A 56,144-nucleotide genomic window follows, 5' to 3' on the forward strand; every position below is an offset into this window, starting at 1 on the left:
TTCCCGGGCATCGTCCAGCAGGCGCTGACGCAAGCGGCTGACCAGCAAATCGATGGAGCGGTCAAACAGGTCGGCGTCGCGACCTTGAGTCAGGTTCAGCAACTGGTCGCGATTGAGCACCCGCTGAGGATGATCGAGGAACACCCGCAGCAAACGGTATTCCGCGCCGCTGAGGGCGACCATGGTGCCGTCCTGATCCAGCAGATGCCGGGCCGAGGTGTCCAGGCGCCAGCGACCGAACGCCAGCAGGCGACCGCTTTCGGTGATCACCAGATTCGGCGGCAGCATCCGCGTACGGCGCAGCACGGCGTTGATCCGGGCGAGCAGTTCACGGGCGGCGAACGGTTTGACCAGGTAGTCGTCGGCGCCCATTTCCAGGCCGATGATGCGGTCGGTTTCATCGTTGCGCGCGGTGAGCATCAGCACCGGCGTGGCCTTGTGTTTGCCGGCACGCAGCTCGCGGCAGAGCAGCAGGCCATCGTCGCCCGGCATCATGATGTCGAGCACGATCAGGTCCACCGGCGTGGTCTCCAGAAACGCGCGCATCTGCCGTCCATCCGCCACCACGGTGGTGCGCAGGCCGTTCTTCTTCAGGTAATTGCCTACCAGTTCCCGGATCTCGCGGTCATCGTCCACGATGAGAATGTGATCGACGTGTTCCATGGTCGCCATGCCTCTTGAGTAGGAGTTTTCGCGCAGTCTACCGAGTCAAGGCTCGCTCGCCCGCAGCGGTTTGTATTGCAGTGTATCTGGCCTGTCGGCGGATACACGGGGACGCAAAAACAGCCGATTTCAGGGGTTTTGTATCGCTGTGTATCGCCGGCCGGTGTTGATACATAGCAATTTACTCGCGCCTGTTCCGGACACAGACGGGATACCTCGCGGGCTTCTAATGGCTTCCAATCGAGGCAAACCCAAACCGCCTCGGCCCCATCAACGATTTGGCAACGATTGACCCATTGAAGCCCCGAGGAAACCACCATGAATACCAAAGCCGTCTACGCCGCCTGCCTGTTTGCCGCCCTGAACATCTGCACCTTGTCGGCCCGGGCCGAAGCCAATGTCACCCCGCAAACCTACACCTATGGCACGCACCTGGACATCCAGAAAGTGCTGTCGATGAAAGAGGACGCCACGACTTCCTGCGGGATTGTGAATGCGCGGATGACCTACCTGGATTCTCAAGGCAAAACCCAGGCCCTTGATTACCGCAAATTCGCTGACAACTGCAACGAAGACAACTGAGTCCTTTGCTCACCCGTTATCAATCCCTTTTTTGAAACAGGAAGAACTCCATGAACAACGTCACCCGCTTTTTGACCGCCATCGTCTTTTCCGTAGCCGGCGTCGCCGCCCATGCCAACGCGGCTGTTGAACAGAGCAGCTGTGGCAGCAGCACCTGCTTCCAACTGACGCCGCTGGTGGCTGAGGATGGTTCCAGCCGCACACCGCAGGGGCAATTGGTTGCAGAGAACGGTTACAGCCGGACGCCACAGGGCCAGCAGTTGGAAAACCAGATGGCTTGAAGCCAGGCACTGTTCCGATGAACTCAATATTCCCAGTGTGGGAGCAGGCTAGCCCCCACATGGGACTCGTATTCTCAAGGTGAACCCATGTTTCTCATCGCATTCCTGGGCGGCATTTTGACCGTCCTCAGCCCCTGCATCCTCCCGGTCGTGCCGTTTCTGTTTGCCGGTGTTAAACGCACACGCACCTCGATCCTGCTCACCCTCGGTGGCATGGCCCTGACCTTCGCCCTGATCTCCAGCCTGGCCGTGGTCAGCAGCGATTGGGTGATACAAGCCAACAACACCGGCCGCCATGTGGCGCTGATCGTGATGGTGCTGTTTGCGCTGTCGCTGATCTCCGCCCGCATCGGCGGCTGGCTGGCGCGGCCGTTCGTGTTGCTGGGCAATCGCCTCGACCCCAACACTCGCAAAATGTCCGGCCCGCTGGGCTCGGTGATGATTGGCGTCGCCACCGGCCTGCTCTGGGCACCGTGTGCCGGGCCGATCCTCGGGGTGATCCTCACCGGCGCCATGCTGCAAGGCGCCAACGCTCAGACCAGTCTGCTGCTGGTGGCGTATGGCCTGGGCAGCGCGTTGTCACTGGGCATCTTGATCTTCGCCGGTCGCGGCCTGGTCAATCGCTTGAAACCGTCGATTCCGGTCACCGGTTGGCTGCGTCGCGGCGCCGGTGCCGGGGTGTTGGTCGCGGCGGCGGTCATCGCCACCGGAACCGATAACAGGCTGCTCGCCGGCACTTCGTCCGAAGGCGTCACGACCGTTGAACAGCAGGTGCTGGAAACCGTACCGAAAGTGGTCGATTACCTGGTCAGCAAGGTCAAGGCCGACCCGATGGACGCGGCCAAAGGTGCGATGCCGTCACTCTCCGGCGCGGTCGAATGGCTCAACTCGCCAGCGCTGAGCAACGACTCCCTGCGCGGCAAGGTGGTGCTGGTGGATTTCTGGACCTATGACTGCATCAACTGCCAGCACACCTTGCCCTACGTGAAGGACTGGGCGAAAAAATATGAAAAGGACGGCCTGGTGGTGATCGGCGTGCACACCCCGGAATACGGTTACGAACGCATCCTCGACAACGTTCGCGATCAGGTGAAAAAACTCGGTATCACCTACCCGGTGGCGATCGACAATAACTACGCGATCTGGCGCGCCTTCGACAACCAATACTGGCCGGCTCACTACCTGATCGATGCCAAGGGGCGGGTGCGTTACAGCCACTTTGGCGAGGGTCGCTACGAGACTCAGGAGCAGATGATCCGGCAGCTGTTGGAAGAGGCCAAGGCGCCTGCTGCGTAACCTTTCCAATCAATGGCTCACAGGTTGCGCACCATGAGCCATTGGTCGTTTTCCCAGGCCTGAAAACGCTCCAGCACTGTCCATCCGCGTCTGGCGTAGTAATCGCTTTGGTCCCGGGTGTGCAAATAGATCTTCGCCACGCCACGTTCCCTGGCCTGCGCGCATATCCCTTCAATCAAACGCTCCGCCAATCCTTTTCCCCTTGCTTGGGGTGTGACGAACACACAAGCCAGCCAAGGACCCAGGTCAGGCCGGTGAGCCAGGTCGGCGGCGGCCAGTGCCGCACCACCCAGCAGGCGGTCTTCATCCAGGGCGATCAAACATTGCCATGTGCCGTCGAATTGGCCGTCAGCGAATTCCCGTTGCCACTGAGGCAAGGGCTGGTCGGCGTATTCATAGTGGAATTGTTGGTGAATCCATGAAGCAAAGATGTCGCTGTGGTGCATGTGGTGAGCGAGCCAGTCCAGAGGCATGGGGGAATCCTTTCAAAAGACGGTGGCCCATAAGAGCTGATTCATGGCGCATCGGCAATCCCGTGGGCCGGGTGTTAATCCTGCGTTACAAACGCATGACCATGCATCGGAGACCGGCGCATTTCGTGAGTCTGCCGGACGACCGGGCAGGACGGATACCTGTCCGGGAGCTTTAGTTTGTGGACGGGGTCACTTGCGACCCTGCCATCACCATCATGAAAGGGAGAGGGTTATGCCTAAGTTCATTATTGAACGCGAGCTTCCAGGAGCTGGCGCACTGCCGCCGCAGGAACTCAAAGCGATCTCGCAAAAATCCTGCGATGTGTTGCGTGGATTGGGGCCGCAAGTGCAATGGCAGCAGAGTTACGTCACGGGCGACAAGATTTATTGCGTGTACATCGCGCCGAGCGAGGAGCTCATCAGGGAGCATGCCAAACAAGGTGGTTTTCCGATCAACAGCGTTTCCCGAGTCATGAGCATCATCGACCCCACCACGGCGGAGTAAGCCGAGACCCGTTCCAACCCGCAGCGGAGCAGACTTCATGAGCACACCCATTGATCTCACCGCCCTGAAAAACCGTCAGATGACTGCGTGGGCCAGCGGCGACTACGCCGTGATCGGCACCACCCTACAGATCGTCGGCGAGCTATTGGCCGAAGCCTGTGACTTGCTCTGTGATGAGCGGGTGCTGGACGTCGCTGCGGGCAACGGTAATGCCACGCTTGCCGCTGCGCGCCGGGGCTGTAAGGTCACGTCCACCGACTATGTGGCCAAGCTGCTTGAGCGCGGCGAAGACCGGGCACGGGCGGAACACCTGAACGTGACCTTTCAGGTGGCCGATGCCGAGGCGCTACCTTTCGAGGATGCCAGTTTCGATGCCGTGCTCTCGACCTTTGGGGTGATGTTTACCCCGGATCAGCCAAAGGCTGCCGCGGAATTGGCGCGGGTGTGCCGCCCGGGAGGCCGGATCGGCCTTGCCAACTGGACGCCTGAAGGCTTCGTTGGCCAGATGTTCAAGGTACTGGGGCGCCACATGCCGCCACCCGTGGGCGCTCAACCGCCTTCAAACTGGGGCTCCGAAGCGTGGCTGCACTCGCACTTCGATCAGCGCGACTTCGTGCTTCAGGTGACACGACGCTTATTCAACTTCCGCTATCGTTCGGCCGCCCATTTCATCGACACCTTCCGCACCTGGTATGGCCCGGTTCACAAGGCTTTTGCGACCCTGCCACCCGAAGGGTCCGCCGCCCTGGAAAACGACCTGACGGAACTGCTCAATCGCCTGAACCGAGCGGGGGAGAGGTCGCTGGTGGTGCCAAGCGAATACCTGGAGGTGGTGATCACCCGGCGCTGAGTCGAGAACACAAAATCCCCGTGTGCGCGACCCCTGTGGCGAGGGGGCTTGCCCCCGTTGGGTCGCGAAGCGGCCCCAAAAGCTTTGCGACTGCTTCGCAGCCGAACGGGGGCAAGCCCCCTCGCCACAGGGGTCGCGTCCACAAAGGTATGTGCACAATTTGGTATTCAGCCGTTGCAGTCACTCATCCAGTGACTCGGTGTACACCACCCACACGCTGCATGGCATTTTGTACAGCACATGCTCTACCGTGCTGCCGATCAACCGGCCCATGCCGCGATGGCCGATCCGGCCCATGACGATCACATCCACATCATGGGTCTCGGTGTAGTGGGTCAGTACCTTGGTCGGGTTGCCCATGATCATGTGCCGCTGCTCCGGCGCGATGCCGTTGCGCGCGGCCAGCTCGTTGAACGCATCCTCCTGGAGGTCGAACAGGGTCTTGATCTGGCCTGAAGAGAAAAGCGCCGAACCGTTATAGAAGTTGAACTCATCCGCGCTGATGGCTGAAAGGTCACAGGCGTAGACCACATCGAGCTCGGCATTGCAGGCGCTCGCCAGTTTCGATGCTTCGTGAAGGATTCTGTCGTTGAAGCTTTTGTAGTGATCGTCGCGATGAAGCGGGTCGACCGCGGCGACGATCTTGCGCGGCAACGCGCGAGTGGCATGGCTGACGAAATGCAGCGGCACCGGGCATTCGCGCAGCAAATGCACGTCGAGGGGCGTAAACACCAGTCGCGACAGCCGCGATTGATGCTCCAGCACCTTGATCAGCACGTCCATCGGCTGCTCTTTGAGGTGAATCAGGATTTCCTCCAGCGGATGCTCGACCCAGGCCACCTCGGTGGTGACGTGTACACCGATCTTGCGCAAGGGATGGGCCTGTTCCTCAAGCCACTGGCGGTGACGCTCGACGTAGCCCTGGCGCATCTGTTCCAGGGCTTTTTCGTTGACCAGGCTGGCGGTCGCCAGACCTTCCAGATAGTCGAAGGCCACGATGTGCAGGGCTGCCCCCTCGGCCTTGGCCAGCATCGCGGCCCGGTCGAAGGCGGGGCTGTGTTCCATCAGCGGTGAAGCGACCAGCATGAAGCGTGATTCACCAGACATGACAAACCTCCCGTGGGTAAGCGAGCAGACGGTGGTCGTTCAATACATCTCAATCCTTTCATTATTGACCATGATCAACCCCTCGTCCGGTTCTAATGTGGGAGCGGGTTTGCTCGCGATGCGGTCTCAAGCGTCTTCCAAAGCTCGCGCATCGTCGGGTTCTGATTGGCGATCGAACAATACGAACGAATCTCCAGCCGGGTCTTCCATTCATCGCCGCCGGCCAGCACCAATTGCCCTCGCGCCAGCTCATCGGTCACGGCGCTCAGGGGCAGCCAGGCAACGCCGTAGCCCTCGATCGCCATTCTCATCAGCAACATGGCCATGTCCGCCTCAAAGCAACGATCAAGCACGCAAGCAGTCGGTGCATTCTTGATGACGATATCGGCCACGCGACCCAAAAAAGTGGTCGCGGTATAGGCCAGGTGCGGCACTGGCTTGGCGGCCGTCCCCGGCAGCCGATGCAACGGTTTGCCGTTATTGTCCGGCGCGCACAGTGGAACGAACGAATCATGCCCCAGGGTCAAGCTGCCGAACTTCTCGGGGTCGAGCTGGATCGGGGCGAGGGGATGGTGGTAGACGATCATCAAATCGCAGCTGCCTTCCTCCAGCGCGATCACCGCATCGTGGATGTTCGCAGCCACCACGCGAGCATTGAAGGGCTCATTCTGCTGTTGAAACTGGGTGAGCCATTTAGGCAGGAAGGTCATTGAAAGACTGTGCCCGGCGGTGACCTGAATCGAGCGCCCCGGCATTCGTTCGCCTTCGCGAAGGGCCAGGCGCAATTGCAGCAACGCCGACAGCGCCTCGCGCCCCTCTTCACAGAAGCTGCGGCCCGCTTGAGTCAGCTGGACAGGATAAGTGCCGCGATCCACCAGTTCGGCGCCCACCCATTCTTCAAGTGAACGAATCCGCCGGGACAACGCGGACTGCGTGACGCAACGCACTTCCGCCGCTCGGGAAAAGTTCTTCCATTCGGCAATCGCCAGAAGATCGTCCAACCATTTGGTTTGCATGCTGGCACCTCATTGCGTCTCTGGCGAAGAGTTTACTGCGGTGCGATGGCGCCATTGAGGGAATTTCGCAAACTATTCCAAAAACGCATCAGCCTATGGTGATTACTCATCATCCGGCGTGAATGGCGTCCTTAGAATCGGTGCCACAACCCCGCTGCCGCAGAACATCGGGGCACTTCAATCTTGTCTCCTGCCAAGTAAAAAGACCTACAAAACCACTTGAGGAAATGCACCGTGAAAAGAAACAGACTACCCCGCCAGATTGCGATGGCTATCGCCTTGGGCGTCCTTGCAGGTTGGGCCTGCCATCATTTCGCAGCGGATGAGAAAGCCGCCCGGGAGATCGCCTCCTACTTCTCGATGGTGACGGACATTTTCCTGCGGTTGATCAAGATGATCATCGCGCCTTTGGTGTTCGCCACACTGGTCGGTGGTATTGCCAGCATGGGTAATTCCCGATCCGTAGGGCGGATCGGCGCGAGGGCGATGATCTGGTTCGTGTCGGCCTCAATCATTTCGCTGTTCATTGGCATGTTGCTGGTGAATGTGTTCCAGCCAGGCGCGGGTCTGGATCTGCAGGTGACTCAAGGCGCAGCGGCGCCGGCCGTTGTCAGCACGGGTGACTTCAGCCTCAAGGTATTCATCAGTCACGTGTTCCCTCGAAGCATCGCAGAAGCCATGGCCAACAATGAGATTCTGCAAATTGTAGTGTTCTCTTTGTTTTTCGGCTTTGCGCTGGCAGGCATCAAGCGCGCTGGCTATACGAAGATCACCGACAGCATTGAAGAACTGGGCAAGGTGATGTTCAAGATCACTGACTATGTCATGGCCTTTGCGCCAGTCGGTGTCTTTGCCGCCATCGCTTCGGCCATCACCACCCAAGGTCTCGGCTTGCTGGTCGATTATGGAAAACTGATTGCCGAGTTCTACCTGGGCATTGTGATTCTATGGGGTGTGTTGTTCGCTGCCGGCTACCTGTTTCTGGGGCGTTCAGTCTTTACCCTGGGCAAGTTGATCCGCGAACCCATTTTGCTGGCATTCTCGACAGCCAGTAGTGAGTCCGCCTATCCAAAAACCATGGAAGCCCTGGAGAAGTTCGGCGCACCCAAGCGGGTATCCAGTTTCGTACTGCCACTGGGGTACTCATTCAACCTCGACGGCTCGATGATGTATCAAGCCTTCGCCATTATGTTCATCGCTCAGGCCTACAACATTGATTTGAGCTTTACGCAGCAGCTGCTGATCTTGCTGACGCTGATGATTACCAGCAAGGGCATGGCGGGTGTTGCCCGGGCTTCGGTGGTGGTCGTGGCGGCGACGTTGCCCATGTTCAATCTGCCAGAGGCTGGCATTTTGCTGATCATCGGTATTGATCAGTTCCTCGATATGGCCAGGACGGCCACCAATGTGGTGGGCAACAGCATCGCAACAGCCGTGATCGCTAAATCCGAGCCTCTCGAAGAGCCGGATGACTTGCCGCAAACCGAGGCGTCCCCACTGCCTGTTCGCTCTGTAGCCACCGTCTGAGCGCTATCACCATGAAAACGAAATCGAAGCCATCCCGTGAGTCTTCATTGGTACACAAACTGGGCATCGTCGGCGGGCTTGGCTCACTGGCCGGCGGCGATCTTTTCTATAAGTTGGTGAAGTCCAGGGCGGTGCTGGAGGATCAAGGCCGCTATCACTTCCTGTTCGAGCAGCACCCGTTCAAAGATGTGCTGATGCCGTTGGATCGGGGCGCGAGCATGACCTCCAGAAAGTTCTATGTTTTTCAGGTCTGTCAGACTTTCGAGGCCAGCGGGGTCAGCGCGATCGTACTGCCGTGTTTTGCCAGTCACACTTTCCGCGAAGAGATACAGGAGGAGATAGGCATACCGGTTCTGGACATGATGGCCGCATTGCGCAGGCACATCGATCATGTTGTTGAACCCGGCACGGTATTGGGCATTCTCGCCTCAGACTATGTTCGTCACGCCGGTTTGTTCGAACGCTACTTCGGCTCCGACTTCAAACTCGTTTATCCAGGTGCCGACGAACAATCGGGGTTGATGGAAGCGATGTATGGCGTTAACGGCATCAAGGATGGCTACCTTGACGGTGTACCGCTGGAATGTGTGTATCAGGCCTGCCTGTCACTTCAGGAGCAGGGGGCCACGATGGTCTTGCCGGGCATGACCGAGCTCTCGTTGGTCTGCGGCGACCTGCAGCGTCGGGGCATCACGGTGCTGGATATCAATGAGATTTATGCCGGCTTCGCGACTCAGCAGAAAGGTCAGTCGAATCGCCCACCCTTCAAGCTTGGGATCGTCGGCGGGGTGGGGCCTGCGGCAACGGTCGATTTCATGGGCAAGGTGGTTGCGCATACACCGGCCGGCCGTGACCAGGAGCACATCAAGATGGTGGTCGAACAAAACCCCCAGATTCCTGATCGCACCGCCAATTTGCTGAATGACGAAACCGATCCGACGATGGCGATGTATGCCACCTGCAAGCGGCTTGAAAGCGCAGGAGCCAATGCGATTGCGATCCCGTGCAATACCGCTCACGCGTTTGTCGAGCGTATCCAGGCACACTTGCGTGTGCCCATTGTGAACATGCTGGCCGAGACGGTAGAGGCTATCGTCCAGCAGTACGGCGCCGGGAAAACAGTCGGGCTGCTGGCGACGTCGGGCACGATCAAGAGTCAGGTCTACCATGAGGCCGCCCGGCGGGCCGGGCTGCACATAATCGCCCCCGGTGTGGATTACCAGGCGTTGGTGATGGATGCGATTTATGGGTCGCTCGGGATCAAGGCCGGGTTCACAGAGGGCCTTTGCAGGGACCAACTCCTGATCGCCGCCGAGCACTTGTGTGAACTGGGCGCCGATGTGCTTATCCTGGGATGCACGGAGTTGCCGCTGGTGCTGCAGCATAGCGAGGCCTTCATGATCAAGGGGCATCAAGTGGCATTGATCGACCCGACGACCATTCTGGCTATGAAGTGTATTCAGCTTGCCCGTGAACATTCGGGCGAGCGATCAAATCTGCATCTTGGCTAAACAACCTTTGCGCCCCGTGCCTCCAGCAACTCCCGTAATACGGAGCGATGGCAGTGCGCTTCGTCTTCGCAATAACACCCCACGGCCAGTGAGGTTTGATGGGAGAGGGCGGCCAACAGGTCCAGTAGCTGACTGGGCGCGGGATGGTTCATCTCTGCCTTGAACTTGCGCTTGAAGTTCTCCCAGGCTTTGGCATCTTCTGCCGCTTTGGCTTCGGCCACCAGTTCGGGGCTGGGGGACAGCAGCGGTTGCCACACATCATAGAAATCACGGCTGGCGAATTCGGCCTTCGGTACGCCACGGGGCGGGCGGCGTACCGTGCCCAGGCGCAGGCCTTCATTTGCTGTGCGGGGTGAGCCGAGTCGCACGATATGGATGGGCATGATCGTAGTGTCTATTTGAGCCGCGAGCCGTCGAACCACTCCAGCGCCGTGCGCCAGATGCAGATCCCCAGGAAGTACGCCGACATCAGCAGCCACAGGCCCATCACCAGTGGATTGATGACCGGATGGTTGAGCACCAGCGACAAGCTGCACAGCAACCAGATGGCCGTCACGGCAATGTTGATCGGCATGAAGCGGCGCACGCGGAACGGGTGCAGGAATTTCATTCGAGTCACGGTCAACAGCGCCAGGCCGATCACGGTGAGCAACGTGATCCACGGCGACGGACCGATGATGTACAGGCACAGCGCAACCACGTTCCACGCAGCGGGGAAGCCCTGGAAGTAGTTGTCCTTGCTCTTCATGTTGACGTTGCAGAAGCAGAACAGCGACGACACCAGAATCAGCGACACGGTCAGCAGCAGGGTGTAGTCCGGCAACGGGATGTAACGGTAGATGAACAGCGCCGGGATAAACACATACGTCAGGTAGTCGATCACCAGATCGAGGATCGAGCCGTCGAAACTTGGCAGCACCGATTGCACATTGACCTTGCGTGCCAGCGCGCCGTCCAGCCCGTCGACGATCAGCGCCACGCCCAGCCACAGCAGGCAATGGGTGGGCTGGTTCTCCAGCAGGGCGAGGGTCGCGAGGAAAGCAGTGACCACGCCGGTGGCGGTAAAACCATGGGCGCCCCATGCTTTGAGCCTGGCGATGTGTACGGTGGATATCACGGGGGCGTTCTCCAGAAAATGAAGCAAGCCAGTTATCACCCTGCTATTGAGGGCGTCGGCAAACCGGATCGGGTTGCAGGTATCGACCGGATTTTCGGGGATAAGGTTCACCACCTTTGAATCTTAGACGCCGCGCAAAAAAATACCCCGGAAATATCCGGGGTACGTCATGAGCGTTGTCTGCCTGTGTTGTCAGCTTAATGAGGAAAGAACACACGCAGCCGATGGCTATCCGGGTCAAGGGCGACGAAGGTGCGACCGAAATCGAGTTCGGTCGGTGTTTGCAGCATGGTCAGCCCCAGGGCGCTCCACTTGGCAAACAGTGCATCGACCTGTTCGGCAGACTCCACCGGGAACGCCAGCTCGGTCCCGCCGCCCGTTACAGTCGTTGCAGGTTCGGCGGTATGCCGCGACCAGAGCCCCAGTTTATAGCCGTCGTCCAGGACAAACAGGGCGAAGGTCGGCGATTCTTCCACGGGCTTGCGCTCCAGCAGAAACTCATAAAACCGTGCACTGACGGCGGGGTTGTCCACGAAAAGCAAAATGAAACGGGGAGTGATCATGGGATTGCTCCATTAGAAGGTGGGCGCAGCATAAAAGGAGGCGCTGTCAGTTTCTGTCAGGAGTGTGAAGGGGCACCTTTTGACGTCAGCCAGACGGAGTTGGCGGAATGTCCGGCGAGGACTATCGTTGCCTGACTTGGTTTCTGCCCATCAATGAGGACGTCGTCATGAACACCAGCGATTTGCTTGAGCAATTACTGCGGGCCGGCCAGGGCTCGTTGTCCCAACAAGGTGGTGGTGCGGCGTCGACTCAAGGCGGCTTGGGCGGCTTGGGTGGCTTGCTCGGTGGCCTGTTGGGCGGCAGCGCGGGTGGAGGTGCTGGCGGCGGAGGTCTGGGAGGTTTGCTCGGTGGTCTGTTGGGCGGCGGTTCCCCTTTGGGCGGTTCAAGCCAAACGCGCTCGGGCGGCACCAACTATGCGGCGTTGGCCTCTTTGGGGATGATGGCATTCCAGGCCTATCAGGCATGGCAACGCAGCCAGGCCTCGGCACCCCAACAGGCGCCGCGTACCGTTGATCTGTTGTCCGGTCCGGAAATCGAAGACCACAGCCACGCCATCCTTCGCGCCTTGATCGCCGCCGCCAAGGCCGACGGCCGTATCGACGACGCCGAGAAACAAATGATCAGCACTGAAATCGGCCGCCATACCGACGACCCGCAACTGCAACAATGGCTCGATGACGAAGTCGCCCGGCCGCTGGATGCCGCCGATGTGGCGCAGTCCGCTCAGGACCCGGGCATGGCCGCCGAGATGTACCTGGCCAGCGTGATGCTGGTGGACGATCAGCAGGACGCCGAGCGCAATTATCTGGATGAACTGGCCGCTGCGCTGAAGATCGATCCAGAGCTGCAACTGCACCTGGAGCAACAGGCCAAGGGCGGTGCGGCTTAAAAGGTTGAAAACGTGCCGTGCCGGCAACGACGCGACGAACGACGAGGCGGCCCCTCCTGCATGAAATACGTATTCCTGCAGGAGCTGCCGCAGGGCTGCGATCTTTTCGCGGCCATAACGCCTAATCGGTAACCTTCAAGCCCAATGCTGCAAAACACTCTTCGATCGATCGCCGCTGCGTCTCGGCATACAAGCCCAACTCATCAATCGTCGGCCGTCCCAGCGCCTTTTCGAACGCCTGTTGGTTCGAATGCACGCCATAGTGGGTTTGCGCCGCGTCCCCCAGGTTCGACTGAAAAATCCCCGCCGCACTGACCGGCAGGAAATCTTCGTACACCAGCGGTTCAACCCGTACATACCCGTCGCGGAGCAAATCCTCCAGCGACGCGTCTTTCAGCCCATCCGCCGCCAGGCCTTTTTCGGTCACGAAGTAGCGAAAGTACGCCAGTTCCTGTTGGCGCATTTCTTCAACGGTGTCAGGGAATTCGCCAAAGTGCTGCGTCATTAGCGCGTTGTAGCGTGCGGCATTGGCTTCGTTGGGAAACTCCTTGAGCTCATCCCGGGCAGCGTTGAGCAAACGGTCGTAAAGCGCCCGGCCCTTAGGCGTGAGCGCTGCGCCGCGCTGTTCGATTTCACCGAAGCGGGCGCTGTGGCTGCCACGCATCTCGGCTTGATCGGTAAAAGCAATCGGCTCGTCCAGCGCCTTGAAGCTGGTTTGACGCAGCAGAATCGGGCATTGGCGGCGGGGTGGGCCTTCGATCACCGCTTTGGGGGTAATGCCATGGGCGGGCATTTGTGCCTGGACGATGTCGATGTCCAGGGTGCGCGGCGTCAGGTGGTTAATGTGCGGGCCTTTGAACGCCACCACGTCGGCGATCAGTCGATGCTGGGCGCTGAGTTGCTGGTACTGCTCGGCGGTGACGGTGGCGCTGTGGTGCCAGCGGAAGGTTTCCAGGGCTTGCGCGACGAAGTCCTGCGCCTCGTATTCGGTCAGCCCTCCCTGGATTTCGGCGCGCTCGATGAGCGTCAGCGCGGCCGGGGTGAAGATTGAGCGCTGGTCCAGCACTGATTGGGCAAAGGCCCGCAGTTCGGTGTCTTCGATCAGTTCCAGGCGCAGTAGCGAGGTGAACACCCGGAACGGGCTGACCTGCAACGCCGCCTCATGCACGGCACGAAATGCAGTGGAATGCACCGGCACGCCGGCCGGGGTCAGGTCGTAATAGCCCACCGGTTGCATGCCCATCACCGCGAACAGGCGGGCGAGGGTCGCCAGTTCAGTGGCGGTGCCGACGCGGATTGCACCGTGGCGCTCCAGGTCCAGCCGCTGGATTTCCCCGGTGCTGTGCAGCTGTCGGGCGATTTGCGGGTCGCTGTCCAGCACGTGGCGGTTGGTCTGCTCCACCAGTTCCATCAGCGCGCCGTACAGCGGCACTTCTTCGCGGTACATGTCGGACATCGCTTTGGAGAAGCGTTGGCGGATCAGGTCAGGGCTGACGAAATTCGGGTGGCTCATGAAAAAAATTCCTGGCGAAGTGACGTAACGGATGCCGGAAAAGATCGCAGCCTTCGGCGGCGCCGACAAACGAAGTTTCTGACGAACTTCATTCTGCCAAGGACTGTTCTTGCCACTCAGGCTGCTCGGTCAACGCAGCACTTGGTCCACCAATTCGATCCAGTGCCTGACTGGGGTGCGCCCGGCGCTGTTGAGGTGGCTCTGGCAGCCGATGTTGGCGGTGGCGATGACTTCTGGGTGGCCGCTTTCCAGGGCGTTGAGCTTGTTGTCGCGCAGTTGCCGGGCCAGCTCCGGCTGGGTGATCGAATAAGTGCCGGCTGAGCCGCAGCACAAATGACTGTCGGGCACAGCTGTGAGATTGAAGCCCAACCGCGTCAGCACGGCCTCGACCGCGCCGCCGAGTTTCTGTGCGTGCTGCAAGGTGCAGGGGCAGTGAAAGGCGATCCGCCGGTCGGTGGCGGCGCAAACTCGCTCCAACGGTTCATCGGCCAGCACTTGCACCAGGTCCAGGGCCATTTCGCTGACTCGCCGGGCCTTGGCCGCATAAACCGGGTCGCGCTCCAGCAGATGCCCGTAGTCCTTGATGAATGCGCCGCAGCCGCTGGCGGTTTGCACGATGGCTTCGGCGCCGCTTTCCAGGTACGGCCACCAAGCGTCGATGTTGCGTCGGGCGCGGTCCAGGCCCACAGCTTGGGCGTCGAGGTGATAGTCCAGCGCGCCGCAGCAGCCGGCTTCCGGCACCGCAATCACACTGATTCCCAGCCGATCCAGCACCCGCGCCGTCGCGGCGTTGGTGTTCGGTGACAGACCGGGTTGTACGCAGCCTTCGAGCATCAACACCTGGCGCGCATGCCGAGGGACGGGGCGTTCGCCCGGAGCAGGGAGGTCGTGGGGTAACTTCGCCTCAACCCCCCGTGGCAGCAACGGCCGGAAAGTGGCGCCGATCTGCAGCAGGGTCTTGAACAGGTTCGGGTTCGGCGCCAGTGCCCGCAGGCCCTGACGCAACAGTCGTTGACTGGCCGGGCGTGGCACCGCTTGATCGATCACGGCGCGGCCAATGTCCAGCAGGTTGTGATAATCCACCCCGGACGGGCAGGTGGTTTCGCAGTTGCGGCAGGTCAGGCAGCGATCCAGGTGCAATTGGGCCTGGGCCGTGGCGGGGGCGCCTTCAAGCACTTGCTTGATCAGGTAGATGCGCCCACGCGGCCCGTCCAGTTCGTCGCCGAGCAGTTGATAGGTCGGGCATGTAGCGTTGCAAAACCCGCAGTGCACACAGGTGCGCAGGATCTTGTCCGCTTCTTCGGCGCGGGGCAGTTGGCGGGCCTCTTCGCTGAGATTGGTTTGCATCTTACAGCTCCGCGTACATCCGGCCGGGGTTGAACAACCCTTGCGGGTCCAGTTGCGCCTTGAGTTGCCGGTGATAGCGCAGCAGCGCCGGGGCCAGGGGCTGGAAAGGCATTTCTGTGACGCCATGGCTGAAACAGGTGGCATGGCCGCCGTGCTGCTGAGCCAGTGATTGAATGTTATCGGCTGCTGATTTCAACCAGCGTTGCGCGCCACCCCAGTCGATCAACTGCTCGCCGGGCAAGTCCAGTGGCCCGAGGTTATTGGGCAATGACAAGCGCCACAACGGCAGGCCTTCATTGAAAAAGTCTAGTCGTTGTTCGTTCAGGTCGGACCAATAGGCCGAGTCCAACGGTTCGCCACCGAGCCGTTGATGGGCCGCCGCGACCGAGCCTTCGCCGCCTTCCAGGCGCAGGTACAAACGCTGGCCGTCGTGGCTGGCGGCGCTGATGGGCAGCGGTTGCTGGCCCCATTGCGCCAGATTGGCCAAGGCGCGGGCGCAGTCGATGTCCAGGCTGATGCTCAGGCATTGCCGGGGTTTGGGCAGCACTTTGAGCGAGACTTCGGTCAGCACGCCGAGGCAGCCGTAACTGCCGACCATCAGGCGCGACAGGTCATAACCGGCGACGTTTTTCATCACTTCGCCGCCAAAGCGCAGGTGAGTGCCCAGACCGCTGATCACCCGCGTACCGAGGACAAAATCCCGCACCGAGCCGGCCCATGGGCGCCGTGGCCCGGACAGCCCCGCCGCGATCATCCCGCCGACCGTGGCGCCTTCGCCGAACGACGGCGGCTCGCAGGGCAACATTTGCCCCGCGGCATCCAGCGCGGCAAACAGTTCGCTCAGCGGTGTGCCGGCGCGAACGCTGATCACCAGTTCCGTCGGGTCATAGCTGACGATGCCGCAGTGGGCGCGGGTGTCGAGCACTTCGCCGGCCACTTCACGGCCGAGAAAGGCCTTGGTGTTCCCTCCCTGAATGCGCAGCGGCGTGGCGTTTTCCAGCGCCTGTCTGACCTGTTCGAGCAAGGTAGCACTGGCATCGAAATCTGCCATTAGAAACGCTCCAGATCAGGGAACGGCAATTGCCCGGCGTGGATGTGCATCGCACCGAATTCCGCGCAGCGGTGCAGGGTCGGGATGTTCTTGCCGGGGTTGAGTAAACCCTGGGGGTCGAACGCGGCTTTCACGGCGTGAAACAGGGTCAATTCGTCACTGTTGAACTGCGCACACATCTGATTGATTTTCTCCCGGCCCACGCCGTGCTCGCCGGTGATGCTGCCGCCGACTTTCACACACAGTTCAAGGATCTTGCCGCCGAGGGCTTCGGCCCGTTCCAGTTCGCCGGGCTGGTTGGCGTCGAACAGAATCAGCGGGTGCATGTTGCCGTCACCCGCATGGAACACGTTGGCCACCCGCAAGCCGTATTCCTGCGCCAGGCTGGCGATGCCCTTGAGCACGCCGGGCAGTTCGCGACGGGGGATGGTGCCATCCATGCAGTAGTAATCCGGCGAGAGGCGGCCGATGGCCGGGAAGGCGTTTTTGCGGCCGGCCCAGAACCGCACGCGCTCGGCCTCGTCCCGGGCCTGGCGCACCTCGCTGGCGCCGGCCTGTTGCAACACCTCGCGGACTCGCTCGCAATCGTCATGGACATCGGCTTCGACGCCGTCCAGTTCGCACAGCAGGATCGCCTCGGCCTCCACCGGGTAACCGGCGTGGATGAAATCCTCGGCGGCGCGGATCGCCAGGTTGTCCATCATCTCCAGGCCACCGGGAATGATCCCGGCGGCGATGATCTCGGCCACCGCGCGACCGGCCTTTTCCACGGAATCGAAACTGGCCAGCAGGACTTTGGCGACCTGAGGCTTGGGCAGCAGTTTGACCGTGACTTCGGTGATGATCCCCAGCAAGCCTTCGGAGCCGGTAAACAGCGCCAGCAGGTCAAACCCCGGCGCGTCCAGCGAGTCGGCGCCGAGGGTCAGGTGTTCGCCTTCAAGGGTCAGGATTTCGAGTTTCAGCAGGTTGTGCACGGTCAGGCCGTACTTGAGGCAATGCACGCCACCGGCGTTTTCCGCGACGTTGCCGCCGATGGAACAGGCGATTTGCGAGGACGGGTCCGGTGCGTAATACAACCCGAAGGGCGCCGCTGCCTGGGAAATCGCCAGGTTGCGCACCCCTGGCTGGACCCGTGCGGTGCGGGCGGCGGGGTCGATGTGCAAGATGTTGTTGAATCGCACCATCACCAGCAACACGCCTTTGTCCAGCGGCAGCGCACCGCCGGACAACCCGGTGCCGGCCCCGCGCGCCACCACCGGCACGTTCCGGGCATGGCAGAGCTTGAGCAGTGCCTGCACCTGTTCAAGATGCCGGGGCAGGGCCACCAGCATCGGCGTGGTGCGATAGGCCGAGAGACCGTCGCATTCGTAGGGCTTGAGTTCTTCCTCGCGCCAGAGAATGTCCAGGTCCGGCACCTCCTGTTGCAAGGCCTTGAGCAACACGGCCTTGTCGACATTGGGCAGGGCGCCGTCGATGCGTTCGTCGTAAAGAATGTTCATCAATCGCGCCTCGTATGAATCGCCGAGCATCCTCCCGAATTATCCGCCTACCCATAGCAGCTGCTATGAGGCGGTGGGGGTCATGTGATGCGCCCGCAAAAACTCCCGGTACAAGCGTGCGGTTTTGGTCGGCTGCTCAACCATCGGCATGTGGCCGACACCGTCCCAGATTTCCACCCGCAGATCGGCGATGCCCTTGCTCCAGACGGGCACGCTGCTGACGTCGATCAAGCGGTCCTTGCGCCCCCACAGCAGCAGCGCCGGGCATTTGATATCGGGCAGTTTTGGCTCCATCGGCGGGCTGGCCCGGAAGTCCCTGAAGATTTCTTCCAGCTCGTCGCGCTGCTGTTCATAGCGCTGGGCGACAGCGTCCAGCACGATCCCCGGTACCCATGGCGGCGAAGCCATGGTCATGGCGTAGAAATGCTGAAACTCTTCACGGGAATGAATCAGGAACGGGTTATGGCCGCGAGCCAGGTGGCGATCCATGTCGCTGGGTTCCGGGGCAGTGACGCCAGCCGGATCGAGCAGCGCCAGCGAGACGATGCGCTCGGGGTAATTGACCGCCAGCCACGCCGCGATGTAGCCACCCATGGAGTTGCCGATCACGTGCACCTTCTCGACGCCGCAGACATCGAGCAACTGGATCAATCGTTTGGCCTGGACCGGAATGTCGTAGCCACCACCGGCCTTGAAGCCGGTTTCGCCATGGCCGGCGAGGTCGGGGATGATCACCCGGTAGTCGTTGACGAAATGCCGGGCGAAGCGCAGCCAGATATTCTTGTCGGCGCTGTAGCCGTGCAGCATCAGTATGTTGCTGGAGGCTTCGTAGGGTCCGCCTTGCCAGGTCGAGACGGTCATTTCGGTGATCGGCACGATAAGCTTGTGCAACCGATACAGCCGGGCCTCCAGCGCCATGTTCAAGTCATAGAGCCAGTAACCGATGGCCGGGTAGCTCAACCAGCTCCAGGCCGCGAAAACGGCGATAGCGACAACCAACAAAAGCATCAGGCTATTCCTTTTGCAGTGATCAGGACGGAAGGTGGTTGGCGGAGCCTCTGCAGCGGCCTCCTGTTTATCGTGGTTTATCGATCCCTTACTTCATGTATAGACAAACATTGGGCACTCGCCTCATCGCGATGCCACACTATTGGAGCTACCAGCTGTCAGACCGTCATCCGGTGATGGCTATTTGCCGTTCCCCTGATAGACTTCAAACACTTTCACCCATGTGTTGTCAGGCTCGGTTCAGTAGTACAGAGGCCTCTATGGAAAAAAAGGGAGGAAAGGGACTTTCATTGGCCAGGAGGCTTTATGGGTCGCGCATCCTGGGTCTGGCCCTTGGACTATTGTGTGTCGGTGCAGGGATGTATCCACTCGACCCCGCGCCCTGGGTCTGGGTGGTGATGCTGTTCAACGGCGTCATCTGGCCGCATGTGGCCTATCAATGGGCGCGTCGGGCGAAAATTCCTTATCACGCCGAACACCGCAACATTCTGGTGGACGCGTTTCTCGGCGGTTTCTGGGTGGCCGCCATGCAGTTCAATCCGCTACCCAGCGCGGCTACGCTGTCGATGATGGCGATGCACAACGTGGCCATCGGTGGCTTGCGTTTTCTGTTGGCGGGCGCCGTCGCGCAGATCCTCGGGATCGGCCTCGGGCTGCTGGTGTTCATGCCGGCTTTTGTCCCGCAAACCAGTCCATTTCAGCTATACGCCTGTTTACCTTTACTGTCGATTTATCCGATGTCCCTGGGCTGGGTCTGCTTCCGTCAGGCCCACACTCTGGGCCGACACAAGCGCGAGTTGCTGGCCCTGAGCCGCACCGACAGCCTGACTGGCCTGCTGAATCACGGCGCCTGGAAAGACCAGCTGGAAATCGAGTTTCAGCGTTGCCGGCGCCAGCAGAAGGGTGGGGCGATTGCGTTGATCGACATCGACCATTTCAAGACCATCAACGACACCTACGGCCATGTCGCCGGGGACATCGTCTTGCGTCAGCTGAGCAAAATTCTCAAGCAGAACCTGCGGGCAGCCGATGTCGCCGGCCGCTATGGTGGCGACGAATTCTGCGTGCTGCTGCCGGACCTGCCGCTGGAACGTGCCGCCGTGGCGATGGATGCGCTGCGTGCTCGTTTCGCCACGTTGGGTTACGAGCAGAACCCGGCGCTGAAGGTCAGCTTGAGCATCGGCCTGGCGGCCTTCAACCCGGCCCACGACGAAGCGACCCTGTGGCTCAACGACGCCGACCAGGCGCTCTACGAAGCCAAGAGCACCGGCCGTAACCGCGTCATTTGCCATGGCGACGGCAAGCCGCGTAAAGAGTTGCTTGATTCTGTGTAACCCAATAACCACACAAGCCCGCTCCCACAGGGAATGTGTGGTCATGCAGGTTTGTATGTGTCGCATCCGGTGTAGAGCCTTGCGTCGTAGTCAGGTAGGGTCTAAAGACCCCGACACGAAACAAGGATCGATTCATGACGTTCAAGCTCCCGCGTTCCCTCCTGGCCACCAGCCTTGGCCTGACCCTCGCCCTCGGCGCCTTCACCCCCGCAGCCTTCGCCGAACCCCACAAACAAGTCCTCGCCGATGCAGAACAGTACAAGGCTGAAGCCCTGAAACTGCTGGAACGGCTGGTGAACATCGACTCCGGCTCCGGCTATGAACCGGGCCTGACCCAGGTGAGTGACATCGCCATCGAAGAGTTGAAGAAACTGGGTGCCACCATCGAACTGGTGCCCAACACCCCGGACGAGAGCAACCATGTGCTGGCTACCCTCAAAGGCACCGGCAAGGCGAAGATCCTGCTGATGGCGCACATGGACACTGTGTTCAAGGAAGGCTCCGCCGCCGAGCGTCCGTTCCACATCAAGGACGGCCGCGCCTATGGGCCGGGCGTGATGGACGACAAGGGCGGCATCGTCGCCGGGATCTACGCGCTGAAAATCCTCAAGAACCTCGACTTCAAGGACTACGCGCAGATCACCTTCCTGCTCGATGCCAGTGAAGAAACCGGTTCGGACGTCGCCACCGACCTGATCAAGAAAACCGCCAAGGCCCACGATGTGACCCTCAACCTCGAACCGGGCCGCCCGGCCGATGGCCTGGTGGTCTGGCGCAAAGGCAGCGCCACTGCCGTGGTCGAGGTCAAAGGCAAGGCTGCGCATGCGGGCGTTGCCCCGGAATTGGGGCGTAACGCTGCCATGGAAGCCGCGCACCAGATTTTGCAACTCGGCAAACTGGGCGATGAAGCGAAGAAAACCACCATCAACTTCACCGTGCTCAAGGCCGGCGACCGCACCAACGTGATTCCGGACCAAGCCACCGCCAAGGCTGATGTGCGGGCGGCGGTGCCGGAAGAATTCGACCGGATCGAAAAGGACCTGGCGCGGGTGTCGAAGGACAAACTGATTGCCGATACGCAAGTCACCACCAGCCTCAAGCGCGGCTTGCCACCGATGCCGCAAACGGCGGAATCGGATCGCTTGATGGCCATGGCTCAAGGCATTTACGGCGAAATTGGCCGCAAGTTGACGGAAGAAGGCAGCGGCGGGGCGGCAGATGCGAGTTTGTCCGCGGGTATTGGTACGCCGACGCTGGACGGGTTCGGGATTGTCGGCGGCAATATCCATACGCCCGAGGAATATGCCGAGGTAGAAAGCGTGGCGCCGCGGATTTATTTGCTGTCGCGGATGATTATGGAATTGGCCAAGCAATAAGCCACACTGCCCGCTGATCGACAAACTTCGCAGGCAAGCCTCGCTCCTACAAGTTATGCGCAAAATCCTGTAGGAGCGAGGCTTGCCCGCGAAGACGGCAGTTCAGGCGCAACCCATCCGCCTACTCGATCGGTGTATCGATAAACACCTCAAGCCCTTCGGCATACGCCGTGAACGCGTTGATCAGTGGAAACTGCGCAGCATCCACCTGATCCGGCACCACCAGGTTGGTAAAACTCCAGGCCACCGCCAGGCTAATCCCTTCCTGCGCAATCGAGCCGTCGGTCTTCAGCGGCTGCTTTTCCAGCTCCCGCTCCAGCGCCGAATACGCCGCCGCCAATTGCCCTTCGACCCGTTCCACCCAAGGCGCGTACTGAATTTCCGCTGGCCGCAGGTTGCGTTCGTAGTAAAGCTGTACCGACTTCTCGCACGCGGCCAATGCCAGGCCGATCAGCCGCAGCGAGCGCAAGCGTTGAACCGGATTGTCGGATATCAGGCTTTTACCCGGAGCGGCCAAGGCTTCGAGGTAATCGATGATCAGCGTTGAATCCATCAACACCTCACCGTCATCCAGCACCAGCGTCGGCGCCTTCACCACCGGGTTGATCTGCTGGAACTGCTCGAAGTGCCTGAACACCGAAACCGACGCGTGTTCCAGCGGGATGCCCAGGCATTTGGCGGAAATGGCGACGCGCCGCACGTAGGGCGAATCCAGCATGCCGATCAGTTTCATTGAGCCTCTCCTTACAGACAGTCCTTGGGGAGGGACAACCTTAGCCGAGGTTCAGCGACGTGCAAACGATTTCGCGCTGATCCTCAGGCCTATTGTTCATCCCCGAAGGCTAATCCTCAAAGCCTGCCTGCTCATGAATCTCATCGACCTTCAATTCCAGTCGATAAGCCACCGCGATGAACAGCGCCTGGCACAGGCACAAGGTGGCACTCAACGAACGGAAGGCAAACGAGCTGCCTTCGTTGACCAGCAGCACGGTGTTGGCGCGCTTGGCCAATGGCGAGAGGTTGCTGTCGGTGATGATCAGGGTTTTCGCCTGATGGTGCTGGGCGATGCGCAGGCAGTGCTGGGTTTCCTTGCCATAGGGCGTGAAGCTGATGGCGATCACCAGGTCGTTGGCGCGCACGCTGCGCATCTGCTCGCGGTAGCTGCCGCCAAGGCCCGACACCAAGTGGATGCGCTTGTTGGTGTGTTGCAGGTTGTAGACCAGGTAATCGGCCACCGCGAACGAGCGGCGCACCCCGACCACGTAGATGTTGTCGGCATTCACCACCAGGTCCACGGCCTTGTCGAAAGCCTGGTCATCGAGTTCCAGCCCCAATCGTTCGATGCCTGACAGGGTGGCGTTGATGCATTCGCGCGCCAGGTCGCCGCCGCTGGCCTTCTGTGACTTGTTGGCGATCATGCTGCGGATGCGTTGCTGGTAGTTCTGCACCGGCGTGGTCTTGTGGGTGTAGGCCTCGCGGAACAGCGCCTGCATTTCACTGAACCCGCTGAAGCCGAAGCGCTGGGAAAAGCGCACGATGGCCGACGGGTGCACTTCGCACTCGCGGGCGATGTCGCTGATGCGGTCGACCATGATCCGGTCGCTCTGCTGGCTCATGTAGCTGGCGATGCGTTTGAGCTGGCGCGGCAGACTTTCGTACTCCTCGGTGATCAGCTGCAACAGACGCTCGGCATTGATCGGAGGGCTGGCGAGATCGCTGTCGGGCGAGCTCTCGGTCGTAGCCGGCTGATCGGTGCGGGACATAAGAAATCCTTCTGGCTTGTTCTTATAGGGATGACGGTTCTCGTCACCCCCTGACAATAGGTTGGCTGTGCGCAGTCTACAGGGTAGGCCGGAATAAAATCTTGAGCTTGCAATCGGCCTGGGGCCTGCTGAAACGATGCACGCTGTCTGGAACGCTTGTATCAAAGTTTATTGGAAAAAATATTCCACGTAAAAAATATATAGAATAAATATTGATTATTCGGTCCCGGTCGTTTTAGTCTGCATCCACCAAGAGTGTTCGGCGCCTTCATCGCCCCGGACGCAGGCTGATAAAAATAACAGGAGCCAGCATGGGCCAGACTCGTTTTGCCAGTGGGCGTCAATTGGATCTGATTTGCCTCGGACGCCTTGGCGTCGATCTTTATGCGCAACAAGTCGGGGCGCGGCTGGAGGATGTGAGCAGCTTCGCCAAGTACCTGGGCGGTTCGTCCGCCAACATTGCCTTCGGCACCGCGCGACTGGGGCTGAAGTCGGCGATGTTGAGCCGGGTAGGGGACGACCACATGGGCCGTTTCCTCGTTGAATCCCTGGTCCGTGAAGGCTGCGACGTCAGCGGCATCAAGGTCGATCCGGAACGCCTGACCGCCATGGTCCTGCTGGGCCTCAAGGATCGCGAAACCTTTCCCCTGGTGTTCTACCGCGAAAACTGCGCCGACATGGCGTTGCGCGCCGAAGACATCAGCGAAGCCTTTATCGCTTCCAGCAAAGCCCTGCTGATCACCGGCACCCATTTCTCCACCGACGGTGTCTACAAGGCGAGCATTCAGGCGCTGGACTACGCCGAAAAGCACAACGTCAAGCGGGTCCTGGACATCGACTACCGCCCGGTGCTTTGGGGCCTGGCCGGCAAGGCGGACGGCGAAACCCGTTTCGTCGCCGACCAGAACGTCAGCCAGCACGTGCAGAAAATCCTCCCGCGTTTCGACCTGATCGTCGGTACTGAAGAAGAATTCCTGATCGCCGGCGGCTCCGAGGATCTGCTCACCGCGCTGCGCAATGTCCGGCGCCTGAGCGCGGCAACCCTGGTGGTCAAGCTCGGCCCGCAAGGTTGCACGGTGATTCACGGGGCGATCCCGGCGCGTCTCGAAGACGGCGCGATCTATCCCGGTGTGCGCGTCGAAGTGCTGAATGTGCTGGGGGCCGGCGATGCCTTCATGTCGGGTTTCCTCAGTGGCTGGCTGGAGGACGCCAGCGACGAGCGCTGCTGCCAGTTGGCCAATGCCTGCGGCGGTCTGGTGGTGTCGCGCCATGCCTGCGCTCCGGCGATGCCGACCCGCGCCGAACTCGATTACCTGTTCAACAGCCCGGTGCCGATCACCCGGCCGGATCAGGACGTGACATTGCAGCGTCTGCATCAGGTCAGCGTGCCGCGTAAACAGTGGAAGCAACTGTTCATTTTTGCCTTCGATCATCGCGGGCAACTGGTAGAGCTGGCCCACAAGGGCGGGCGCGACCTGAGCGCTATCTGCGAACTCAAACAACTCTTTATCAAGGCCGTGGAACGGGTCGAGGCAGACTTGCATGAGCAGGGCGTCGACGCCGATGTCGGCCTGCTGGCCGATCAACGTTTCGGCCAGGACTCGCTGAACACCGCCACCGGTCGCGGCTGGTGGGTGGCGCGGCCGGTGGAAGTGCAGGGTTCGCGGCCATTGGCGTTCGAACACGGGCGTTCGATCGGCAGCAACCTGATCGCCTGGCCGCAAGAGCAGATCATCAAATGCCTGGTGCAATTCCATCCTGACGACGAGCCACTGCTGCGTCTGGAGCAGGAAGCGCAGATCAAGGGCCTGTATCAGGCCTCGCAAGTCAGCGGGCATGAATTGCTGCTGGAGATCATTCCGCCCAAGGATCACCCATCACCGCATCCGGACGTGCTCTATCGCGCCCTCAAACGCCTCTACAACCTGGGCATCTACCCGGCGTGGTGGAAGATCGAAGCGCAAAGCGCCGAGGAGTGGAAACAACTCGACGAGCTGATTCAGGAACGCGACCCGTATTGCCGTGGCGTGGTGCTGCTGGGCCTGAATGCCCCGGCGGCGACCTTGGCCGAAGGGTTTCAGCAGGCCAGCCAGAGCCAGACCTGCCGTGGTTTCGCCGTGGGCCGGACGATCTTCCAGGAACCGAGCCGCGCGTGGCTGGCCGGTGAAATCGACGACGAAGCGCTGATTCGCCAGGTGCAGGGCACCTTCGTCGAACTGATCGATGCCTGGCGCACGGCCCGTGCCTGAAAAAATTAGCTGATTGATGAGGCTTTTGTGGCGAGGGAGCTTGCTCCCGCTCGGCTGCGAAGCAGTCGCAAACCTGTGAATGCGGTTTACCTGATACACCGGGCTGGTTGATTCGGGACTGCTTCGCAGTCCAGCGGGAGCAAGCTCCCTCGCCACAGGTGATCGGTTGAACATTTTTGAGAAAACAATAAAAGGTGCAGCCATGCCCGCTATCCAAATTGGCATCAACCCGATCTCCTGGAGCAACGACGACCTGCCGTCCCTCGGTGGCGAGACGCCGTTGAGCACCGCCCTCAGCGAAGGCAAGGACATCGGCTACGAAGGCTTCGAACTCAACGGCAAATTCCCCAAGGATGCCAAGGGCGTCGGCGATGTGCTGCGCCCCTATGACCTGGCGCTGGTGTCCGGCTGGTATTCCAGTCGTCTGGCCCGCCGTTCCGTGGCCGAGGAAATCGACGCCATCGGCAGCCATGTCGAGCTGCTGGCGAAGAACGGCGCCAAGGTGCTGGTCTATGGCGAAGTCGCCGACTCCATTCAAGGCCAGCGCATTCCATTGGTCGAGCGCCCACGTTTCCACACCGAGCAGGCCTGGCGAGAATACGCCGACAAACTCACCGAACTGGCGCGCTTCACCCTGTCTCAGGGCGTGCGTCTGGCCTATCACCATCACATGGGGGCCTACGTCGAATCCCCGGCCGACATCGACAAACTGATGGCGTTGACTGGCAGCGAAGTCGGCCTGCTGTTCGATTCGGGCCACTGCTACATGGGCGGCGGCGAGCCGTTGCAGGTATTGCGCAAACACATCGAACGGGTCTGCCACGTGCATTTCAAGGACGTGCGCAAACCGGTGGTGCAACTGGCGCGCAACAACCTGTGGAGCTTCCCGGACTGCATCATCAACGGCACCTTCACCGTGCCCGGCGATGGCGACATCGACTTCGGCGCCTTGCTCGACGTGCTGCTGGGCGCCGACTACCACGGCTGGCTGGTGGTGGAAGCCGAGCAGGATCCGGCGGTGGCACCAAGTTACGTCTACGCGAAAAAAGGCTACGACACCTTGCGTGCCTTGCTCGACGAGAGGACCGCGCGATGAGCCTGCTGGTCAAAAGCAATGCCCGTGGCCGGACCATGGTCGAGTTGGGGCAGGGAGAGCTGGAATACGTCGGTTTTGCCGCTTACCGCCTGAGTCTTGGCGAAACCCTACCGGTCAGCGCGGGCGACAAGGAATTGTGCCTGGTGCTGCTCAGCGGTCGGGTCGGCATCAAGGGTGAAGCACCGGGGCAGGGCGCGTTCGACTGGGACAACATCGGCGATCGTCAGTCGGTGTTCGAAGACAAATCACCGTTCGCCGTGTATTTGCCACCCGGCAGCCAGGCCCAGGTGGTGGCGTTGAGCGACGTGCAAATCGCCGTGTGCGCGGCGCCCGGTTCCATCGCCGAAAACCTTGGCCCACGGCTGATCAAACCCGACAGCATGAAACGCAGCGTGCGCGGCAAGGGGGCCAACACCCGTTATGTCTGCGACATTTTGCCGGACACCGAGCCCGCCCATTCGCTGCTGGTGGTGGAAGTGCGTACGCCGTCCGGTCACTCGTCGAGCTACCCGCCGCACAAGCACGACACCGATGATCTGCCGCACCAGAGCTTTCTCGAAGAAACCTATTACCACCAGATCAACCCGCCCCAGGGCTTCGTGTTTCAGCGGGTCTACACCGACGATCGCAGTATCGATCAGGCCATGGCGGTGGAAAACAGCGACCTGGTTGTGGTGCCCAAGGGTTATCACCCGGTCAGCGTGCCCTACGGCTATGAGTCGTATTACCTGAACGTGATGGCCGGCCCGAAACGCGTCTGGCAGTTCCATAACGATCCGCAGCACAGCTGGCTTCTGGATCTCTAAATTCCAACATTCAAAGGGAGAACAAGAACAATGAGCGACGCCCCGGTCATAGGTCATTACATCGACGGTCAGGTGCAGGACAGCGGTAGCGAGCGGTTCAGCAATGTCTTCAATCCGGCCACCGGCAGCGTTCAGGCGCGGGTCGGGCTGGCCAGTCAGAAGACCGTGGACGAGGCCGTCGCTTCGGCCATGAAGGCGTTCCCGGCCTGGTCCGAGCAATCGTCCCTGCGCCGTTCGCGGGTGATGTTCAAGTTCAAGGAATTGCTCGACCGCCATCACAACGAACTGGCCGAAATCATCAGCCGCGAACACGGCAAGGTGTTCTCCGACGCCAAGGGCGAAGTGACCCGTGGCATCGAAATCGTCGAATACGCCTGCGGTGCGCCGAACCTGCTGAAAACCGATTTCAGCGACAACATCGGCGGTGGCATCGACAACTGGAACCTGCGCCAGCCATTGGGCGTCTGCGCCGGCGTTACGCCGTTCAACTTCCCGGTGATGGTGCCGCTGTGGATGATCCCGTTGGCGCTGGTCACCGGCAACTGCTTCATCCTTAAACCGTCTGAGCGTGATCCATCCGCCAGTTTGTTGATGGCTCGTTTGCTCACCGAAGCCGGGTTGCCGGACGGTGTGTTCAACGTGGTCCAGGGCGACAAGGCGGCGGTCGACGCCTTGCTGCAACACCCGGACATCGAGGCGATTTCCTTTGTCGGCTCGACGCCGATTGCCGAGTACATCCACCAGCAAGCCACCTCGCGCGGCAAGCGTGTACAGGCGCTGGGCGGGGCGAAGAACCACATGATCGTCATGCCCGATGCCGATCTGGACCAGGCGGCGGATGCACTGATCGGCGCAGCTTACGGCTCGGCCGGTGAGCGCTGCATGGCGATTTCGATTGCCGTGGCCGTGGGTGATGTCGGCGACCAGTTGATTGCCAAACTGCTGCCGCGCATCGATCAACTGAAGGTCGGCAACGGCATGCAGGGTGACAGCGACATGGGGCCGCTGGTGACTGCCGAACACAAGGCCAAGGTCGAGGGTTTTATCGGCGAGGGCGTGGCCCAGGGCGCGCAGCTGATTGTCGACGGGCGCAACTTCAAGGTGCCAGGCGCCGAGAACGGTTTCTTCGTCGGTGCGACGCTGTTCGACAAGGTCACGACCGAGATGAGCATTTACCAGCAAGAGATCTTCGGACCGGTGCTGGGCATTGTGCGCGTGCCGGACTTCGCCAGCGCCGTGGCGCTGATCAACGCCCATGAATTCGGCAACGGCGTGTCCTGTTTCACCAGCGACGGCGGCATTGCCCGCTCGTTTGCCCGCAGCATCAAGGTCGGCATGGTCGGCATCAACGTACCGATTCCGGTGCCCATGGCCTGGCACTCGTTCGGCGGCTGGAAGCGCTCGCTGTTCGGTGATCACCACGCTTATGGCGAAGAAGGCATTCGCTTCTACAGCCGCTACAAAAGCGTGATGCAGCGTTGGCCCGACAGCATCGCCAAGGGCCCTGAATTCAGCATGCCGACAGCCAAATAATTCACGTGTGCGGAGAACAACAAAAAATGAGCAAACCCCTGCGTTTCGCCTTGAACCGTATGGTCGCCCCACGTTTGTCCCTGCCGGCGTTCATCGAGTTGGCGGTGACCCTCAAGGCCGACGCCATCGAGATTCGCAACGACCTCAAAGGCGTCGAGATCGAGGATGGCACCGCACCCGAACACGTCCGTGAGCTGTGCGCGGCCAAAGGCATCACTGTGCTGTCGATCAACGCGCTGTATCCGTTCGATGTCTGGAATGACGAGCGCCGCGCACATGCCCTGAAGCTTGCCGCTTATACCCGTGACTGTGGCGCACGGGGCTTGGTGATGTGCCCGTTGAACGACCGCGCCGATCCACGAACCGAAGCGCAGCGTGCGTCTGGCCTGCGCACGGCGTTGAGTGAACTGGCACCGATCCTGCGCGATCACGGCATTCTCGGCTTCATCGAACCGCTGGGTTTCGAAGAATGCTCGCTGCGGCGCAAACGCACGGCAGTCGATGCGATCAAGGCCATCGGAGGGCTGGATGTGTTTCGTCTGGTGCATGACACCTTCCACCATCACCTGGCCAGCGAGCATGAATTCTTCCCTGAACTGACCGGGTTGGTGCACATCTCCGGCGTCGAAGATGCCGAGGCGCCACTGGCGACCATTCGTGACGGCCATCGGGTGCTGGTGGGCGAGGGCGACATCCTCGGCAATGCGGCGCAGATCGACACCTTGCTCAGTAGCGGCTATAGCGGCTACCTGTCGTTCGAACCGTTTGCCGACAGCGTCCATGGCCTGGCGGATATCCAGACGGCGATCGGCGCGAGTATGGATCACCTGCAGAAATCCCTGAGCTGACATCGGATTTGCATACGGAAAAGGTGCGAGCATGACCACAACAAGACTGACCATGGCCCAGGCCCTGGTGAAATTCCTCGATAACCAGTACATCGAGGTCGATGGGGTTCAGAGCAAATTCGTCGCCGGGATCTTTACCATTTTTGGCCACGGCAATGTGCTGGGGCTGGGGCAAGCCCTGGAACAGGACAGCGGCGACCTGATCGTCCATCAGGGCCGCAACGAACAAGGCATGGCCCACGCGGCCATTGGTTTTGCCAAGCAACACCTGCGGCGCAAGATCTACGCCTGTTCTTCATCGGTGGGCCCGGGCGCGGCGAACATGCTGACTGCTGCCGCGACGGCCACCGCCAACCGTATTCCCTTGCTGCTGTTGCCCGGCGACGTTTACGCCTGCCGCCAACCAGACCCGGTGTTGCAACAGATCGAGCAGTTCCACGACCTGAGCATCAGCACCAACGATGCGTTCAAGGCCGTGAGCAAATACTGGGACCGGATCAACCGTCCCGAGCAACTGATGACTGCGGCGATCCACGCCATGCGCGTGCTCACCGACCCCGCCGAAACCGGCGCCGTGACCCTGGCCTTGCCGCAAGACGTGCAGGCCGAGGCGTACGACTATCCCGATTACTTCCTGCAAAAACGCGTGCACCGCATCGAGCGCCGTCCGGCCACCGAAGCGATGCTCGACGATGCCGTGGCGTTGTTCAAAGGCAAGCGCAAACCGCTGATCATCTGCGGCGGTGGGGTCAAGTATTCCGGTGCCAATGCAGCGTTGCAGGCCTTTGCCGAGCGCTTCGATATTCCTTTCGCCGAAACCCAGGCCGGCAAGAGCGCGGTGGTGTCGAGCCATCCGCTGAACGTCGGCGGGATCGGCGAAACCGGTTGCCTGGCGGCGAACCTGTTGGCCAGGGACGCAGATTTGATCATCGGCATCGGCACCCGCTACAGCGATTTCACCACCGCGTCGAAATCCTTGTTCAAACACCCGGACGTGCAATTTCTCAACCTCAACATCAGCCCTTGCGACGCCCTGAAACTCGATGGCGTGCAACTGCTGGCGGACGCCAGAACCGGCTTGAACGCCTTGGCCGCTGTGTTGGGCGACTATCGCTCCGGCTGGGGCGATCAACCCCGACAGGCCCGGGCGCAGCTGGACGAGGAAGTCGACCGCATCTATCAGGTCGAGTACCAGACGCAAAACTTCGTGCCGGAAATCAACGACCACCTGGACCCGGCGGTGCTGCGCGAATTCATCGAGCTGACCGGTTCCTGCCTGACCCAGAGCCGGGTGCTCGGTGTGCTCAATGAAACCCTGGCCGATGATGCGGTGATCGTCGCCGCCGCCGGCAGCCTGCCCGGCGACTTGCAGCGCAGTTGGCGCAGCAAGGGTGTGAACACCTACCACGTCGAGTACGGTTATTCGTGCATGGGTTATGAGGTGAACGCCGCACTGGGGGTGAAGCTCGCCGAGCCTGAGCGCGAGGTCTATGCGCTGGTGGGCGACGGCTCCTACATGATGCTGCACTCGGAGCTGGCAACCTCGATCCAGGAGCGCCGCAAGATCAACGTGGTGTTGCTGGACAACATGACCTTCGGCTGCATCAACAACCTGCAAATGGAACACGGCATGGACAGCTTCGGCACCGAGTTCCGTTTCCGCAATCCTGAAACCGGCAAGCTCGATGGCGGTTTCGTGCCGGTGGATTTCGCCATGAGCGCGGCGGCTTACGGCTGCAAGACCTACAAGGTGAACACGGTTGAAGAGCTGCGAGCCGCGTTGGCGGATGGGCGGTTGCAGACGGTGTCGACGCTGATCGACATCAAGGTCCTGCCCAAAACCATGATTCACAAATACCTGTCGTGGTGGCGGGTCGGTGTGGCGCAAGTCTCCACCAGCGCACGCACTGACGCAGTGGCCAAGACCCTCAACGAACGATTGGCCAAGGCCCGTCAATACTGATTGCCCTGAAACGAACAACAGGAGTGTTTATATGTCTTCGCTTTCCAATTCGTTGCGTATCGGCGTCATCGGCACCGGGGCCATCGGCCAGGACCATATCCGTCGTTGCAGCCAGACCTTGCTCAACAGTCAGGTTGTCGCGGTCACCGACATCAATTTGCAGCAAGCGGCCAAGGTCGTCTCCGATCTGAAACTGACCGCGGAGGTCTATCCCGATGGCCACGCGCTGATCAAGGCGCCGGACGTCGACGCAATCCTCGTCACCTCCTGGGGCCCGAGCCACGAAGAGTTCGTGCTGGCGGCGATTGCGGCGGGCAAACCGGTGTTCTGCGAGAAACCGCTGGCGGTCACCGCCGAAGGCTGCCGCAAGATCGTCGAGGCCGAAGTGGCCCACGGCAAGCGACTGGTGCAGGTTGGTTTCATGCGCCCGTACGATGAAGGTTATCGGGCATTGAAATCGGTGATCGACAGTGGCCAGATCGGCGAGCCGCTGATGCTGCACTGCGCACACCGCAACCCGACCGTAGGTGAAAACTACAAGACCGACATGGCGATCACCGACACGCTGATCCATGAGCTGGACGTGTTGCGCTGGTTGCTCGACGACGACTATGTGTCGGTGCAAGTGGTGTTCCCGCGCAAGACCAGCAAGGCCCACGCCCATTTGAAAGACCCGCAGATCGTGTTGCTGGAAACCGCCAAGGGCACGCGCATCGACGTGGAAGTGTTCGTCAACTGTCAGTACGGCTACGACATCCAGTGCGAAGTGGTAGGGGAAACGGGCATCGCCAAACTGCCGGAGCCGTCGCAGGTTCAACTGCGCAGCGGAGCGAAACTGTCCAATGCGATTCTGATGGACTGGAAGGATCGGTTCATCGCCGCGTACGACGTCGAGTTGCAGGCGTTCATCGATGGCGTGCGCGCCGGGCAGGTCGGCGGGCCATCGGCGTGGGACGGTTTCGCCGCCGCCGTCGCTGCGGATGCCTGCATCGAGGCGCAGAACAGCGGCCAGATTGTCAAAGTCGCACTCCCTGATCGCCCACGCTTTTACGGTTAACCACTGACCCCTGTAGGAGCGAGGCTTGCCCGCGAAGACGTCGACACATTCAACATTGATGTCGGCTGAAGGTCCGTCTTCGCGGGCAAGCCTCGCTCTTACAGGGGATGGTGTCGATTTCTGGTTAAGGAGAACAAAAAAACATGCGCATCGCACTAGACCCCTACATGTACCGCAACCTGTCCCTGGGCAAGATGGTCGACAAGGTCGCCGAGCTCGGTTACGAACACATCGAGCTGTCGCCCCGAGAAGATTTCCTGCCGTTCTATAAAGCCCCGCGAGTCGACAAGGCGCGGATCAAGGAATTTCGCAAAGCCCTGAGCGATACCGGGGTCAAACTCTCTTCCTTATTACCCATGTACCACTGGGCCGCCGCCGATGAAGGTTTGCGCGTGGCCGCCGTGCGCAACTGGAAGCGGGCGATCCAGATTGCCGTGGAGATGGACTGCGAGCTGGTCAACACCGAGTTCACCGGTCAGTCGGACAACCCGTTGGTCTGCGAGAACCAGTTCATGCGTTCTATGGACGAACTGATCCCCGAGTTCGAACGCGAAGGCATCAAGCTCGATATCCAGGCCCATCCTTATGATTTCTGCGAGCGCAACAACGAGTCGGTGGACATCATTCGCGGTCTGGACCGCGACTGGATCAACTACCTCTACGCCGCGCCGCACACGTTTTTCTATGACGATGGCGTGGGTGACATCGCCTCGATGCTCAAGTACGCCGGCTCGAAGCTGAGTCACTTGATCATCGCCGACACCTACAACCACAAGGCTTCCTCGGGCTTGCGCTACATCGTCAACCCGCCGGGTGTCACTGCCACCGTGCATCAGCACCTGGACATCGGCCAGGGCGAGGTCGACTGGGAAGCGTTTTTCGGCACCTTGCGCGAGATCAAGTTCGATGGCATCGCCACCGTCTCGGTATTCGCCTGGGAAGACCGGCCGGACGAGTCCAACCGAATGATGCTCGAACGCGTGACCCGCGAACTCTGCCAATAGCCCCACCCCCTGTAGGAGCGAGGCTTGCCCGCGAAGAGGCCCTCAAGATCGCTAAAAGCTTCGCGGGCAAGCCTCGCTCCTACGGATCATGTGAACACAGGAATTAATTATGCGTATCGGACTTGTCGGTTACGGCCATGGCGGCCGGTTTTTCCATGCGCCGCTGATCAGCAGTTTGCCGGCGGCGACGTTTGTGGGCGTGGTCACCCGTTCCGCCGAGCGCCGACAACTGCTGGCCACGGAACATCCCGGTGTGCCGGCCTTCGACAGCATTGGCCAACTGGTCGAAGCCGGGGTTGATGTGCTGGTGGTGTCCACGCCGCTCAAAGGTCGTCCGGCGTTGGTGCTCGACGCCATCGAACACGGGGTGGCGGTGGTCAGCGACAAGCCGTTCGCCGCCGATACGCAACAGGCGCAAACCCTGATCACCATGGCCGAGCGTCAGGGCGTACATTTGAGCGTCTACCAGAACCGGCGCTGGGATTCGGATTTCCTCACCGTACGCAAACTCATCGGGTCTGGTGCCCTGGGCCAGGTCACCCGTTTCGAGTCGCGGATCGAACGCTACTCGCCACTGTCGGTGAACAACGGCAGCGGCGGTGGTTTCCTGCGCGATCTGGGCAGCCATCTGGTGGATCAGGCGTTGCTGTTGTTTGGCCCCGTCACCCGGGTTTACGCCGAACTGGATTACCTCGAAAAAGGCCAGACCTTCGACAACGGCTTCTTCATGTCCCTGACCCATGCCAGTGGCGTGATCTCGCACCTGAGTGGCAGTTGCCTGCAAAACACCCCCGGCCCGCGTTTTCGCGTGACCGGCACCCAGGGCTGCTACAGCGTCGACGGTCTGGACGGGCAAGAGGCGTCGACCCTGGCCGGGCTCACGCCCAAATCCGAGGGCGAGCGCTGGGGCGTCGAAGAGCATCGTCGCTGGGGCTGGTTCGAACAGGGCGAGGTGCGCGAGCGGGTGCCGTCTGAGCGAGGCTGCTGGAACCAGTTCTATTTGCAGCTACAAACCGCGTTACAGAGCGGTGGCCCACTGCCGGTCGAGGCCCGTGATGCACTGGCGACCACCCGCGTGCTAGACGCTGCGCGGCTCAGTTTCGAGCGCCATCAAGTGGTGGCGTTGAGCGCATTTGAAAGCCATGGAACAAAATCAGAATAAAATTCTAAAATGAGTTGATATAGAAATTATTTTCCAATAAAGTCGTTTCCAGGTTGCCGACTATCAACGTCCGATCACGCTCAAGCAGGTCTTGAACGAGTGAAGGACGCACCAAAAACAAGAAACAAAGCCAGGTACCGTCGATGAAAACCTTCAACTCTACTCTGCATGCTTTACGTTCCGCGCTGCACCTCTCTCGCGACCTGCCTCGCGTCTCGTTTCATTCCGTCTTTCGCTTGCTTTGCGTTGAACGCAAGGGCGCCCTGGTCTGCTGCATTCCGGGAGCGCCGATAGTCCGCTTGCCCGCTTACTGAAATCGTCACGCCTTATCCATAAAACCAACAAGAATGTGGAGAAAGACCTTTCATGAAGACCAAGACCCGTTTCGCCTCACTCGCCTTGTCCCTGTTGCTCGCCAGCGGTGCCGCACTCGCTGATATGAAGATCGGCGTCAGCATGGCGCAGTTCGATGACACCTGGCTGACCTACCTGCGCGAATCCATGGACACCAAAGCCAAGTCCTATCCCGATGGCGTCAAGCTGCAGTTCGAGGATGCGCGCAGCGACGTGGTCAGGCAGTTGAGCCAGGTAGAAAGCTTCATCAGCCAGAAGGTCGACGCCATTGTGGTCAACCCGGTGGATACCGCCGCCACCAAGAAAATCACTGAAGCAGCGGTCAAGGCCGGTATTCCGCTGGTGTACGTCAATCGTCGTCCCGACGACATGAACCTGCCCAAAGGCGTGGTCACTGTCGCCTCCAACGATCTGGAGGCCGGTCAGATGCAGATGCAGTACCTGGCGGAAAAAATGGGCGGCAAGGGCGACATCGTGATTCTGCTCGGTGATTTGGCCAACAACTCCACCACCAACCGCACCAAGGGCGTAAAAGAGGTGCTGGCCAAGTACCCGAACATCAAGATCGAGCAAGAGCAGAGCGGCATCTGGTCGCGGGACAAGGGCATGACCCTGGTCAACGACTGGCTGACCCAGGGCCGCAAGTTCGACGCGGTCGTCTCCAACAACGACGAGATGGCGATTGGCGCGGCCATGGCCCTGCAACAGGCGGGTGTCGCCAAAGGCAGTGTGCTGATCGCCGGTGTTGACGGTACGCCCGACGGTTTGAACGCGGTGAAGAAGGGCTCTCTGCTGGTTTCGGTGTTCCAGGACGCCAAGGGGCAGGCTGATGGTTCGGTCGACACGGCGGTGAAAATGGCCAGGAACGAACCGGTGGAGCAGGCCGTGTGGGTGCCGTATCGCTTGATCACTTTGCAAAACGTTGACCAGTTCAAATAGTCCGTCCGTTCGATAACAACAATAAGCACGCAAGGTTGCGACGCGACCTTGCTGATGGAGTACCTGATCATGTTCGCTTCAGCGACTGCTTCGAGCACCCCGTTGGTGGGTATCCAGCCAACCGCAACACCTGTCGATGAGCCGTACCTGCTGGAGATCATCAACGTCAGCAAGGGTTTTCCCGGTGTGGTGGCCTTGTCCGACGTACAGCTGCGGGTGCGTCCCGGTTCCGTGCTGGCGCTGATGGGCGAAAACGGTGCCGGCAAATCCACCCTGATGAAAATCATTGCCGGCATCTACCAGCCGGACGCTGGCGAGTTGCGCCTGCGGGGCAAGCCGGTGGTCTTCGAAACGCCACTGGCCGCGCTCCAGGCCGGGATCGCGATGATTCACCAGGAACTCAACCTGATGCCGCACATGAGCATCGCCGAGAACATCTGGATCGGCCGTGAGCAGCTCAACGGCCTGCACATGATCGATCACCGCGAAATGCACCGCTGCACCGCCAAACTGCTGGAGCGGCTGCGGATCAATCTCGACCCGGAAGAGCAGGTGGGCAACCTGAGCATCGCCGAACGGCAGATGGTCGAGATCGCCAAGGCGGTGTCCTACGACTCCGACATCCTGATCATGGACGAACCGACTTCGGCCATTACCGATAAGGAAGTCGCTCACCTGTTCTCGATCATTGCCGACCTCAAGAGCCAGGGCAAAGGCATCATCTACATCACTCACAAAATGAACGAAGTGTTCAGCATCGCCGATGAAGTGGCGGTATTCCGCGACGGCGCCTACATCGGCCTGCAACGGGCCGACAGCATGGACGGCGACAGCCTGATTTCGATGATGGTCGGTCGCGAACTGAGCCAGTTGTTCCCGGTGCGCGAGAAGCCGATCGGCGATCTGTTGCTGTCGGTACGCGATCTCAAGCTGGACGGCATTTTCAAGGATGTCTCCTTCGACCTGCATGCCGGGGAGATCCTGGGCATTGCCGGGTTGATGGGCTCGGGGCGGACCAATGTCGCCGAGGCGATTTTCGGCATCACTCCGAGTGACGGTGGCGAGATCCGGCTCGACGGCGAGGTGGTGCGCATCACCGATCCGCACATGGCCATCGAGAAGGGCTTCGCGTTGTTGACCGAAGATCGCAAGCTCAGCGGCCTGTTCCCGTGCCTGTCGGTGCTGGAAAACATGGAAATGGCGGTATTGCCCCATTACGTCGGCAACGGCTTCATCCAGCAGAAAGCCCTGCGCGCGTTGTGTGAAGACATGTGCAAGAAGCTGCGGGTGAAAACGCCGTCGCTGGAGCAGTGCATCGATACCTTGTCCGGCGGCAATCAGCAGAAGGCCTTGCTGGCGCGCTGGCTGATGACCAACCCGCGAATCCTGATTCTCGACGAGCCCACCCGGGGCATCGATGTCGGCGCCAAGGCCGAGATCTACCGGCTGATCTCGTACCTGGCCAGCGAAGGCATGGCGGTGATCATGATTTCCTCGGAACTGCCGGAAGTGTTGGGCATGAGCGACCGGGTCATGGTCATGCACGAGGGCGACCTGATGGGCACCCTCGACCGCAGCGAAGCGACCCAGGAACGAGTGATGCAACTGGCCTCGGGCATGTCCGCGGTTCACTAATGGATGCCGGCGGTGGCCATGGCCGCCGTCGATGACGCAATAGAAGGGTGAGTGGTTATGAACGCGATACTGGAAAACAAGCCTGCAATGGCACCGGTCAAGAGTCGTCGGCGCTTCCCGACCGAGCTGAGTATCTTCCTGGTACTGATCGGCATCGGCCTGGTCTTCGAGCTGTTCGGCTGGATCGTGCGGGACCAGAGCTTCCTGATGAACTCTCAGCGCCTGGTGCTGATGATCCTGCAAGTGTCGATCATCGGCCTGCTGGCAATCGGGGTAACCCAGGTCATCATCACCACCGGTATCGACCTTTCCTCGGGTTCGGTGCTGGCGCTGTCGGCGATGATTGCCGCCAGCCTGGCCCAGACCTCGGACTTTGCCCGGGCGGTGTTTCCGTCCCTGACTGACTTGCCGGTGTGGATTCCAGTGATCGCCGGGCTGGGGGTGGGATTGCTGGCGGGGGCGATCAACGGCAGCATCATTGCAATCACCGGGATTCCACCGTTCATTGCCACCCTCGGCATGATGGTCTCGGCGCGCGGTCTGGCGCGCTACTACACCGAAGGTCAGCCGGTGAGCATGCTCTCGGATTCCTACACAGCCATAGGGCACGGCGCGATGCCGGTGATCATCTTTCTGGTGGTGGCAGTGATCTTTCACATTGCCCTGCGCTACACCAAGTACGGTAAATACACCTACGCCATTGGCGGCAACATGCAGGCGGCGCGCACCTCCGGGATCAACGTCAAGCGCCATCTGGTGATCGTCTACAGCATCGCCGGGTTGCTTGCCGGCTTGGCCGGGGTGGTGGCATCGGCACGGGCCGCGACCGGGCAAGCCGGGATGGGCATGTCTTATGAATTGGACGCGATTGCCGCGGCGGTCATCGGCGGCACCAGCCTGGCCGGTGGCGTTGGGCGCATCACCGGCACCGTGATCGGCGCATTGATTCTCGGGGTCATGGCCAGCGGCTTTACCTTTGTCGGTGTTGACGCTTATATTCAAGACATTATCAAGGGGCTGATTATTGTGGTGGCGGTGGTCATCGACCAGTACCGCAACAAGCGCAAACTCAAGCGCTAAACCACACGAAAGACGAAACTGCGCCACGCCTGACCCGCGTGGCGCAGCCGTTTGTCTTCTATATACAGCCGCTGGACTGAATTTCTTGCTATAAACGCACTCCGATAAGCGCCTCAAAGCTCGCCATAGAGCACTTTCAGGGCTTTGTCGGACAGATTTGCTGTCTTTTCAGTTGCTGAGGCCTCAAGTCGGCCTTAGACTGCCGCCCCTCGTAAATTGAGTGCCGGGTGGCGCTTGGAATAAACGGCGCCGTTCCAATGACCGCACAAGGCTCAACGGAACGCTCCCTAATTCGCCTTAATGCACGTTTTTTTATAGAGATATCAATGACAAAGGACAAGTTGCTGGCCATGCCGGCGGATGACTACATGAATGCCGAGCAACATGCTTTTTTCTCTGAGCTGTTGCAGAACATGAAAGTCGAAACCCATGAGCGCATCGAACAGAATCGCATCGCCATCGAGAGCCTGGACACCCCGGCCGATCCGGCTGACGCAGCTTCTGTCGAAGAAGAGCGCACCTGGCTGGTGAACGCGATCGATCGCGACCAGCGCATGCTGCCTCAGTTGGAACAGGCCCTGGAACGCATCAAGGAAGACAGCTTCGGCTGGTGCGATGACAGCGGCGAGCCAATTGGCCTCAAGCGCCTGCTGATCAGCCCGACCACCAAGTACTGCATCGAAGCTCAAGAACGTCACGAGCAGATCGACAAGCACCAGCGTCAGGCCTGATTTTGTGAGGCAGCCAGCTAATAACTGGCTGCCTTGAAAAGATCGCAGCCTTTGGCAGCTCCTACAGGTTTATGTGAACCCGTGCAGGAGCTGCCGAAGGCTGCGATCTTTGCTTTTCGACGTCTGCGAAAACACCCGTGCAACTTCTATTGATCTGCTGCAACCCCCCACTACTAACGGACCATAGATAATGGCCTTGTGGTGGCGTTTAATGCGGATACAACAATTAGAAGATGCCTGGGGTGACAAACGATGATGCGAGACGGGTCTCTGGCTGGGGCAGTGCCCGCAGCCGTACTTTTGCCGAAAAACCAGTGGCTCACGCCGACTCTGCAAAGCATCGCCCTGATGCTCTTGCTGTGTGGCATGGCATTGGCTGGCTGGTCGCTTTACCTTGGCCTGCCATTGGCTGTGCTGATTATCTGGCTGCCGCGCCTGCGCTCGCGCACGCTGCCGCAGGCAACCCCGGCTGACAACGCCAGCGCCATCGCCGGTTTGACTCGCGATCTTTCCTACACCACCAGTCATAACGCCTTGTCGGCCGCCGGCGTGGCCTTTTCGGTCAAGCAACTGGCCGACAAGCTGCAATCGCAACTCGGCGCCGCAGCACAGATTGTCAGCAGCGCTGAAGTGATGATCGCCACCGAACAGGCTACCTCGACACTCAGCCGGGAAGCCTTGAGCGCGGCGAGCGAAGCCCATCAGAGCAGTGCGGCAGGGCGTACGGAACTGATCGAGTCCATCGCGCGCATGCATCAACTCAGTCAGCGTGCCAGCAACAGCCGCGAGTTGATCGAAGCCCTGAGCCTGCGCAGTGACGATATCCAGCGGGTCACGCTGGTGATCCAGTCCATCGCCAGCCAGACCAATCTGTTGGCGTTGAACGCAGCCATCGAAGCGGCGCGGGCCGGGGAACACGGTCGCGGGTTTGCGGTGGTGGCCGATGAGGTTCGTGGCCTGGCCGCGCGCACGGCGACGGCGACCGGCGAAGTCGGGGAGATGGTCGCTGACATTCAACAACGCACGGCGCAAGTGGTGGAGCAGATTCGTCAGTTGGCCAGCGACCTGAATACTGGCGTTGCGCAGGTCGAGCACACGGGGCAGCACTTGGAAAACATCGCGCGCCTGGCGGCCGGTGTTGAAAGGCAGGTCGGGGAAATCGCTCTGGGCGCAGACACTAATCGCGAACAACTCGACAGCCTGTTCCACGCCATCGAACAAATGCGCAGCGACCTGGCGATCAGTGACCAGCAAACCCAGCGCCTGGCCCAGGCGGCGGTGCAAATGGAAGGGCAGGCCGAAACCATCAGTGAACGTCTCGCCGAAGTCGGGCTGGATGACTATCATCAGCGGATTTACGACCTGGCCCGCGAAGGGGCGAGTCAGATTGCGGCGCGTTTCGAGGCGGATATCGACCAGGGCCGGATCAGCCTCGACGACCTGTTTGATCGCAATTATCAGACGATCCCCAACACCAGCCCGACCAAATACCAGACCCGCTTCGACCGTTACACCGATCAGGTCTTGCCGGCGATTCAGGAACCGTTGCTGCCGCGTCACGAAGGCCTGGTATTCGCCATTGCCTGCACGCAGCAGGGGTATGTCCCGACCCACAACACGGTGTTCAGCCAGCCACTGACCGGCGACGTGCAGGTCGATACCCTGCAAAACCGCACCAAGCGCAAGTTCGCCGACCGCACCGGGATTCGCTGTGGCAGCCACCAGCAGGCCGTACTGTTGCAGACCTACACCCGCGACACCGGTGAACTGATGCACGACCTCTCGGTGCCGATCATGCTCAAGGGGCGCCACTGGGGTGGATTGCGGTTGGGCTACAAACCGGAAAAGCCTCGCTGATAGCCTGGCAATTGTTACCGCATATGCAACGAAGCTGTGCAACGCCGTTGCTGTTTCCTCGAGGATGAACTCATTAACATGCCTGCATAGTTAGGTCGCTAATGAAATTCGAGAGGTCAGCATGCAAAGCAAAGTCGATGTCGCGGTCATGATTGGCAGCGGCGTGCCCGCCAGTTTGCGAGCGATGGGGCAGAGCGTCTGTTGGGTGGTGCTGCTCAACGGTGAGCACCGGGGGACGGTGTTCTCCAGTCGTAATGAAGCCGAGGAGTGCAGGGCTGCCTGGTTGGCACAATTGAACGTCGAAATGCCCGACAGCCTGCATTGAGCCTCAGCTAGTGAATCTGGTGCATGCGCAGGTTCAGGTCGTCGACCACGTGCGCCCAATCGGCGTCTTCACGCAGTTGTTCCTTGAGGAAGCCGGCTTGTTGCGGAGTCCAGAACTCGGCATCGATGAGTTTCTTGTCATCGGGCAACGGTGAATGCAGGGCAATGAAATCGTCGATGGCCTTTTCGCTGGAGTCCAGGCCGAGCTGGTCGAACAAGCCTTTCAAGTCATGTGTGGGTGAATCCATCTTCATCTCCTTGCAGATAATCAATCGCCTCGGGCGTGAGGTCTGAGGTGCGGCTTCATTGCATCTGAGGGGGCCGCGCACCAGGGAGTTCGATAACGATGTTCAAAGCAGGGATGAGCATAGACTGCAAACCCGATGGTCAGCCCTTCAACGCACCGTCATCGACGGCAAGCTTCAGGGCTTTGGCGGACTCTTGGGCGGCAATCGTCGCGACTTCCGCGGTCTTGAACCAGCGATCCTTTTCGACCTGGTGATACGACACCGTGGTCAACGGTGGTTTGGCGCGCATGATAATGACTGCCTGGAATTCACCGTCGACCTCTCTGGCTTCGCCCCGGATAAAAAATTCACCGATATCAAATTCCGTCACGTAGCAGTCTTCCCTTTGAAATATTATGTTGTATTGAGCGCCGTCCACCCTGGAGACGGGTTTCATAGGGCGGGCAGTATGGCAGTAGTTGCCTGCCGGCGGCTGAGTTAAGTCGCCGGCGTGACGAAACGTCTATAAATGTGAATGCCGCAAGATGAGTCAGTTGCGAGACTCGAGCGAGCGGGCAAGGGCGCAGGCTTCGTTATGGTCGGCGCGGAAACCTCTGACACGTCCGGTGGATATTTCCCTGATGTGGAAAAAGGCGTTGCCGGCCAATACCACCTGAAAACGCGGGAGCAGATGCGCCTCAGGGAGGAAATCCTGCTGGCGGAGTACTATCGATTGCAGAAGTGACGAGCCGTTTGTGTGGTGTGTGTGAGGCTGGGCGAACTGAGTCAGTGTGCACATATGAAGTCCTTTTCGTGGTTTTACCGACGTGCGTACGTTGTTTTGGGTAGTCTCGGTGAGCATGGCTGCTCTAGAATCGCTCTCACTGGTTGGCGATTGCTGCCCATCTAAAGCAATTTTTTACTGGCGATATGTCAGAAAAGTGCTTTTTTTAAAGAGATTTTTCCCTAAAGTTGGTGATCCGGTTTTTCTGGCCGTCAGAAGGGCGTTTTCCTTCAACCTCTGACGACCGCCAGGCAAGACGACGCGGGGGATGTTCCAGTAATCTTCCCAAACCTCGCGATGAATGAGCCCTCTGCTCGTTCCAGGATTACGACCCGGGTCATTTGGCTAAACCTCGGCATTGCCGCTTTTTTCTGCTGTGCGCGTTTCCTGCGTACGGCATCATTTTCAGATGTGGGGATGTTTCCTTGGCAGTAAGTAATCTCGATATGCATGCTTTGTTCGTACTGGGTGATTTGCGCGCAAAGCTGGTTAAACAGTTTCAGTCACGTTTCGTCTACATCACCGAACAGAACGCTGAAGGCATTTACATTGCCGAGATCGACACCGAAGCCGCGCTGGTGGTAGACGACAAGCCCGGGCTGAAACTCAAGGTCGGCGATCATTTCAGCGCTTCCGTATTGCCCAGCCGCGAAGGCGGAAAACTGGATATCAAGTTCCGCGAAATCAAATTGACGGTGTACGGACTGGGGGATTACGCGTTCGTGACCACCGCGGACGGCCACGGCATTGTGTTCAAGGAAGGTCATAGCGTGGTGATGGTGTTTGCGGCCCACCAACAATTGCAGGAAGGCCTGACCAAGACACTGAAAGCCGTGACTGCCAAGGCCGCCAAGTGGCGCAAAGGCGAACTGGTGACCTTCAAGGCCAGCGAGTAATGACCCAGACCCGCGCCGATTTCCATGAACAGAACCAGGCCAGTGCACACGCCGAGGCCCAGCGCCTGTTGGCTGAAAAGGCCGTTCTGCAGGGAGCCTGGCTGAGTTGGGTAGCGTCACAAATTTATATGTTGCGCCCGGCGGCGTACGCCAGCATGGTCAGAAGAGAGCTTGCGCGCTTGCAGGAACCTTCCGAAAAATAATCCTCGCCCCTCGAAAGCAGAAACCTCTACTACAGTCAGTTGACTGAGTATTCAGAGGCTTGTGGTCTTCTTTGTCAGGCCATCCTGCTATTGCTGTGAACAGCACGAGGTGCAAGAGCATGAAGGGATTACGACGGTTACTGGCCGCTACCCTGGCCACGTTCGGCTTGTTGGTTTCACCCGTTCCGGTATTCGCTGCCCAGGCACCGATTCACTTTGCCGACCTGAATTGGGAAAGTGGCAGCCTGATCACCGAGATTCTGCGGATCATCGTCGAGCAGGGCTACGGCTTGCCGACCGATACCTTGCCCGGAACGACCATTACCCTGGAAACCGCCTTGGCCAACAATGACATTCAGGTCATTGGCGAAGAGTGGGCGGGCCGCAGTCCGGTCTGGGTCAAGGCTGAGGCCGAGGGCAAAGTCGCGAGCCTGGGCGATACGGTCAAGGGCGCCACCGAGGGCTGGTGGGTGCCGGAATACGTGATCAAGGGCGACCCGGCCAAGGGCATCAAGCCGCTGGCGCCGGGGCTGCGCAGTGTCAGTGATCTGCCGCGCTACAAGGATGTGTTCAAAGACCCGGAAACCCCGAGCAAGGGGCGCTTCCTGAACAGCCCGATCGGCTGGACGTCGGAGGTGGTCAACAAGCAGAAGCTCAAGGCCTATGGGCTGAACGACAGCTACGTGAACTTTCGCAGTGGTTCGGGGGCGGCGTTGGACGCGGAGATCAGTTCGTCGATTCGTCGCGGCAAACCAGTCCTGTTCTATTACTGGTCGCCGACGCCATTGCTCGGCCGTTTCAAGCTGATTCAACTGCAAGAGCCGCCATTCGACGCCGAAGCCTGGAAAACCCTGACCGAGGCCGACAACCCTAATCCGAAGCCGACTCGCTCACTGCCCTCGAAGCTGTCCATCGGTGTGTCCGCGCCGTTCCAGAAACAGTACCCACAGCTCACCGAGTTCTTCAGCAAGGTCGATTTACCGATCGAAGCGTTGAACAAGGCCCTGGCGGAGATGAGTGAAAAACACACTCCGCCACGTCAAGCGGCCGAGGCGTTCATGAAGGCGAACCCACAGGTGTGGCAGGCCTGGGTGCCCAAGGATGTGGCGGATAAAGTCGCTGCCCAGCTGAAATAAACTGCTCGGGTGTACATAAAACTCGTAGAAGCCTGCGATCTTTTGATTTTGCCGTTGGAAGCAAAGTCAAAAGATTGCAGGCTTCGCCTGCTTGTACTGGGCGCTTTTAAAATCGCGCAAGGAAGTTCATTCTGCTGCAACATTTCACACGGGACGTCTGAATATGAGCCTTTTGGTCGCGCAATGGATTGCTGCAATCTTTCTGGTCATCAGCCTGATCCACCTGTATTGGGCGGCGGGTGGCAAGTGGGGTAGCGAGGCGGTGGTACCGAGCGTACCCGGGGAGGACGGTGAGGCATCAAGGCCGGCGTTCAAGCCATCGGGCTTTGGCACGCTGCTGGTGGCGGTGGGTTTGCTGCTGATTGCGATGCTGGTGTGCCTGCGGGTCGGACTGTATCTGCCCACGGTGCATCACTGGTCGTTGCAATGGGTAATTAGCGCGATTGCTCTGCTGATGTTCGCTCGGGCGATCGGCGATTCGAATCTGGTGGGGTTCTTCAAGCAGGTCAAGGATTCGAAGTTTGCCCGGCTCGACACTTGGGCGTATTCGCCGTTGTGCTTGGTGTTGGGGGCCGGGTTGCTGGCAGTGGCCTGGATCTGAGGGGGGCGGTCAATCGCTTTCGCGAGCAAGCCCGCGAAGAGATCCCGCCAATCAACACAAATCCCTGAACTAACTCCCGGGTTCCGTGCGCCGACTACTCACTTCCGCCGGCACATCATCCCCCGCCATGCGCTTGCGGAACAGCGCTGCCCGGGCCAGCAGCAGCGTGGTCACCGGCATCGTGATCGATAACAGGATCGGAATCAGCCAGGCATGCAACACCGGCCCCGACTTGAGCGCCGAAAAGTAAATGATCGAAGCCAGTGCCACACACCACGCGCCCAAAGTCGAGGCCAGCGCCGGCGGGTGCATGCGCTGGAAGTAATCCTTCATCCGCAGCAGCCCGACCGCGCCGATCAGTGCAAACAGACTGCTGAGCACCAGCAGAATCGCCACCGGTATTTCCACCCACAAAGACAGTTCAGCGTTCATTCGATCACCTCGCCACGCAACAGGAATTTGGCCAGGGCAAATGAGCCGACGAAGCCGAACAGGGCGATCAGCAGCGCCGCCTCGAAGTAAGTGTCACTGGCATAACGAATGCCCAGCGCGAGCATCATCAGCATGGCGATGATGTACAGGTAATCCAGGGCCAGAACCCGGTCCTGGGCCGACGGGCCCTTGAACAGGCGGATCAGGGTCAGAATCATCGCCAGCGAAAAGATGAACAGGCTCAGCAGGATCGCGTTCGACAGCAATGCGCTCATTCGAAGATCTCCATCAAGGGGCGCTCGTAGGTCGCCTTGAAGTGCTGGATGAATGGGCCTTCGTCATCCAGATCGAAAACGTGCAGCAACAGAATGCTGCGATCCAGCGCCAGTTCCGACCAGATCGTGCCGGGAATCACCGTGCAGATGATCGACAGCGCCGCCAGACCGTTGGCATCGCGCAAGTCCAGCGGCACCTTGATGAACCGCGAGCGAGGCGCACGCCGCCCGGCATTGAGCACGCCCCAGGCCACGGCGAGGTTGGACACCAGCACATCGCGCCCGACCAGCAAGAACAAACGCAAAATCACCCCGGGGCGACGAATGCGGATCGGCAACGGCCGCAGCTTGCGCATCATCAGTGGGGCACAGAGGCCCAATACCGCGCCCAACAGCACATTGCCGGGGCTCATCGACAGGTTCAACAGCAGCCACAGCAGCCACAAGGACAGTGACAACCACGGCGCAGGAAACAGACGCTTCATGGTTGCACCTCCACCAGTGCTGCCCTGGCTTCAGGGCTCGGCACCGCACGGGTGCCGAGCACCGCCATCACGTATTGCTGAGGGTTATTCAATGCTTGAGCGGCGGCCTGGGTGTAGCGCAACAGCGGTTCAGCCTTGAACGTCAGCGCAATGCTCAGCCCCAGCAGAACCATGATCGGCACGCATTCTAGACGACGCAGCAAGGGCGATGGCCGCTCTTGTGGGGTCCAGAAACGCTGGATACCCACACGCGAGAAAGCGATCAACGAGGCCAATCCGGACAGGATCAACAACGCCAGCAACCCCCACGCGCCGTTCGATACCGGCTCGTCGCTGCCATGACCCAGGCCCAGCGGGTTGAGCAGGGCGCTGAGCAGGCTGAGTTTGCCGATAAAACCGGAGAGCGGCGGCATGCCGATAATCAATAAAGCGCAGGCGATGAAGCTCAGGCCGAGGAAGGCCATGGTCCAGGGAATCACCTGACCGACCACGGCTTTCTGGTCGTCATCGAGGTTGAAGCCTTTGGGCGGCTGCAAGGATTCCAGGGGCCGTGGCAGCAGCTCGCCGTCATCGTCCAGTGGCATTTCGTTGGCCGAACGCGAACGCTCGATCAACTCCGCCAGCAGGAACAGCGCGCTCAAGGCCAGGGTCGAGCTGACCAGGTAAAACAGCGCCGCGCCGATCAGGTTCGGCTGGGCGAAACCGATGGCCGACAACAAAATGCCTGCCGACACCAGGATGCTCAGGCTGGCCATGCGCTCCAGGCGTTGCGCGGCGAGGATCGCCACGGCGGCGCAGACGATGGTCGCCATGCCGCCGTAGATCAGCCAGTCGCCGCCGAAGTACGCGGAGGCCCCGGCCTGGCCGGAGAACAGCAGCGTCCACAGGCGTAGCAGGGTGTAGACGCCGACCTTGGTCATGATCGCGAACATCGCCGCTACCGGCGCGCTGGCTGCGGAGTACGCCGGCACCAGCCAGAAGTTCAGCGGCCACATGCCAGCCTTGGCCAGGAACGCCACTGCCAGAATCGCCGCGCCGGCATGCAGCAGGCCGCGATCGGCTTCCGGCACCAGCGGGATTTTCAGCGCCAGGTCGGCCATGTTCAGCGTGCCGGTGACGCCGTAAATCAGCGCCGCGCCAATCAGGAACAGCGACGAGGCCAGCAGGTTGATCGAGATGTAATGCAACCCCGACGACACCCGCGGCCGGCCCGAACCGTGCAACATCAGCCCGTAAGAGGCGGCGAGCAGCACTTCGAAAAACACGAACAGGTTGAACAGGTCCGCCGTGAGGAAGGCGCCGTACAGGCCCATCAACTGAATCTGGAACAGTGCGTGGAAACTCGAACCGGCGCCGTCCCAGCGGGCCATGGCGAACAGCAGGGCGCTGACGCCGATGATCCCGGTCAGCACCAGCATCAACGCCGACAGGCGATCAACCACCAGCACAATGCCGAACGGCGCCTGCCAGTTGCCCGGCAGGTACACGCCGATGGAGCCTGGCACACCGGTGGTCTGCGTCCATTGCAGCAGCATTACGGCAATGCCCAGTCCCAGCAGGCTGGAGAACAGATTGATCTTGGCCTTTAGCGGGCGGTGTTTCTCGCCCAGCATCAGCATCACGGCGGCGGTCAGCAGCGGCAGCAGAATCGGTGCAACGATCAGGTGAGTCATCGCCATCATTCTTTAGGCTCCCGGCCATCCACATGGTCAGTGCCGGTCAGGCCCCGGGAGGCGAGCAGCACCACCAGAAACAGCGCGGTCATGGCGAAACTGATGACGATTGCGGTCAGCACCAGCGCCTGCGGCAGCGGGTCGGTGTAGTGCAGCAAATCCTGAGGCACGCCGTCCTTGATGTTCGGCTCCTTGCCGATGAACAGGCTGCCCATGCTGAAGATGAACAGGTTGACGCCATAGGACAGCAGGCACAGGCCCATGACCACCTGGAACGTCCGTGGCCGCAGGATCAGCCATACGCCGGACGCGGCCAGCACACCGATGGCGATTGCGATGACTTCTTCCATCAGATGGCTCCTTGGGTGACAACGGCTTTGGCCGCGGGCCTGATTTGCGCGCTGGTTTTATGACCGCGTACCGATTGGTGGGCAAGGGCGGTGAGGATCAACAGCGTCGAACCGACCACCACGGCGTACACGCCAATATCGAAGAACAGCGCGCTGGCGATATGAATGTCACCCAGCAGCGGCAGCTCGAAATGCCAGGTGTGGGTGGTCAGGAACGGATACCCGACCGCCATCGCCCCGAGCCCGGTAACGGTGGCGAACAACAGCCCGGTGCCCATCCAGCGCAGCGGCCGCAAGCTCATTTGCGCCTCGACCCACTGGGTGCCGGCGACCATGTATTGCAGGATGAACGCCACCGACATCACCAGTCCGGCGACGAAACCGCCACCCGGCTGGTTGTGCCCGCGCAGGAACAGATAGAAGGAGATCACCAGGGCGATCGGCAACAGCAGGCGCACCAGCACCGCCGGCACCATCATGAAACCGAGCGCGGTGTCGCTGGCGTGACGCGGGTTGACCAGATCGGTGACCACATCGGGCGCCAGCAGACGCTGTTGGGCCGGCAGTTGCAGGCTTTCTTTCGGAGGGCGGAAGCGTCGCAGCAGGGCGAACACCGCCAGGGCCACGGCCACCAGCACGGTGATTTCGCCGAGGGTGTCGAAGCCACGGAAATCCACCAGCATCACGTTGACCACGTTGCTGCCGCCGCCTTCGGGCAGGGCGCGACTGAGGTAGAACGAAGAAATGTCGTTGGGCGTCTGGCGGGTCAGCATCGCGTAGGACAACAGCGCCATGCCGCCACCGACCGCTGTCGATAGCAGCAAGTCGCGAACCCGCCGTACCCGCGCCTTGCGCAGGCTGCTCGGCAACGGTGACACCTCTTCGATCCGTCGAGGCAACCAGCGCAGGCCGAGCAGGATCAGCACCATGGTCACCACTTCGACCACCAGTTGCGTCAGGGCCAGGTCCGGCGCCGAGAACCAGACGAAGGTCACGCAGGTCATCAGGCCGCAGACACTGACCATGGTCAGGGCCGCTAGCCGGTGATACTTGGCTTGCCACGCCGCTCCGAGTGCACAGGCAATCGCCAGCAGCCAGAGGATCACGAACACGATCGAGCCCGGAATTTTCGCCCGGTCACCCCAGCTCAGGCTGCTGTGCAGCATCGGGATCACCCCGGCCAGCACCGCGGCGAGTACCACCAGGAACAGTTGGGTTTGCAGGCGCCGGGTGCTGATCCGCCGCTCCAGGCGACGGGCCAGACGCATCATGACCACCAGGCTGCGCTCGAACAGCCGCTTGCCATTGAAACGGCTGATCACCGGCGGGTGCGTGAAGCGCCCTTGCTTGAGTTGATTACGCAGCAACAGGTAAAGCACGATGCCGCCGGACATGGCAATCAGGCTCATGAACATCGGTGCGTTCCAGCCGTGCCAGATCGCCAGGCTGTACTCGGGCAGCGTGCCGCCCACCACCGGCAATGCGGCGGCGGCGAGCAGCGAGCCGACCACTTGAGCGGGGAAAATCCCCACCACCAGACAGGTGAGCACCAGCAACTCCACCGGCGCGCGCATCCAGCGCGGCGGCTCGTGCGGGGTGTGCGGCAGATCGGTGGCGGTCGGGCCGAAGAACACGTCGACGGTGAAGCGCAGGGAGTAAGCGACGCTGAACGTCCCGGCGATGGTCGCGACGATCGGCAGGGTCATCTCGACCCAGGCCGTGGCGTTGATGAACACGGTTTCGGCGAAGAACATCTCTTTCGACAGGAAGCCGTTGAGCAGCGGCACGCCGGCCATGGAGGCGCTGGCGACCATGGCCAGGGTGGCGGTGAACGGGATCAGTTTGACCAGGCCGCTGAGTTTGCGAATGTCCCGGGTGCCGCTTTCGTGGTCGATGATCCCGGCGGCCATGAACAGCGAGGCCTTGAACGTGGCGTGGTTGAGAATGTGGAACACCGCGGCCACGGCGGCCAACGGACTGTTCAGGCCCAGCAGCAGGGTGATCAGACCCAGGTGGCTGATGGTCGAGTAGGCCAGCAGGCCCTTGAGGTCGTTCTGGAACATCGCGCAGTAAGCGCCGAGCAACAGGGTGCAGGCGCCGGCCCCGCTGACGATGTAGAACCATTCTTCACTGCCGGACAGCGACGGCCACAGGCGCGCGAGCAGGAACACCCCGGCCTTGACCATGGTCGCCGAGTGCAGATACGCCGAGACCGGTGTCGGTGCCGCCATCGCGTGGGGCAACCAGAAGTGGAAGGGAAATTGCGCACTTTTGCTCAGGGCGCCGATCAGGATCAGGGGCAGCAGAATAGGGTAGAGGGCATGCGCGCGAATCAGATCGCCGGCGGCCAGGACCTTGTCCAGGTCATAGCTGCCGACCACATGGCCGAGCAGCATGACCCCCGCCAGCAAACACAAACCGCCCGCGCCGGTGACCATCAGTGCCATATAAGCACCCCGTCGCGCATCGGCGCGGTGGTGCCAGTAGCCAATCAACAGGAACGAGAAGAGGCTGGTCAGCTCCCAGAAAAACACGATCTGGATCAGGTTGCCGGAAATCACCAACCCCAGCATGGCGCCCATGAACGCCAGAAAAAACGCGAAGAAACGCGGCACCGGATCGTCCGGTGACATGTAATAACGGGCGTACAACGAAACCAGCGTGCCGATGCCCAGTACCAGCATCGAGAACAACCAGGCGAAACCGTCCATGCGCAGCACGAAGTTCAGGCCCAGGCTGGGGAGCCAGAAGAATTCTTCGCGGATCACGCCGCCATGGGCGATTTGCGGGTACAAGAGGGCGACCTGGACGGTGCCGATCAAGGCAACCAGGCCAGCCAACAGCGATTCGGTATTACGCGCGTTGTGCGGCAGCAAGGCTGCCAGACAGCTGCCGATAAAAGGCAGAAGCAGTAGAACTATCAGGGACATAGGCTTCTAATCTGCGGAAGTTTGTGAAGCATCATACGTGCCAGCTCCCCGATCACCAAACGCCAAGCTGTCGCAGAATCCTACAAGATAGACGCAGAAACCCTGTTTATCATTGTTTCAAAGGAGATCGCGATCGTTCCCACGCGTGGGAACGATCAGTGTTCGGTTTCCTGTACCGAATCTTCTTCGATCTCGGGAACAACTTTCCCCTTGGTCTTCAACTCACTGACAATCACCGCCGCCACAATCAACCCCGCCCCAACCAGCGCAATCGCCGGCAAGCGTTCCCCGGCGAGCCGCCCGGCAATCCCGGCCCACACCGGCTCCCCGGCATAGATCAACGTTGCCCGGGTCGGCGAAACACTCTTCTGTGCCCAGTTCATCGCCACCTGGATCGCCGCACTCGCCGCGCCCAGGCCCAAAGCGCTGCACAACAGCAACCACGAGAAGTCGGGAATCACTTCCTGGGTCGGCACCACCATCAGGAACGACAGCACCGACGTCACCGCCAATTGCACCACCGTCACCCGGCGCACGTCGACCTGGCCGGCATAGGTGCTGATCAGAATGATTTCCGCGGCAATCGCCACGGCGCTGATCAATGTAGCGATTTCACCGGGGCTGAAATTGAGCGACGCGCCGGAAGGCCCCGACAGCAACATCAACCCGGTAAAGGCCAGCATGATCCCGATGCTCGGCATCAACCCCGGACGACGCCCCAGCACCAGCCATTGCAGCAACGGCACGAACGGCACGTACAGCGCGGTAATAAACGCCGACTGACTGCTGGGAATGCTCTGCAAACCCACAGTCTGCAAGCCATAACCGAGCATGATCGCCACGCCGATAAACGCCCCGGCCTTGAGTTCGAACAGGGTCAGTTCGCGCAGATGACGCCAGGAGAACAGCGCAACAAGGCTCGCCGCCGCGGCAAAACGCAGGCCGACGAAGAACATTGGCCCGCTGACGGTCATCGCATGCTGCACCAGCAAAAAGGTCCCGCCCCAGACCATGGTAATCAGCACCAGCACGCACTCGGCCTTGCTGAACCGGGAGAAACGGGGGGAAGTATGAGAAGCGTTCATTGACGTCATGACCTTGCGCGCCATCTGAGGGAGACGCACAATGCGCCCGAAGTTGGGCAGTATACTGCGCAACGCCACCCAGTGAGCAATATAGTGCACAAAGATTCCACCCAACGGGCTTCGGTCCTCCAGCACGTCAGCCTGAACGTGCGACGTCTGCGCCACGCCGCCGACATGAGCCAGAGCGCCCTGGCCGAAAAGTCCGGGGTCAGCCGCCGGATGTTGGTGGCCATCGAGGCCGGCGAGAAGAACGTCAGCCTGACCACGCTCGACCGCGTGGCCGAAGCGCTGGACGTGGCCTTCAGCGACCTGATCCAGGCCCCCGACGCCCGCGACCCGAGCCGCATCAACGAACTGGCCTGGGCCGGTACGATTCCGGGCAGTAAAGCGGTGCTGCTGGCCAAAGCCACCGCCACCCGCGAAGTAGAACTCTGGGAATGGCGCCTGGAACCAGGCGAGCATTACCCCTCGGAGCCGGATGCCGAAGGCTACAGCGAACAGCTTTATGTGTTTGAAGGTTGCCTGACACTGATGCTTGACGGTCAGCCGCAGAAAATTGCGGCTGGCGAGTTCTTTATGTTTGCCAGTCATCAACCGCATTCTTATCGCAATGATGGGGACGTGGCGGCGCGGTTTGTGCGTAATGTGGTGATTTGACTGTTTACCGGCTAACACTGGATAAACACTTTGCTGTTTTAAAGCTGCAAGTGTTTCTTGAATAATTATTCAACCTGTTGAAATAAAAGAAAATTATATTCAGGTTCGGCTCCTGAGAAACAGTGGGGATGGCATCGAGATGAGCAGGTGAGCTTCCTGATGGCCGAGCAAAATATTAACGTGGCACTCAAGTACGCTTCACAGGCTAGCGTCCGGTGAGTGACTGACACGGGGCGATCCGCACGACTTCTATTCAGGTAAACATTGACCAGTGAGAACGCCATGACTGAGACCCCACGCGGACAGGCGAGCGACGCCATCCGCCACGCTGACATCCTGATCATCGGTGGCGGCCTGAGTGGCGCGATGCTGGCGGCGCAGTTGTTGCGCTTGCCCGGTCAACGCCGGGTTCTGGTGATCGAGCCGCGAGCAGAACTGGGCCGTGGCGAAGCCTACAGTGCGGTGGAGCTGGGCCATACGCTCAACGGTAACGCGGCGCGGATGAGCGTCGACCCGGACAACGCCGATGACCTGACCCACTGGCTGACCGAACACATTGCCGCCGGTGGCTGGCCGGAGTCGGATGAGCAACATGTGCCGGTCAGTGAACTGTTTCCGCCGCGCGGGTTGTTTGGCGTTTATGTGCAGCAGCGTCTGGCTGAAGCGCAGGCGGTGGGCGCATTGAAGGGGGCGCGTGTCGAACATGTGCGGGCCGAGGTGGTGGACCTGGAAACGTTGAGCGATTCGGTGCGGTTGAGCCTGAGTGATGGGCAACAATTGCAGGGCGCTTACGCAGTGTTGGCGACCGGAATGTTTCCCGCCGCCCGCACGCCGCAGACCGAGTCCAGCGGTTTGAATGCAGCTGCACTCGACCCGTGGGATGTGGCCGCCATGCGTCAACTCGATCCACAGTCGACGGTGCTGATCATCGGCTCGGGCCTGACCATGGTCGATGCCGTGGTGTCGCTGGAGCAAGCCGGGCATCGTGGGCCGATCGAAGTCTTTTCCCGTCATGGCCTGCTGCCGCATGTGCGCAGGCAGCCGCCGGCGTGGGTGGATTTTCTCGCCGAGGACCACAGTATTCGCACACCGCGTCAGCTGGTGCGCGAACTGCGCCGGCATTGCCGCGATGCCATCGCTCAGGGCATCGACTGGCAAGCGCCGTTGGATACCGTTCGGGCGCATATCGGGCGGTTGTGGAGTCAGGCGACCGATGTGCAACGCCGGCAATTTGTGCGGCATGTACGGCCATGGTGGGAAAGCCATCACCATCGCTCGCCGCCGCTGAGTGCCGAGTTGGTGGCGCGGCTACACGGGGAAGGGCGGTTGCGGATTCATGCCGCATCGTTCAAGGGGCTCGAGCCTGCGTCGGACGGTGAGGTCAGCATCCGCATTCGTCGTCGTGGTGAGGCGCAAACCTGCGTGGTGCATGGCGCGGCGCTGATCAACTCCAGCGGCATCGAATACGACTGGCGCCGGGTGGCGCGGCCGTTGCCCCAGCAATTGCTCGCTCGCGGGCTGGTACGGCCGGGGCCGTTGGCGTTGGGCATTGCTGCGGCGGTGGATGGCGCGGTACTCAGCGCCGACGGGCAGGTCGCCAGCCGTTTGTTCGCCATGGGGCCACCGTTGCGCGGCATGTGGTGGGAGAGCACGGCGGTAACTGATGTGGCGAGCCAGGCCAAGTCTCTTGCGGCGCGATTAGTAAGCGATCTGTTGTAGCAGCTGCCGAGCCCGCGAGGCTGCTGCTACGGGCAGGCCAAGTCTCTTGCTCGCGAAGAGGCCAGCCCATCCACCGCAAAATCCACAGTAAGACCAATAAACAGGCGATGTTTAATCGACATCTCCAGATACTCACTCAGGCTACACAGCCTTGCGCCGTTGCCTACGACTACGCCAGAATCCGCCGGCTTGTGCGCCTTGAGGCCGGGCTCTATCGTTTCCGGGTCGCTGACGAATCAGCGATCGGGTTTAGCAGCTCGATGAATATCAAGGCACGTCAGTGTCGCCATTCGCGTTATGGCGGCTATGCGTGGGGCACTTCGGTGCGCCGGGTTCCTTGATCCCTGGTCTGCTAACCCGCGTACAGCCGCCACCTTCTTCGTTTAGCAGCGATAGATGTCGGCTCCACTGATCAAGGAGCTTCATTTATGTTCAAACCAACACCAAATCCTCCGGAAACCGACGACATTTCCCCCTACGAATCCCTCGATTCGAATAAACTCCACGAAGCCGCCGACCGCGCCCTCGACCACTACCTCAAACCACCCATCCCCAAAGCCACCAAGCGCAAACCCAGCACCATTTACCATGTGGGTACGAAGGTCGATAACGAAACCCTGCTGGTCAATGCCTGCGAATCCCTGGCGTCAGCGAGCATGATGCTCAGTGAGTTCGCCGGACTGATGGACATGCCACATCGCAATGTGATGTTGGGGATTCAATCGGTGGTCATGCTTGGGGAGTTGGCGGTGAACCGGGTGCTGGATAACCTCGATCCTCA

Annotated in this window: 56 protein-coding genes and 1 pseudogene (2 of these 57 only partly in view); 33 read left to right on the plus strand and 24 right to left on the minus strand. The window is 60.4% G+C overall.

Going from position 1 to position 56,144, the window contains the following annotated elements:
* Positions 1-663, minus strand: partial view of a response regulator gene (locus tag LOY28_RS10495; protein ID WP_026286577.1) — the 5' portion only. 78 nt of this gene lie to the left of the window's left edge; the window shows 663 of its 741 coding nt (coding positions 1-663); it begins with the start codon at positions 661-663; its stop codon lies beyond the left edge, outside the window.
* A 318-nt stretch (positions 664-981) separates the two neighbouring features.
* Here LOY28_RS10495 and LOY28_RS10500 point away from each other — a divergent pair, with 318 nt between their 5' ends.
* From LOY28_RS10500 to LOY28_RS10510, 3 genes are all read left to right on the plus strand, one after another.
* On the plus strand, positions 982-1,245 hold the full coding sequence (locus LOY28_RS10500; protein WP_258613654.1) for a DUF2790 domain-containing protein: 264 nt from the start codon (positions 982-984) through the stop codon (positions 1,243-1,245).
* Positions 1,246-1,295: 50 nt separating this feature from the next.
* Positions 1,296-1,526: a hypothetical protein gene (locus tag LOY28_RS10505; RefSeq protein WP_258613658.1), complete on the plus strand. Its 231-nt coding sequence runs from the start codon at positions 1,296-1,298 to the stop codon at positions 1,524-1,526.
* An 87-nt stretch (positions 1,527-1,613) separates the two neighbouring features.
* Positions 1,614-2,822 (plus strand): cytochrome c biogenesis protein DipZ, encoded by a 1,209-nt coding sequence (locus LOY28_RS10510; RefSeq protein ID WP_258613660.1) that lies wholly within the window; start codon positions 1,614-1,616, stop codon positions 2,820-2,822.
* Between the two features lie 17 nt (positions 2,823-2,839).
* Here the strand turns inward: LOY28_RS10510 and LOY28_RS10515 are convergent, their stop codons facing one another.
* Complete coding sequence (locus tag LOY28_RS10515) at positions 2,840-3,295, minus strand: GNAT family N-acetyltransferase (RefSeq protein WP_258613661.1); 456 nt, start codon at positions 3,293-3,295, stop codon at positions 2,840-2,842.
* A 232-nt stretch (positions 3,296-3,527) separates the two neighbouring features.
* On the opposite strand from LOY28_RS10515, the gene LOY28_RS10520 reads away from it, so the two are divergent.
* Both LOY28_RS10520 and LOY28_RS10525 read left to right on the plus strand, forming a co-directional pair.
* Positions 3,528-3,800, plus strand: a complete 273-nt coding sequence (locus tag LOY28_RS10520) for a DUF4242 domain-containing protein (RefSeq protein WP_258613662.1) — start codon at positions 3,528-3,530, stop codon at positions 3,798-3,800.
* A 37-nt stretch (positions 3,801-3,837) separates the two neighbouring features.
* The gene (locus LOY28_RS10525; protein ID WP_258613664.1) at positions 3,838-4,650 is read left to right on the plus strand and encodes a class I SAM-dependent methyltransferase; all 813 of its coding nucleotides are present in this window, start codon (positions 3,838-3,840) and stop codon (positions 4,648-4,650) included.
* A gap of 180 nt (positions 4,651-4,830) precedes the next feature.
* Here the strand turns inward: LOY28_RS10525 and LOY28_RS10530 are convergent, their stop codons facing one another.
* Positions 4,831-5,757, minus strand: coding sequence for a universal stress protein (locus tag LOY28_RS10530; protein ID WP_258613667.1), 927 nt, complete (start codon positions 5,755-5,757; stop codon positions 4,831-4,833).
* 92 nt (positions 5,758-5,849) lie between these two features.
* Positions 5,850-6,773, minus strand: coding sequence for a LysR substrate-binding domain-containing protein (locus LOY28_RS10535; protein WP_258613669.1), 924 nt, complete (start codon positions 6,771-6,773; stop codon positions 5,850-5,852).
* A 234-nt stretch (positions 6,774-7,007) separates the two neighbouring features.
* Between LOY28_RS10535 and LOY28_RS10540 the strand changes: the two genes are divergently transcribed.
* Together LOY28_RS10540 and LOY28_RS10545 are read left to right on the plus strand one after the other, a co-directional pair.
* Complete coding sequence (locus tag LOY28_RS10540; protein ID WP_258613671.1) at positions 7,008-8,300, plus strand: dicarboxylate/amino acid:cation symporter; 1,293 nt, start codon at positions 7,008-7,010, stop codon at positions 8,298-8,300.
* 11 nt (positions 8,301-8,311) lie between these two features.
* Positions 8,312-9,811, plus strand: a complete 1,500-nt coding sequence (locus LOY28_RS10545) for an amino acid racemase (protein ID WP_258613674.1) — start codon at positions 8,312-8,314, stop codon at positions 9,809-9,811.
* On the opposite strand, the gene LOY28_RS10550 is transcribed toward LOY28_RS10545, so the two are convergent.
* The 3 genes from LOY28_RS10550 to LOY28_RS10560 all read right to left on the minus strand — a co-directional run bounded on the left by LOY28_RS10550 (position 9,808) and on the right by LOY28_RS10560 (position 11,491).
* Complete coding sequence (locus LOY28_RS10550; RefSeq protein WP_019582703.1) at positions 9,808-10,194, minus strand: DUF488 domain-containing protein; 387 nt, start codon at positions 10,192-10,194, stop codon at positions 9,808-9,810. The two genes, LOY28_RS10545 and LOY28_RS10550, sit on opposite strands and share 4 nt — an antisense overlap.
* 11 nt (positions 10,195-10,205) lie before the next feature.
* Positions 10,206-10,928 carry a phosphatidylcholine synthase gene (pcsA, locus tag LOY28_RS10555; RefSeq protein WP_018928045.1) on the minus strand — a complete coding sequence of 241 codons (723 nt, stop codon included), beginning with the start codon at positions 10,926-10,928 and terminating at the stop codon, positions 10,206-10,208.
* A gap of 197 nt (positions 10,929-11,125) precedes the next feature.
* Positions 11,126-11,491 (minus strand): VOC family protein, encoded by a 366-nt coding sequence (locus LOY28_RS10560; RefSeq protein ID WP_018928044.1) that lies wholly within the window; start codon positions 11,489-11,491, stop codon positions 11,126-11,128.
* Between the two features lie 107 nt (positions 11,492-11,598).
* Here LOY28_RS10560 and LOY28_RS10565 point away from each other — a divergent pair, with 107 nt between their 5' ends.
* Positions 11,599-12,381 (plus strand): tellurite resistance TerB family protein, encoded by a 783-nt coding sequence (locus LOY28_RS10565; protein ID WP_111453815.1) that lies wholly within the window; start codon positions 11,599-11,601, stop codon positions 12,379-12,381.
* Positions 12,382-12,502: 121 nt separating this feature from the next.
* Here the strand turns inward: LOY28_RS10565 and LOY28_RS10570 are convergent, their stop codons facing one another.
* The 5 genes from LOY28_RS10570 to LOY28_RS10590 all read right to left on the minus strand — a co-directional run bounded on the left by LOY28_RS10570 (position 12,503) and on the right by LOY28_RS10590 (position 18,799).
* Entirely contained in the window at positions 12,503-13,894 is a 1,392-nt protein-coding gene (locus LOY28_RS10570) for a VOC family protein (RefSeq protein ID WP_258613675.1), read from the minus strand.
* 129 nt (positions 13,895-14,023) lie between these two features.
* Positions 14,024-15,241 (minus strand): glycolate oxidase subunit GlcF, encoded by a 1,218-nt coding sequence (gene glcF / locus LOY28_RS10575; protein ID WP_258613678.1) that lies wholly within the window; start codon positions 15,239-15,241, stop codon positions 14,024-14,026.
* Between the two features lies 1 nt (position 15,242).
* Entirely contained in the window at positions 15,243-16,292 is a 1,050-nt protein-coding gene (glcE, locus tag LOY28_RS10580) for a glycolate oxidase subunit GlcE (protein ID WP_258613681.1), read from the minus strand.
* Positions 16,292-17,791: a glycolate oxidase subunit GlcD gene (glcD, locus tag LOY28_RS10585; protein WP_086945486.1), complete on the minus strand. Its 1,500-nt coding sequence runs from the start codon at positions 17,789-17,791 to the stop codon at positions 16,292-16,294. The genes glcE and glcD overlap by 1 nt, the downstream gene beginning before the upstream one ends.
* Positions 17,792-17,854: 63 nt before the next feature.
* Positions 17,855-18,799, minus strand: a complete 945-nt coding sequence (locus LOY28_RS10590) for an alpha/beta fold hydrolase (protein ID WP_258613683.1) — start codon at positions 18,797-18,799, stop codon at positions 17,855-17,857.
* Between the two features lie 260 nt (positions 18,800-19,059).
* Here LOY28_RS10590 and LOY28_RS10595 point away from each other — a divergent pair, with 260 nt between their 5' ends.
* Entirely contained in the window at positions 19,060-20,133 is a 1,074-nt protein-coding gene (locus LOY28_RS10595) for a diguanylate cyclase (RefSeq protein WP_026286574.1), read from the plus strand.
* Between the two features lie 134 nt (positions 20,134-20,267).
* Complete coding sequence (locus LOY28_RS10600; RefSeq protein WP_258613685.1) at positions 20,268-21,509, plus strand: M20/M25/M40 family metallo-hydrolase; 1,242 nt, start codon at positions 20,268-20,270, stop codon at positions 21,507-21,509.
* 121 nt (positions 21,510-21,630) lie between these two features.
* Here LOY28_RS10600 and LOY28_RS10605 read toward each other — a convergent pair whose 3' ends face one another.
* Entirely contained in the window at positions 21,631-22,242 is a 612-nt protein-coding gene (locus LOY28_RS10605; protein ID WP_258613688.1) for a glutathione S-transferase, read from the minus strand.
* A 109-nt stretch (positions 22,243-22,351) separates the two neighbouring features.
* Entirely contained in the window at positions 22,352-23,272 is a 921-nt protein-coding gene (locus LOY28_RS10610; RefSeq protein WP_007939390.1) for a MurR/RpiR family transcriptional regulator, read from the minus strand.
* A 311-nt stretch (positions 23,273-23,583) separates the two neighbouring features.
* Between LOY28_RS10610 and iolC the strand changes: the two genes are divergently transcribed.
* The 15 genes from iolC (at position 23,584) to LOY28_RS10685 (ending at position 41,911) form a co-directional block, all read left to right on the plus strand.
* Entirely contained in the window at positions 23,584-25,521 is a 1,938-nt protein-coding gene (iolC, locus tag LOY28_RS10615; RefSeq protein ID WP_258613689.1) for a bifunctional 5-dehydro-2-deoxygluconokinase/5-dehydro-2-deoxyphosphogluconate aldolase, read from the plus strand.
* Between the two features lie 202 nt (positions 25,522-25,723).
* Entirely contained in the window at positions 25,724-26,617 is an 894-nt protein-coding gene (gene iolE / locus LOY28_RS10620; RefSeq protein ID WP_258613690.1) for a myo-inosose-2 dehydratase, read from the plus strand.
* Positions 26,614-27,423, plus strand: a complete 810-nt coding sequence (iolB, locus tag LOY28_RS10625; protein WP_258613692.1) for a 5-deoxy-glucuronate isomerase — start codon at positions 26,614-26,616, stop codon at positions 27,421-27,423. The genes iolE and iolB overlap by 4 nt, the downstream gene beginning before the upstream one ends.
* A 30-nt stretch (positions 27,424-27,453) precedes the next feature.
* Entirely contained in the window at positions 27,454-28,956 is a 1,503-nt protein-coding gene (locus LOY28_RS10630) for a CoA-acylating methylmalonate-semialdehyde dehydrogenase (RefSeq protein ID WP_105341515.1), read from the plus strand.
* Positions 28,957-28,982: 26 nt separating this feature from the next.
* Positions 28,983-29,804 carry a TIM barrel protein gene (locus LOY28_RS10635; protein WP_258613695.1) on the plus strand — a complete coding sequence of 274 codons (822 nt, stop codon included), beginning with the start codon at positions 28,983-28,985 and terminating at the stop codon, positions 29,802-29,804.
* Positions 29,805-29,835: 31 nt separating this feature from the next.
* Positions 29,836-31,767, plus strand: coding sequence for a 3D-(3,5/4)-trihydroxycyclohexane-1,2-dione acylhydrolase (decyclizing) (gene iolD, locus LOY28_RS10640; RefSeq protein ID WP_258613698.1), 1,932 nt, complete (start codon positions 29,836-29,838; stop codon positions 31,765-31,767).
* A 31-nt stretch (positions 31,768-31,798) separates the two neighbouring features.
* The gene (locus LOY28_RS10645) at positions 31,799-32,824 is read left to right on the plus strand and encodes a Gfo/Idh/MocA family protein (protein ID WP_018928028.1); all 1,026 of its coding nucleotides are present in this window, start codon (positions 31,799-31,801) and stop codon (positions 32,822-32,824) included.
* Positions 32,825-32,967: 143 nt separating this feature from the next.
* Entirely contained in the window at positions 32,968-33,828 is an 861-nt protein-coding gene (locus LOY28_RS10650) for a sugar phosphate isomerase/epimerase family protein (RefSeq protein WP_007939382.1), read from the plus strand.
* 109 nt (positions 33,829-33,937) lie between these two features.
* Entirely contained in the window at positions 33,938-34,990 is a 1,053-nt protein-coding gene (locus tag LOY28_RS10655) for a Gfo/Idh/MocA family oxidoreductase (protein ID WP_018928027.1), read from the plus strand.
* Positions 34,991-35,356: 366 nt separating this feature from the next.
* Positions 35,357-36,283, plus strand: a complete 927-nt coding sequence (locus LOY28_RS10660) for a sugar ABC transporter substrate-binding protein (RefSeq protein ID WP_018928026.1) — start codon at positions 35,357-35,359, stop codon at positions 36,281-36,283.
* Between the two features lie 69 nt (positions 36,284-36,352).
* Positions 36,353-37,918 (plus strand): sugar ABC transporter ATP-binding protein, encoded by a 1,566-nt coding sequence (locus tag LOY28_RS10665; RefSeq protein ID WP_018928025.1) that lies wholly within the window; start codon positions 36,353-36,355, stop codon positions 37,916-37,918.
* A 57-nt stretch (positions 37,919-37,975) separates the two neighbouring features.
* Positions 37,976-38,998, plus strand: a complete 1,023-nt coding sequence (locus LOY28_RS10670; protein WP_007935962.1) for an ABC transporter permease — start codon at positions 37,976-37,978, stop codon at positions 38,996-38,998.
* 326 nt (positions 38,999-39,324) lie between these two features.
* Entirely contained in the window at positions 39,325-39,729 is a 405-nt protein-coding gene (locus tag LOY28_RS10675; RefSeq protein ID WP_007935965.1) for a TraR/DksA C4-type zinc finger protein, read from the plus strand.
* A gap of 633 nt (positions 39,730-40,362) precedes the next feature.
* Entirely contained in the window at positions 40,363-41,586 is a 1,224-nt protein-coding gene (locus LOY28_RS10680; protein ID WP_370741122.1) for a methyl-accepting chemotaxis protein, read from the plus strand.
* 121 nt (positions 41,587-41,707) lie between these two features.
* Positions 41,708-41,911 carry a hypothetical protein gene (locus LOY28_RS10685; protein ID WP_258613707.1) on the plus strand — a complete coding sequence of 68 codons (204 nt, stop codon included), beginning with the start codon at positions 41,708-41,710 and terminating at the stop codon, positions 41,909-41,911.
* A gap of 7 nt (positions 41,912-41,918) precedes the next feature.
* Here the strand turns inward: LOY28_RS10685 and LOY28_RS10690 are convergent, their stop codons facing one another.
* The 3 genes from LOY28_RS10690 to LOY28_RS10700 all read right to left on the minus strand — a co-directional run bounded on the left by LOY28_RS10690 (position 41,919) and on the right by LOY28_RS10700 (position 42,936).
* A complete protein-coding gene (locus LOY28_RS10690; protein ID WP_018928021.1) occupies positions 41,919-42,158 on the minus strand; it encodes a DUF2789 domain-containing protein in 240 nt (79 codons plus the stop codon).
* Positions 42,159-42,297: 139 nt separating this feature from the next.
* A complete protein-coding gene (locus LOY28_RS10695) occupies positions 42,298-42,528 on the minus strand; it encodes a hypothetical protein (RefSeq protein WP_138867231.1) in 231 nt (76 codons plus the stop codon).
* Between the two features lie 159 nt (positions 42,529-42,687).
* Entirely contained in the window at positions 42,688-42,936 is a 249-nt protein-coding gene (locus LOY28_RS10700; protein ID WP_258614429.1) for a hypothetical protein, read from the minus strand.
* Between the two features lie 410 nt (positions 42,937-43,346).
* Between LOY28_RS10700 and LOY28_RS10705 the strand changes: the two genes are divergently transcribed.
* The 4 genes from LOY28_RS10705 (at position 43,347) to LOY28_RS10720 (ending at position 45,757) form a co-directional block, all read left to right on the plus strand.
* Positions 43,347-43,817, plus strand: coding sequence for a hypothetical protein (locus LOY28_RS10705; RefSeq protein WP_026286571.1), 471 nt, complete (start codon positions 43,347-43,349; stop codon positions 43,815-43,817).
* Positions 43,817-44,020, plus strand: a complete 204-nt coding sequence (locus LOY28_RS10710) for a hypothetical protein (protein WP_007935975.1) — start codon at positions 43,817-43,819, stop codon at positions 44,018-44,020. Before LOY28_RS10705 ends, LOY28_RS10710 begins: the two co-directional genes overlap by 1 nt.
* A gap of 119 nt (positions 44,021-44,139) precedes the next feature.
* The gene (locus LOY28_RS10715) at positions 44,140-45,156 is read left to right on the plus strand and encodes an ABC transporter substrate-binding protein (protein WP_064617035.1); all 1,017 of its coding nucleotides are present in this window, start codon (positions 44,140-44,142) and stop codon (positions 45,154-45,156) included.
* Between the two features lie 163 nt (positions 45,157-45,319).
* Positions 45,320-45,757, plus strand: coding sequence for a DUF3995 domain-containing protein (locus LOY28_RS10720; protein ID WP_018928016.1), 438 nt, complete (start codon positions 45,320-45,322; stop codon positions 45,755-45,757).
* Between the two features lie 69 nt (positions 45,758-45,826).
* Here the strand turns inward: LOY28_RS10720 and LOY28_RS10725 are convergent, their stop codons facing one another.
* From LOY28_RS10725 to LOY28_RS10755, 7 genes are all read right to left on the minus strand, one after another.
* Positions 45,827-46,189 carry a Na+/H+ antiporter subunit G gene (locus tag LOY28_RS10725; protein WP_018928015.1) on the minus strand — a complete coding sequence of 121 codons (363 nt, stop codon included), beginning with the start codon at positions 46,187-46,189 and terminating at the stop codon, positions 45,827-45,829.
* Positions 46,186-46,464, minus strand: coding sequence for a K+/H+ antiporter subunit F (locus tag LOY28_RS10730; protein ID WP_008151692.1), 279 nt, complete (start codon positions 46,462-46,464; stop codon positions 46,186-46,188). The genes LOY28_RS10725 and LOY28_RS10730 overlap by 4 nt, the downstream gene beginning before the upstream one ends.
* Positions 46,461-46,949, minus strand: a complete 489-nt coding sequence (locus tag LOY28_RS10735) for a Na+/H+ antiporter subunit E (protein ID WP_258613714.1) — start codon at positions 46,947-46,949, stop codon at positions 46,461-46,463. Before LOY28_RS10735 ends, LOY28_RS10730 begins: the two co-directional genes overlap by 4 nt.
* Entirely contained in the window at positions 46,946-48,631 is a 1,686-nt protein-coding gene (locus tag LOY28_RS10740; RefSeq protein WP_018928013.1) for a monovalent cation/H+ antiporter subunit D, read from the minus strand. The genes LOY28_RS10735 and LOY28_RS10740 overlap by 4 nt, the downstream gene beginning before the upstream one ends.
* On the minus strand, positions 48,628-48,972 hold the full coding sequence (locus LOY28_RS10745; protein ID WP_007935994.1) for a Na+/H+ antiporter subunit C: 345 nt from the start codon (positions 48,970-48,972) through the stop codon (positions 48,628-48,630). Before LOY28_RS10745 ends, LOY28_RS10740 begins: the two co-directional genes overlap by 4 nt.
* Positions 48,972-51,902 carry a monovalent cation/H+ antiporter subunit A gene (locus tag LOY28_RS10750; RefSeq protein ID WP_258613716.1) on the minus strand — a complete coding sequence of 977 codons (2,931 nt, stop codon included), beginning with the start codon at positions 51,900-51,902 and terminating at the stop codon, positions 48,972-48,974. Before LOY28_RS10750 ends, LOY28_RS10745 begins: the two co-directional genes overlap by 1 nt.
* A 155-nt stretch (positions 51,903-52,057) precedes the next feature.
* Entirely contained in the window at positions 52,058-53,086 is a 1,029-nt protein-coding gene (locus LOY28_RS10755; protein WP_064617040.1) for a DMT family transporter, read from the minus strand.
* On the opposite strand from LOY28_RS10755, the gene LOY28_RS10760 reads away from it, so the two are divergent.
* The 4 genes and pseudogenes from LOY28_RS10760 to LOY28_RS10770 form a co-directional block, all read left to right on the plus strand.
* Positions 53,081-53,644 carry a helix-turn-helix domain-containing protein gene (locus LOY28_RS10760; RefSeq protein ID WP_258613718.1) on the plus strand — a complete coding sequence of 188 codons (564 nt, stop codon included), beginning with the start codon at positions 53,081-53,083 and terminating at the stop codon, positions 53,642-53,644. The genes LOY28_RS10755 and LOY28_RS10760 overlap by 6 nt on opposite strands.
* Before the next feature lie 132 nt (positions 53,645-53,776).
* Positions 53,777-53,867 (plus strand): annotated as a pseudogene (locus LOY28_RS30065) (ABC transporter ATP-binding protein); the annotation flags it as partial.
* A gap of 59 nt (positions 53,868-53,926) precedes the next feature.
* Entirely contained in the window at positions 53,927-55,363 is a 1,437-nt protein-coding gene (locus LOY28_RS10765; RefSeq protein ID WP_258613720.1) for an FAD/NAD(P)-binding protein, read from the plus strand.
* A 428-nt stretch (positions 55,364-55,791) separates the two neighbouring features.
* Positions 55,792-56,144: the 5' portion of a DUF6124 family protein gene (locus LOY28_RS10770; RefSeq protein WP_258613722.1), read on the plus strand. It continues 7 nt past the right edge of the window; 353 of the gene's 360 nt are visible here — the first part of the coding sequence; the start codon lies at positions 55,792-55,794; the stop codon falls past the right edge of the window.

The organism is Pseudomonas sp. B21-017 (assembly GCF_024749245.1).
Taxonomy (GTDB): domain Bacteria; phylum Pseudomonadota; class Gammaproteobacteria; order Pseudomonadales; family Pseudomonadaceae; genus Aquipseudomonas.

Bases quoted from the DNA above. Each gene is read 5' to 3' on its own strand.
- LOY28_RS10565 (WP_111453815.1), top strand. From the start codon at position 11,599: ATGTCCGGCGAGGACTATCGTTGCCTGACTTGGTTTCTGCCCATCAAT.
- glcF (WP_258613678.1), bottom strand. From the start codon at position 15,241: ATGCAAACCAATCTCAGCGAAGAGGCCCGCCAACTGCCCCGCGCCGAA.
- LOY28_RS10560 (WP_018928044.1), bottom strand. From the start codon at position 11,491: ATGATCACTCCCCGTTTCATTTTGCTTTTCGTGGACAACCCCGCCGTC.
- LOY28_RS10590 (WP_258613683.1), bottom strand. From the start codon at position 18,799: ATGCTTTTGTTGGTTGTCGCTATCGCCGTTTTCGCGGCCTGGAGCTGG.
- LOY28_RS10710 (WP_007935975.1), top strand. From the start codon at position 43,817: ATGACCCAGACCCGCGCCGATTTCCATGAACAGAACCAGGCCAGTGCA.
- LOY28_RS10520 (WP_258613662.1), top strand. From the start codon at position 3,528: ATGCCTAAGTTCATTATTGAACGCGAGCTTCCAGGAGCTGGCGCACTG.
- LOY28_RS10730 (WP_008151692.1), bottom strand. From the start codon at position 46,464: ATGAGCGCATTGCTGTCGAACGCGATCCTGCTGAGCCTGTTCATCTTT.
- LOY28_RS10525 (WP_258613664.1), top strand. From the start codon at position 3,838: ATGAGCACACCCATTGATCTCACCGCCCTGAAAAACCGTCAGATGACT.
- LOY28_RS10650 (WP_007939382.1), top strand. From the start codon at position 32,968: ATGCGCATCGCACTAGACCCCTACATGTACCGCAACCTGTCCCTGGGC.
- LOY28_RS10750 (WP_258613716.1), bottom strand. From the start codon at position 51,902: ATGTCCCTGATAGTTCTACTGCTTCTGCCTTTTATCGGCAGCTGTCTG.
- glcE (WP_258613681.1), bottom strand. From the start codon at position 16,292: ATGGCAGATTTCGATGCCAGTGCTACCTTGCTCGAACAGGTCAGACAG.
- LOY28_RS10635 (WP_258613695.1), top strand. From the start codon at position 28,983: ATGAGCAAACCCCTGCGTTTCGCCTTGAACCGTATGGTCGCCCCACGT.
- LOY28_RS10535 (WP_258613669.1), bottom strand. From the start codon at position 6,773: ATGCAAACCAAATGGTTGGACGATCTTCTGGCGATTGCCGAATGGAAG.
- LOY28_RS10505 (WP_258613658.1), top strand. From the start codon at position 1,296: ATGAACAACGTCACCCGCTTTTTGACCGCCATCGTCTTTTCCGTAGCC.
- iolC (WP_258613689.1), top strand. From the start codon at position 23,584: ATGGGCCAGACTCGTTTTGCCAGTGGGCGTCAATTGGATCTGATTTGC.
- LOY28_RS10660 (WP_018928026.1), top strand. From the start codon at position 35,357: ATGAAGACCAAGACCCGTTTCGCCTCACTCGCCTTGTCCCTGTTGCTC.
- LOY28_RS10530 (WP_258613667.1), bottom strand. From the start codon at position 5,757: ATGTCTGGTGAATCACGCTTCATGCTGGTCGCTTCACCGCTGATGGAA.
- LOY28_RS10630 (WP_105341515.1), top strand. From the start codon at position 27,454: ATGAGCGACGCCCCGGTCATAGGTCATTACATCGACGGTCAGGTGCAG.
- LOY28_RS10740 (WP_018928013.1), bottom strand. From the start codon at position 48,631: ATGATGGCGATGACTCACCTGATCGTTGCACCGATTCTGCTGCCGCTG.
- LOY28_RS10570 (WP_258613675.1), bottom strand. From the start codon at position 13,894: ATGAGCCACCCGAATTTCGTCAGCCCTGACCTGATCCGCCAACGCTTC.
- LOY28_RS10655 (WP_018928027.1), top strand. From the start codon at position 33,938: ATGCGTATCGGACTTGTCGGTTACGGCCATGGCGGCCGGTTTTTCCAT.
- LOY28_RS10610 (WP_007939390.1), bottom strand. From the start codon at position 23,272: ATGTCCCGCACCGATCAGCCGGCTACGACCGAGAGCTCGCCCGACAGC.
- glcD (WP_086945486.1), bottom strand. From the start codon at position 17,791: ATGAACATTCTTTACGACGAACGCATCGACGGCGCCCTGCCCAATGTC.
- LOY28_RS10550 (WP_019582703.1), bottom strand. From the start codon at position 10,194: ATGCCCATCCATATCGTGCGACTCGGCTCACCCCGCACAGCAAATGAA.
- LOY28_RS10680 (WP_370741122.1), top strand. From the start codon at position 40,363: ATGATCGCCACCGAACAGGCTACCTCGACACTCAGCCGGGAAGCCTTG.
- iolD (WP_258613698.1), top strand. From the start codon at position 29,836: ATGACCACAACAAGACTGACCATGGCCCAGGCCCTGGTGAAATTCCTC.
- LOY28_RS10685 (WP_258613707.1), top strand. From the start codon at position 41,708: ATGCAAAGCAAAGTCGATGTCGCGGTCATGATTGGCAGCGGCGTGCCC.
- LOY28_RS10690 (WP_018928021.1), bottom strand. From the start codon at position 42,158: ATGGATTCACCCACACATGACTTGAAAGGCTTGTTCGACCAGCTCGGC.
- LOY28_RS10500 (WP_258613654.1), top strand. From the start codon at position 982: ATGAATACCAAAGCCGTCTACGCCGCCTGCCTGTTTGCCGCCCTGAAC.
- LOY28_RS10605 (WP_258613688.1), bottom strand. From the start codon at position 22,242: ATGAAACTGATCGGCATGCTGGATTCGCCCTACGTGCGGCGCGTCGCC.
- LOY28_RS10720 (WP_018928016.1), top strand. From the start codon at position 45,320: ATGAGCCTTTTGGTCGCGCAATGGATTGCTGCAATCTTTCTGGTCATC.
- LOY28_RS10670 (WP_007935962.1), top strand. From the start codon at position 37,976: ATGAACGCGATACTGGAAAACAAGCCTGCAATGGCACCGGTCAAGAGT.
- LOY28_RS10515 (WP_258613661.1), bottom strand. From the start codon at position 3,295: ATGCCTCTGGACTGGCTCGCTCACCACATGCACCACAGCGACATCTTT.
- LOY28_RS10510 (WP_258613660.1), top strand. From the start codon at position 1,614: ATGTTTCTCATCGCATTCCTGGGCGGCATTTTGACCGTCCTCAGCCCC.
- LOY28_RS10700 (WP_258614429.1), bottom strand. From the start codon at position 42,936: ATGTGCACACTGACTCAGTTCGCCCAGCCTCACACACACCACACAAAC.
- LOY28_RS10745 (WP_007935994.1), bottom strand. From the start codon at position 48,972: ATGGAAGAAGTCATCGCAATCGCCATCGGTGTGCTGGCCGCGTCCGGC.
- LOY28_RS10735 (WP_258613714.1), bottom strand. From the start codon at position 46,949: ATGAAGCGTCTGTTTCCTGCGCCGTGGTTGTCACTGTCCTTGTGGCTG.
- iolB (WP_258613692.1), top strand. From the start codon at position 26,614: ATGAGCCTGCTGGTCAAAAGCAATGCCCGTGGCCGGACCATGGTCGAG.
- LOY28_RS10645 (WP_018928028.1), top strand. From the start codon at position 31,799: ATGTCTTCGCTTTCCAATTCGTTGCGTATCGGCGTCATCGGCACCGGG.
- LOY28_RS10665 (WP_018928025.1), top strand. From the start codon at position 36,353: ATGTTCGCTTCAGCGACTGCTTCGAGCACCCCGTTGGTGGGTATCCAG.
- LOY28_RS10675 (WP_007935965.1), top strand. From the start codon at position 39,325: ATGACAAAGGACAAGTTGCTGGCCATGCCGGCGGATGACTACATGAAT.
- LOY28_RS10725 (WP_018928015.1), bottom strand. From the start codon at position 46,189: ATGAACGCTGAACTGTCTTTGTGGGTGGAAATACCGGTGGCGATTCTG.
- iolE (WP_258613690.1), top strand. From the start codon at position 25,724: ATGCCCGCTATCCAAATTGGCATCAACCCGATCTCCTGGAGCAACGAC.
- LOY28_RS10595 (WP_026286574.1), top strand. From the start codon at position 19,060: ATGGAAAAAAAGGGAGGAAAGGGACTTTCATTGGCCAGGAGGCTTTAT.
- LOY28_RS10545 (WP_258613674.1), top strand. From the start codon at position 8,312: ATGAAAACGAAATCGAAGCCATCCCGTGAGTCTTCATTGGTACACAAA.
- LOY28_RS10600 (WP_258613685.1), top strand. From the start codon at position 20,268: ATGACGTTCAAGCTCCCGCGTTCCCTCCTGGCCACCAGCCTTGGCCTG.
- LOY28_RS10765 (WP_258613720.1), top strand. From the start codon at position 53,927: ATGACTGAGACCCCACGCGGACAGGCGAGCGACGCCATCCGCCACGCT.
- LOY28_RS10715 (WP_064617035.1), top strand. From the start codon at position 44,140: ATGAAGGGATTACGACGGTTACTGGCCGCTACCCTGGCCACGTTCGGC.